The organism is Brevundimonas sp. (assembly GCF_018608325.1).
Lineage (GTDB): Bacteria > Pseudomonadota > Alphaproteobacteria > Caulobacterales > Caulobacteraceae > Brevundimonas.
In genome coordinates, this window is the sequence record NZ_JABAZW010000158.1 from 28,383 (window position 1) to 73,046 (window position 44,664).

44 protein-coding genes and 1 pseudogene are annotated in these 44,664 nt (G+C 63.0%); 2 read left to right on the forward strand and 43 right to left on the reverse strand.

Features of this window, described 5'->3' with window-relative positions; genetic code table 11:
* The 17 genes and pseudogenes from QZ281_RS15725 to QZ281_RS15805 all read right to left on the reverse strand — a co-directional run.
* Positions 1 to 711: pseudogene (locus QZ281_RS15725) on the reverse strand (lipid-A-disaccharide synthase); the annotation flags it as partial.
* Entirely contained in the window at positions 708 to 1,547 is an 840-nt protein-coding gene (lpxI, locus tag QZ281_RS15730; protein ID WP_292229975.1) for a UDP-2,3-diacylglucosamine diphosphatase LpxI, read from the reverse strand. The gene lpxI and the pseudogene QZ281_RS15725, both read right to left, overlap by 4 nt.
* Positions 1,544 to 2,332 (reverse strand): acyl-ACP--UDP-N-acetylglucosamine O-acyltransferase, encoded by a 789-nt coding sequence (gene lpxA / locus QZ281_RS15735; protein WP_292229977.1) that lies wholly within the window; start codon positions 2,330 to 2,332, stop codon positions 1,544 to 1,546. Before lpxA ends, lpxI begins: the two co-directional genes overlap by 4 nt.
* Positions 2,332 to 2,808 carry a 3-hydroxyacyl-ACP dehydratase FabZ gene (fabZ, locus tag QZ281_RS15740; protein ID WP_292229979.1) on the reverse strand — a complete coding sequence of 159 codons (477 nt, stop codon included), beginning with the start codon at positions 2,806 to 2,808 and terminating at the stop codon, positions 2,332 to 2,334. Before fabZ ends, lpxA begins: the two co-directional genes overlap by 1 nt.
* A 2-nt stretch (positions 2,809 to 2,810) precedes the next feature.
* Positions 2,811 to 3,824: a UDP-3-O-(3-hydroxymyristoyl)glucosamine N-acyltransferase gene (lpxD, locus tag QZ281_RS15745; RefSeq protein WP_292229981.1), complete on the reverse strand. Its 1,014-nt coding sequence runs from the start codon at positions 3,822 to 3,824 to the stop codon at positions 2,811 to 2,813.
* A gap of 25 nt (positions 3,825 to 3,849) precedes the next feature.
* The gene (locus QZ281_RS15750; protein ID WP_292229983.1) at positions 3,850 to 4,425 is read right to left on the reverse strand and encodes an OmpH family outer membrane protein; all 576 of its coding nucleotides are present in this window, start codon (positions 4,423 to 4,425) and stop codon (positions 3,850 to 3,852) included.
* A 32-nt stretch (positions 4,426 to 4,457) separates the two neighbouring features.
* Positions 4,458 to 6,899 (reverse strand): outer membrane protein assembly factor BamA, encoded by a 2,442-nt coding sequence (bamA, locus tag QZ281_RS15755; protein WP_292229985.1) that lies wholly within the window; start codon positions 6,897 to 6,899, stop codon positions 4,458 to 4,460.
* A 29-nt stretch (positions 6,900 to 6,928) separates the two neighbouring features.
* Positions 6,929 to 8,146: an RIP metalloprotease gene (locus QZ281_RS15760; protein ID WP_292229987.1), complete on the reverse strand. Its 1,218-nt coding sequence runs from the start codon at positions 8,144 to 8,146 to the stop codon at positions 6,929 to 6,931.
* Between the two features lie 24 nt (positions 8,147 to 8,170).
* Entirely contained in the window at positions 8,171 to 9,367 is a 1,197-nt protein-coding gene (dxr, locus tag QZ281_RS15765; protein ID WP_292229989.1) for a 1-deoxy-D-xylulose-5-phosphate reductoisomerase, read from the reverse strand.
* The gene (locus QZ281_RS15770; protein ID WP_292229991.1) at positions 9,364 to 10,182 is read right to left on the reverse strand and encodes a CDP-archaeol synthase; all 819 of its coding nucleotides are present in this window, start codon (positions 10,180 to 10,182) and stop codon (positions 9,364 to 9,366) included. The genes dxr and QZ281_RS15770 overlap by 4 nt, the downstream gene beginning before the upstream one ends.
* Complete coding sequence (uppS, locus tag QZ281_RS15775; protein WP_292229993.1) at positions 10,182 to 10,928, reverse strand: polyprenyl diphosphate synthase; 747 nt, start codon at positions 10,926 to 10,928, stop codon at positions 10,182 to 10,184. Before uppS ends, QZ281_RS15770 begins: the two co-directional genes overlap by 1 nt.
* An 85-nt stretch (positions 10,929 to 11,013) precedes the next feature.
* The gene (gene frr / locus QZ281_RS15780; protein WP_292229996.1) at positions 11,014 to 11,571 is read right to left on the reverse strand and encodes a ribosome recycling factor; all 558 of its coding nucleotides are present in this window, start codon (positions 11,569 to 11,571) and stop codon (positions 11,014 to 11,016) included.
* A gap of 41 nt (positions 11,572 to 11,612) precedes the next feature.
* Positions 11,613 to 12,347 carry a UMP kinase gene (gene pyrH / locus QZ281_RS15785; RefSeq protein WP_292229997.1) on the reverse strand — a complete coding sequence of 245 codons (735 nt, stop codon included), beginning with the start codon at positions 12,345 to 12,347 and terminating at the stop codon, positions 11,613 to 11,615.
* 126 nt (positions 12,348 to 12,473) lie between these two features.
* The gene (gene tsf, locus QZ281_RS15790; RefSeq protein WP_292229998.1) at positions 12,474 to 13,415 is read right to left on the reverse strand and encodes a translation elongation factor Ts; all 942 of its coding nucleotides are present in this window, start codon (positions 13,413 to 13,415) and stop codon (positions 12,474 to 12,476) included.
* A gap of 127 nt (positions 13,416 to 13,542) precedes the next feature.
* A complete protein-coding gene (gene rpsB, locus QZ281_RS15795; protein WP_292229999.1) occupies positions 13,543 to 14,403 on the reverse strand; it encodes a 30S ribosomal protein S2 in 861 nt (286 codons plus the stop codon).
* Positions 14,404 to 14,603: 200 nt separating this feature from the next.
* A complete protein-coding gene (gene dnaE, locus QZ281_RS15800; RefSeq protein ID WP_292230001.1) occupies positions 14,604 to 18,062 on the reverse strand; it encodes a DNA polymerase III subunit alpha in 3,459 nt (1,152 codons plus the stop codon).
* Positions 18,063 to 18,333: 271 nt separating this feature from the next.
* On the reverse strand, positions 18,334 to 18,921 hold the full coding sequence (locus QZ281_RS15805) for a response regulator (protein WP_292230002.1): 588 nt from the start codon (positions 18,919 to 18,921) through the stop codon (positions 18,334 to 18,336).
* Between the two features lie 202 nt (positions 18,922 to 19,123).
* Between QZ281_RS15805 and QZ281_RS15810 the strand changes: the two genes are divergently transcribed.
* Positions 19,124 to 19,639 carry a hypothetical protein gene (locus QZ281_RS15810; protein WP_292230004.1) on the forward strand — a complete coding sequence of 172 codons (516 nt, stop codon included), beginning with the start codon at positions 19,124 to 19,126 and terminating at the stop codon, positions 19,637 to 19,639.
* A gap of 16 nt (positions 19,640 to 19,655) precedes the next feature.
* Here QZ281_RS15810 and QZ281_RS15815 read toward each other — a convergent pair whose 3' ends face one another.
* From QZ281_RS15815 to QZ281_RS15940, 26 genes are all read right to left on the reverse strand, one after another.
* Positions 19,656 to 20,360, reverse strand: a complete 705-nt coding sequence (locus QZ281_RS15815) for an ABC transporter ATP-binding protein (RefSeq protein ID WP_292230006.1) — start codon at positions 20,358 to 20,360, stop codon at positions 19,656 to 19,658.
* On the reverse strand, positions 20,353 to 21,633 hold the full coding sequence (locus tag QZ281_RS15820; protein WP_292230051.1) for a lipoprotein-releasing ABC transporter permease subunit: 1,281 nt from the start codon (positions 21,631 to 21,633) through the stop codon (positions 20,353 to 20,355). Before QZ281_RS15820 ends, QZ281_RS15815 begins: the two co-directional genes overlap by 8 nt.
* A 2-nt stretch (positions 21,634 to 21,635) precedes the next feature.
* Positions 21,636 to 22,952, reverse strand: a complete 1,317-nt coding sequence (gene proS / locus QZ281_RS15825; RefSeq protein WP_292230008.1) for a proline--tRNA ligase — start codon at positions 22,950 to 22,952, stop codon at positions 21,636 to 21,638.
* A gap of 78 nt (positions 22,953 to 23,030) precedes the next feature.
* Positions 23,031 to 23,297 carry a DUF1467 family protein gene (locus QZ281_RS15830; RefSeq protein WP_292230010.1) on the reverse strand — a complete coding sequence of 89 codons (267 nt, stop codon included), beginning with the start codon at positions 23,295 to 23,297 and terminating at the stop codon, positions 23,031 to 23,033.
* A gap of 9 nt (positions 23,298 to 23,306) precedes the next feature.
* Entirely contained in the window at positions 23,307 to 23,645 is a 339-nt protein-coding gene (locus QZ281_RS15835) for a DUF3088 family protein (protein ID WP_292230011.1), read from the reverse strand.
* Positions 23,646 to 23,654: 9 nt separating this feature from the next.
* Positions 23,655 to 25,328: a ribonuclease J gene (locus QZ281_RS15840; protein WP_292230013.1), complete on the reverse strand. Its 1,674-nt coding sequence runs from the start codon at positions 25,326 to 25,328 to the stop codon at positions 23,655 to 23,657.
* Positions 25,329 to 26,105 (reverse strand): type III pantothenate kinase, encoded by a 777-nt coding sequence (locus QZ281_RS15845; RefSeq protein WP_292230015.1) that lies wholly within the window; start codon positions 26,103 to 26,105, stop codon positions 25,329 to 25,331.
* A 1-nt stretch (position 26,106) separates the two neighbouring features.
* Positions 26,107 to 26,868: a biotin--[acetyl-CoA-carboxylase] ligase gene (locus tag QZ281_RS15850; protein WP_292230017.1), complete on the reverse strand. Its 762-nt coding sequence runs from the start codon at positions 26,866 to 26,868 to the stop codon at positions 26,107 to 26,109.
* Between the two features lie 4 nt (positions 26,869 to 26,872).
* Complete coding sequence (gene nuoN / locus QZ281_RS15855) at positions 26,873 to 28,315, reverse strand: NADH-quinone oxidoreductase subunit NuoN (protein ID WP_292230019.1); 1,443 nt, start codon at positions 28,313 to 28,315, stop codon at positions 26,873 to 26,875.
* A complete protein-coding gene (locus QZ281_RS15860) occupies positions 28,308 to 29,807 on the reverse strand; it encodes an NADH-quinone oxidoreductase subunit M (RefSeq protein WP_292230020.1) in 1,500 nt (499 codons plus the stop codon). Before QZ281_RS15860 ends, nuoN begins: the two co-directional genes overlap by 8 nt.
* 4 nt (positions 29,808 to 29,811) lie before the next feature.
* Positions 29,812 to 31,878: an NADH-quinone oxidoreductase subunit L gene (gene nuoL, locus QZ281_RS15865; protein WP_292230052.1), complete on the reverse strand. Its 2,067-nt coding sequence runs from the start codon at positions 31,876 to 31,878 to the stop codon at positions 29,812 to 29,814.
* An 8-nt stretch (positions 31,879 to 31,886) separates the two neighbouring features.
* A complete protein-coding gene (nuoK, locus tag QZ281_RS15870) occupies positions 31,887 to 32,195 on the reverse strand; it encodes an NADH-quinone oxidoreductase subunit NuoK (RefSeq protein ID WP_201097624.1) in 309 nt (102 codons plus the stop codon).
* Positions 32,195 to 32,821, reverse strand: a complete 627-nt coding sequence (locus QZ281_RS15875; RefSeq protein WP_292230024.1) for an NADH-quinone oxidoreductase subunit J — start codon at positions 32,819 to 32,821, stop codon at positions 32,195 to 32,197. The genes nuoK and QZ281_RS15875 overlap by 1 nt, the downstream gene beginning before the upstream one ends.
* A 72-nt stretch (positions 32,822 to 32,893) precedes the next feature.
* Positions 32,894 to 33,385, reverse strand: coding sequence for an NADH-quinone oxidoreductase subunit NuoI (nuoI, locus tag QZ281_RS15880; protein ID WP_292230026.1), 492 nt, complete (start codon positions 33,383 to 33,385; stop codon positions 32,894 to 32,896).
* Complete coding sequence (locus QZ281_RS15885; RefSeq protein WP_292230027.1) at positions 33,385 to 33,561, reverse strand: hypothetical protein; 177 nt, start codon at positions 33,559 to 33,561, stop codon at positions 33,385 to 33,387. Before QZ281_RS15885 ends, nuoI begins: the two co-directional genes overlap by 1 nt.
* Positions 33,561 to 34,637: an NADH-quinone oxidoreductase subunit NuoH gene (nuoH, locus tag QZ281_RS15890; protein WP_292230029.1), complete on the reverse strand. Its 1,077-nt coding sequence runs from the start codon at positions 34,635 to 34,637 to the stop codon at positions 33,561 to 33,563. The genes QZ281_RS15885 and nuoH overlap by 1 nt, the downstream gene beginning before the upstream one ends.
* Positions 34,638 to 34,640: 3 nt before the next feature.
* Positions 34,641 to 36,686 carry an NADH-quinone oxidoreductase subunit NuoG gene (gene nuoG, locus QZ281_RS15895; protein WP_292230031.1) on the reverse strand — a complete coding sequence of 682 codons (2,046 nt, stop codon included), beginning with the start codon at positions 36,684 to 36,686 and terminating at the stop codon, positions 34,641 to 34,643.
* Entirely contained in the window at positions 36,686 to 37,171 is a 486-nt protein-coding gene (locus QZ281_RS15900; protein WP_292230033.1) for a hypothetical protein, read from the reverse strand. Before QZ281_RS15900 ends, nuoG begins: the two co-directional genes overlap by 1 nt.
* A gap of 2 nt (positions 37,172 to 37,173) precedes the next feature.
* Positions 37,174 to 38,487, reverse strand: coding sequence for an NADH-quinone oxidoreductase subunit NuoF (gene nuoF / locus QZ281_RS15905; protein WP_292230034.1), 1,314 nt, complete (start codon positions 38,485 to 38,487; stop codon positions 37,174 to 37,176).
* A 5-nt stretch (positions 38,488 to 38,492) separates the two neighbouring features.
* Positions 38,493 to 38,762 (reverse strand): hypothetical protein, encoded by a 270-nt coding sequence (locus QZ281_RS15910; protein WP_292230036.1) that lies wholly within the window; start codon positions 38,760 to 38,762, stop codon positions 38,493 to 38,495.
* Entirely contained in the window at positions 38,762 to 39,439 is a 678-nt protein-coding gene (nuoE, locus tag QZ281_RS15915; protein ID WP_292230038.1) for an NADH-quinone oxidoreductase subunit NuoE, read from the reverse strand. The genes QZ281_RS15910 and nuoE overlap by 1 nt, the downstream gene beginning before the upstream one ends.
* 3 nt (positions 39,440 to 39,442) lie before the next feature.
* Positions 39,443 to 39,778 (reverse strand): nuclear transport factor 2 family protein, encoded by a 336-nt coding sequence (locus QZ281_RS15920; RefSeq protein ID WP_292230040.1) that lies wholly within the window; start codon positions 39,776 to 39,778, stop codon positions 39,443 to 39,445.
* Complete coding sequence (locus tag QZ281_RS15925) at positions 39,775 to 40,953, reverse strand: NADH-quinone oxidoreductase subunit D (RefSeq protein ID WP_292230053.1); 1,179 nt, start codon at positions 40,951 to 40,953, stop codon at positions 39,775 to 39,777. The genes QZ281_RS15920 and QZ281_RS15925 overlap by 4 nt, the downstream gene beginning before the upstream one ends.
* An 89-nt stretch (positions 40,954 to 41,042) precedes the next feature.
* The gene (locus tag QZ281_RS15930; protein ID WP_292230042.1) at positions 41,043 to 41,672 is read right to left on the reverse strand and encodes an NADH-quinone oxidoreductase subunit C; all 630 of its coding nucleotides are present in this window, start codon (positions 41,670 to 41,672) and stop codon (positions 41,043 to 41,045) included.
* The gene (locus QZ281_RS15935) at positions 41,669 to 42,313 is read right to left on the reverse strand and encodes an NADH-quinone oxidoreductase subunit B (RefSeq protein ID WP_219353896.1); all 645 of its coding nucleotides are present in this window, start codon (positions 42,311 to 42,313) and stop codon (positions 41,669 to 41,671) included. The genes QZ281_RS15930 and QZ281_RS15935 overlap by 4 nt, the downstream gene beginning before the upstream one ends.
* Positions 42,283 to 42,660, reverse strand: a complete 378-nt coding sequence (locus tag QZ281_RS15940) for an NADH-quinone oxidoreductase subunit A (RefSeq protein ID WP_201097652.1) — start codon at positions 42,658 to 42,660, stop codon at positions 42,283 to 42,285. The genes QZ281_RS15935 and QZ281_RS15940 overlap by 31 nt, the downstream gene beginning before the upstream one ends.
* Before the next feature lie 217 nt (positions 42,661 to 42,877).
* Between QZ281_RS15940 and QZ281_RS15945 the strand changes: the two genes are divergently transcribed.
* A complete protein-coding gene (locus tag QZ281_RS15945; RefSeq protein ID WP_292230047.1) occupies positions 42,878 to 44,434 on the forward strand; it encodes an AbgT family transporter in 1,557 nt (518 codons plus the stop codon).
* Positions 44,435 to 44,664: the final 230 nt, after the last annotated feature.

A 44,664-nucleotide genomic window follows, 5' to 3' on the forward strand; every position in this document is an offset into this window, starting at 1 on the left:
CACGGTTCCCGCCGCGACCACAGCGACTTCCAGTGCAGGATCGGCAGCCTTCAGTCTTGCGATGGTGGCTTCGAACACCGGCGTCATGCGATTGATTTCACTAGGACGACTGCCGGGCAGGACCAGCAGCAGCGATGCTTCTGGCGCAATGCCGCGCCGCGCCCGAAACGCTGCGCCGTCGGCATGGCTCATGTCGACATGAAGGGCGGATGACCCGACAACTGTCGTCGACAGGCCCTCCCGCTCGAACCAGGGCGCATCAAACCCATAGAGGGCCAGCAGGTGATCCACGGCGCCCGCCAGCGTCTTCGCCCGCCCGGGCCGCGATGCCCAGACCTGAGGCCCGACGTATTTGATCAGAGGCACATTCGGTTGCGCCGCCCGGATCGCCTTGGCCACCCGTATGGTGAAACCCCAACTGTCGATCAGGATCACCGCGTCAGGCTTTTCCCGCGCGGCCAAAGCCGCCGTCTCCGCGACACGCGCCTTGACCTTGCCGTAGGCGCGCAAACCTTCGATCCAGCCGAGGATGGACAGTTCGGCGATATCGAATGGGCTGACGACGCCCTGTTCCGCCATCCTGGGACCGCCGACGCCGACGAATGCGACGTCTGGCCCCAGACGCGATCTCAAGGCTTTCGCCAGACCTGCGCCCAGCGCATCACCAGATGCTTCAGCAGCAACCAGCATCACCTTCAGAGGACGGCTCAACGGGCTTCCCCCCAGACAAACAGGCCAAGGCGGTCTGCCGCCTCGATGATGGCGTTGCGGTCGATCAGGATCAGACGCCCAGAGACGCCGCCGATGCCCGCCAGACCAGCCGCCGCCGCTAGCTCGACGGTGCGTGGCCCAATCACCGGCATGTCCACGCGCAGGTCCTGGATCGGCTTGGGCGCCTTGCCCAACGCGCCTTTCCGCTCATCTGCGGAACCGCGCAGGTCTGCAGGCAGGCCAGCCACGCGCGAGAGCATGGCGTCCGTGCCCTCTTGAGCTTCAACAGCCAACACCAGACCGTCGACGACAACAGCCCCCTGACCTATATCAAGTTCACCCGATTTTTCAGCGACATGAAGAGCCTTCTTCAGATCAGATAGCTGCTCGGGTGTCGGGCTGACACGCCCCAAGGCGCCGTTTGGCAGCGTCTCTCCGCCCAGAATGTCATCCGCGCCTTCGACGGCGAAACCCTCAGCCTCGAACACCGACAGAATTTTGCGCAACAAGGCGTCATCGCCTTTGGTCGCTGCAGCAATTATACCCGGCAAGAGAGACGCACCCTTAAGATCGGGCTTCAGTGTCTTGAAATCAGGGCGATTGACAATGCCTGCCAGACAGACAGCGGCGCAACCTTCCGACTTCAGAGCCTTCAGAATGGCCCCGATCTGCGCCATACCGAACTCAGCCCCGGGCCAACGCACAAGGTGGGGATCGGCGAAACCCGCCAACCGCACCACGAACACCTCGCGGCCCTCTGCATCGCACCGCGCCGCCACCGCAGCCGGTAAATCGCCGCCGCCAGCAATCAGGCCCAGCTTTCCGCTGACGCTCATTCCGCGTTCGGCAGGCACAGCGGACGCCGACCGCCGTCGCGGATGAAGGCGATGATCTCCATGATCTCGGGCAGATCGGCATAGGTTTCAGCCACGCCGTCAATACGTCCGGCGAACTCGCCCGTGCCCTCGAACAGGTCGCGATAGGCGGCCAGCAGTCGGCGCACCTGATCCTTGCCATAGCCTTTGCGCTTCAACCCGATCAGGTTCAGGCCACGCAACCGCGCATGATTGCCCCAGGCCGAGCCATAGGGAATGACGTCGCGCGTCACAGCGGCCAGACCGCCAATAATCGCGCCCTGCCCCACACGGCCATTCTGGTGCACGGCGCAAAGCCCCCCCAGGAAGACCTTATCGCCGATATGGGCATGGCCGCCCAGCGTGGCGTTATTGGCCATGACGACATTGTCGCCGACCACACAGTCATGGCCGACATGGGCGCCGGTCATGAACAGATTGTTCGAGCCGATCACCGTCACTCCCGTGCCCTGCGGCGTGCCTCGATTGAAGGTGCAGTGCTCGCGGATCTGGTTATTGGCGCCGATCTCCAGCCGCACCGGCTCGCCTTTGTAGCCGTTGTGCTGCGGGTCACCGCCAATGACGGCGAACGGATGGATAACGGTGCCTTCGCCGACACTGGTGTCCTGTTGGACCACAACATGGCTGACCAGACGCACACCTGCAGACAGGACAACATTCGGCCCGACCGTGCTCCACGGCCCGACAACGACCCCGTCGGCGAGACGAGCAGAGGGATCGATGATGGCGGTCGGGTGAATGGTCATCAGGCTGCGGGCTCCGGCACGGTCACGACCATGGCCATGAACTCGGCTTCTGCGGCCAGTTTGCCGTCGATGAAGGTTTCCCCCCGGAACTTGTAGGCGTCGCCACGCGCACGGATCACCTTGACCTCCATGCGCAACTGGTCACCCGGACGTGCAGGCTTGCGGAAGCGTACGCCGTCGATGGACATGAACATGATGACCTTGTCGGCCACCGCCACGTCCAGCGTCTTAGACATCAGAAGTGCGCCGGTCTGAGCCATGGCTTCGACGATCAGGACGCCCGGCATCACCGGATCGATCGGGAAGTGACCGGGGAAGAACGGTTCGTTATGCGTCACGTTCTTGATGCCGACGATTGAGGTCGCGGGCGTGAACTCTTCCGCCTTGTCCACCAGCAGGAAAGGATAGCGATGCGGCAGCCGCCGCATAACCTCGGCGTAGTCGATCTTGCCCCCGACCGTGCTGGTGTCACTCATCCCTATGATTCCTTTGGAGCCTTCTTTGCAGAGGCCTGTTTGGCGAGCCAGACGGTTTCGCGCAAGAACTGACGGATCGGCCGCGCGGGATAACCAGACCAGGTTTCCCCCGCCGGAATGTCGGCCAGCACGCCAGCGCCCGCCGCGACACGTGCGCCTTCGCCGATGGTGATGTGGTCGCCGATCCCGGCCTTGCCGCCGAATATGACGTTGTCGCCCACCGTCACAGAGCCCGAAATGCCGGTGTTGGCGACCAGCAGGCAGTTACGACCGATAATGCAGTTGTGGCCCACCATGACCAGATTATCGATCTTGGTGTTCTCGCCAATCACCGTGTCGTCGTAGGCGCCGCGATCAATGCAGCTGTTAGCGCCGACGGTGACACCGTCTTGCAGGATGACGCGGCCAAGCTGCGGAATATCCATGACGCCGGCGGCCGTGCCAGTGGCGCCAAAGCCCGCCTCGCCGATGCGGGCGCCCGCATACAGCTTCACCCGATCCCCGATCAGGGCGAAACCTACGGTGACGTTGGAGCCGATTACGCAGTCGCGTCCGATCTGCACGCCCGGACCGATCACAGTATTGGCGCAGATGCGCGTGCCGCGACCGATACGGACCCCCACGCCTAGAACCACGCCGGGCTCGATCACGACGCTTTCGTCTTCGGCAGCCTCTTCAAGCGTGATCGCGGCGTCGAGCGTAACGACACGATGCAGCAACAGCGAAGCCTTGGCCCACGAGGCCTGAGGCGTGCGCGACACGATCACAGACGCCTCAGTTGGCGCAGCATCAACCGCTTCTGGCGGCACGATCACACATCCGGCCTGGGTCTGCGACAGCGCAGCAGCGAACTTGCGATCACCCAGAAACGCAATCGCGCCTCTGTCAGCAGAGGACAGAGGCGCGACCGAGGCGATGGACCGATCCCCGCCCCTCTCGACCGCGCCTCCGATCTGCGCCGCCAGTTCGGCGACGGTCAGGGACGGCAGGGTCTGAAAGAAGCGAGTATCGGGCATGGTTTCCTTTTCAGCAGCCAGAGGCTTACTGAGCCGGCACCGGCATACGGTTGAACGTCAGGGTCGGCAGGGCCGCGTTCAGACGCTGGATGGCGACGTCGGTCAGGTCCATGGCCGGGTTCATCATGAAGACGCTTTCACGGTCCAGCAGCAGGCCGCAGCCCTTTTCCTGGTACAGAGCGGTCAGGATCGGCGAAACTGCCTCAGTGATCTTCTGACGTTGCGTGCCCAGGGTGTAGCGCAGTTCGTTCTCGCGCGTGCCTTCCAGTTGCTGGGCTTCCTGAGCGCGCTGCTGCAGTTGCTGGCGACGCTGGTTCATCTGATCCGCCGGGATGCTGGCGCCGCCGGTTTGCAGAGCCGTCGCTTCGGTCTGGATAGCCGTGGCATAGGGCTGCAGTTCACCTTGAACTTCCTGAGCCAGTTGCTGCATGCGGGCCTCAACGGCCTGACCAGCCGACGATTGGGCCAGCAGACGGGCGTTGTAATAGGTGCAGACGCCCGGAATGACCGGACCCGGGTTTTGCGGCGCAGCCTGCTGAGCAAGAGCAGCAGTGGAAACAAGCGATGCCGCAGCCGTAGCGGCGATGATCAGAGCTTTCATTTTACCCTCGTGCGGACGGATTTCGCCGCTGTTTAGAACTGAGTGGAGGTCGAGAAGCGGAAGGATTCGGTCTTGTCGTAGTCTTCCTTGGCCAGGACCTTGGAGATATCGAAGCGGATCGGACCCATCGGCGACTTCCAGTGGATGCTGACGCCCGCAGATGCCCGCAGCGCCATTTCGTCAACGATATTCGCGTTCACCGTGCCGGTCGAGGTCAGCTTGTAGCGATCGTCCAGACCGCCCAGCGTACCCACATCGGCAAAGAGCGAGGTCTTGATGCCGTACTGTTCAGGCAGATAGTTCGGCAAGGTCACTTCGACCGTGCCGATGGCGTAGAAGTTGCCGCCCAATGCGTCGCGCGTCGTCAGATCGCGCGGCCCCATGCCAGCGGTTTCAAAGCCGCGGAAGCTGTTGCCGCCCTTGAAGAAGCGGTCGTTGATGCGGATCGGATCGCCGTTCCAGCCCGTGACATAGCCCGCCTGGCCCATAACGCTCACGATCCACTTCGGCGTGATGCCGTAGTACCAGGACGCGTCCGCTTCGGTCTTGACGTAGTTTACGTCGCCGCCAATGCCCGCGAAGTCCTGACGAAGCGAGCCAGCCCAGCCGCGTGTCGGGCGGACCGGATCGTTCGTGTAGTTGACCTGCAGCGTGTAGCCTGCGGACGAGTTCAGATAGCTGCCGATCTGATCGCATAGCGCAGACGACCCAAGACCCGCCGTGCCGCAATAGTTGTACGGCACGATGATCTCATCGCTCTTCAGGAAGTAGCGCGTGCTGAGCAGCATGTTGCCGTTCAGCGGATAGGACAGACGCACGCCGCCACCCGTCGAACGGTAGTCATACGACGAATACTTGCTCAGGTCGTAACGCGAGTGGAACAGGTCGAAACCGGCGCGCAGGTCACGGCCCAGGAACTTGGGCTCGGTGAAGCGGAAGTCGATCTGCTGGCGCAGCGAACCCCATTCCAGGCGCGACACGACGTTTTGGCCACGTCCACGGAAGTTCCGCTCCGAGATACCCAGGTTGACCGTGAAGGAATCGACCGAGCTGAAGCCTGCACCCACAGACAGTTCGCCAGTCGGCTGTTCCTGCACGGCGACATTGATGACCGAGCGGTCTGGCGCACTGCCGCGCTCTTCCTGGATCGTCACGTCCTTGAAGAAGCCCAGCGCACGCAGGTTGTTGCGCGAGCGCTCCATCAGGGCGCGGTTAAAGGCGTCGCCTTCCGTCAGCATCAGTTCGCGACGGATGACCGGATCGATAGTGCGGGTGTTGCCGACCACATTGATGCGGTCGATGTAGACGCGCTGGCCTTCCGAGACGTTGAAGGTGACATCGACCTTGTCCGTTTCGGGATTGGCGCGATAGGTCGGATTGATGTCGACAAAGGCGTAACCGGCAGAGCCTGCCGCAAACGTCAGGGCGTCGACGGCGCTCTCGATCTTGTCGCTTTCGTACAGAGCGCCCGAGCGGATCGGGATCAGACGCTCAAGGAAGGCGGCGTTCAGGCGGTCATTCTCGGTGACGACCTTCACTTCGCCGAAGGTGTATTTGTGACCTTCGTCCAGCGTCAGGGTCAGTTGGAACGCCTGATTGTCCGGCTGCAGTTCGGCGACCGACGAGACGATGCGGAAATCGTAATAACCGCGGTTCGTATAGAATTTCCGCAGTTGCTCTTGATCGTACTCCAACCGGTTCGGATCGAAGTTGTCGTTGCTGGAGAAGAATTTCCACCACTGGGTGCGCTGGGTCACCATCACGCCGCGCACGTCGCGGTCGGAATAGGCATGGTTGCCCAGGATGTTGATCGCGCTGATGCCAGTCTTCGGACCTTCGTCGATTTCGAAGATCACATCGACGCGGTTCTGCTCCAGCTGGACCAGCTTGGGCGTCACGGTCGCCGAGATACGGCCTTGCAGACGATACAGTTCGACGATGGCGCCGACGTCTTCCTGAACCTTGGCGCGCGTGTAGATGCCGCGCGGGCTCAGCGTCACTTCCTTGGTCAGCTTATCGAGCGAAACCGCCTTGTTTCCCTCAAACACCACCTGGTTGATGATCGGGTTCTCAACGATCTGCACGACCAGATCACCGTGCTGAACGCCCAGTTGAACGTCGGCGAACAGGCCCGTGCGGGACAGGGTGCGGACGGCGACGTCCAGCACGCCCGCATCCACCGTGTCGCCGGGGCGGATCGGCAGATAGGACAGCACCGTCGTCTGGTCGATGCGCTGTGCGCCCTGAACCACGATCCGGTTGATCTGTACGCCCGTAGGCGCAGCCATCTGCACCGTCGGCGTCGCGCCGTCGGCAGGCGCGGCCTGGGCAGGAGCCGGGGCGGGGGTTGGGGCCGGCTGTGCTGGCGCAGACTGGGCGAATGCCGGTGCGCCGAGGCCGGCGGCCACGGTCAATGCCAGAAGGCTGGAGCGGGCGCCCATTCGGACGGCGGCGCGAGAGGTCATGTCGTTCATTCGAGAAACCATCGGGGGCTGGCGTCGGCTCACGAGACGAGCCCGCCGAGGAATTGAAAGATGTTGAGCTTCTGTAGGTCGTTCCACGTCGCGAACAACATAAATCCCGCCAGAAGCGCAAGGCCTGCGCGATAGCCAATCTCCTGATACCGCGCCGACACTGGTCTGCGCGCCACAGCTTCATAGCCGTAGAAAAGCAGATGGCCGCCGTCCAGCACAGGGATGGGCAATAGGTTTAGAAAGCCGATTCCGATCGAAAGTATGGCAGCGAGCCGAACCAGAGTCAGCGAAAGGTTGATTGCAGCCGCCTTTGGATCAGGGCTGGCCTTGACGACTTCGTTGGTCAGAGAGCCGCTGACCTTGGCGATTCCCAGCGGACCGCTGAACTGGTCGCCGGATTCGCGACCGGTCACCATTCGTCCAAGATAGGTCAGGGTCGAGTTCAGAACACTGCCGACCTGACGCACGCCCGCGCCGACAGCTTCGATGGGCCCATATCGGATATAACGGATGTCAGCGCGGCTCGCGCCGAGGCCCAGACCGATCCGGGCGACCTTTATACGGCCTGCGACGGCGTCATCTTCCGTACGGCGTTCCGGTGTCGCCACAAGCTCCAGCGTCTGAGCACCGCGTTCAACCGTGAAACGGACCGGGTCACCTGCGCTCAGCATCACAGTCTGGGTCACATCCGATCCGCTCTGGATCGTGCGTCCATTGACGCCGGTAATCAGGTCGCCAGGCTGGAAGCCCGCCAGAGCCGCTGGCGATCCTTCCTGAACCTGGGCCACGCGTGCAGGCATGATCACGTCGCCCAGCGCCATGAAGGTGGCCGCGAATATGACGATAGCCAGGATGAAATTCGCGACCGGCCCTGCAATAGTGATCAGCGCACGCTGCCAGACCGGTTTGAAATGGAAATAGTCGCGCTCGGCTCCCGGTCCCTTCTCGGCGATCAGACGCTGGCGCAGTTCTGCCAGACCGGCTTGATCCGGCACGCTGGCTGCATCCAGATCGCCCGAGAATTTCACGTAACCGCCAGCCGGGATCCAACCCAGCCGCCATTCTATGCCGTGACGATCCACGCGGCTGAAGATCGCCTTGCCAAAGCCGACAGCGAAACGGTCGACCTTCACGCCAAAGGCGCGGGCCACCAGGAAATGCCCCAGTTCATGGATGGTGACGATAAACGTCAGCACCAGCAGGAATGGTACGATGTAGATCAGAACCTGACCCAGGGCGCCTAGCATTCGAAAATCGTCTCCCCCGGCCGATCAGGCCGCATTCGCAAGTCCGGCGATGATGGACCTGGCCATCTGACGCGCCTCGGCATCGACCGACAGGGCCGCACCGCAGGCATCTCCAGAGCCAAAGACCATCCCCGCTTTTGTCGCACGTTCAAGGGTTTCGGCGACGACTGCGGCAATATTGAGAAACGCCAGCTTCCGGTCAAGGAAGGCGAAGGCGGCCACTTCGTTGGCAGCGTTGAAAACAGCGGGCGCGGCGCCTCCCGATTTCAGCACCTGACGCGCCAGATCCAGCGCCGGGAACCGCTCAACGTCCGGCGCCTCGAACGTCAAACGTCCCAGTGCGGGCAGGTCTAGCCTGGGCGCAGGCCAGGCGATCCGCTCAGGCCAGGCCAGGGCGCAGGCGATGGGCGTGCGCATGTCCGGCGCTCCCATCTGGGCCAACGTCGATCCATCCACATATTCCACAAGGCTGTGGATGATTGATTCCGGGTGGACCACCACATCGATCCGATCCTCGGGCATGCCGAACAAATAGGCCGCCTCGATCATCTCCAGGCCCTTGTTGGCCATGGTGGCGCTGTCGACCGAAATCTTGGCCCCCATGCTCCAGTTCGGGTGCGCGACCGCCTGTTCCGGCGTCGCCGACGCCATCCGCTCACGCGAAACCTGACGGAAAGGCCCGCCTGACGCCGTCAGGACCAGTTTCGACACGCGTTCCGGCGCTTCAGCGGGGAAGACCTGGAAAATAGCCGAGTGTTCGGAATCGACGGGGATCAGCTTGCCCCCTGCCCGTCCAACGCGCTCGATCAGCGCCGGGCCGCAGCAGACCAGGCTTTCCTTGTTCGCAAGCGCCAGGATCGCGCCCGTATCCGCCGCCGCCCATGCCGATTTCAGGCCTGCAGCGCCGACGATGGACGCCATGATCCAGTCGCTCGGACGGGTCGCCGCCTCGACAATAGCGCCCTCGCCTGCCGCCGTTTCGATCCCGGTTCCCGCCAGGGCGTCGCGCAGATCATGCAGTCTGACCGGATCAGCCGTGACCGCCAACTTGGGCTTCCAACGTTTCGCCTGTTCGGCCAGACGGGCGATGTTGGCGCCGCCCGTCAGCGCCTCAACCTCGAAAGCCCCCGTGCCGGAGGCCTCCGCCTTATCCATCAGGTCCAGCGTCGACGATCCGACAGAACCGGTCGAACCCAACACCGTGACGCGACGACGGATCATGCCGCACGCTCAAGCATCAACACGACCAGTCGCCCAGCCGCCACCACCACCACGGCGAACATCAGCCCGTCGACTCGATCCAGCAATCCGCCGTGACCTGGGATGGTGTTGCCCGCATCCTTGACGCCAAACCGCCGCTTCAGCGCCGATTCCCACAGATCGCCGCCCATGGTCGCCAATGCGGCGGCAAGCCCCAGCGCAGCGCCCCAGAAGATCGTCAGACGCCCCATATCGACCCAGGCCGTCATGACCGCGCCTGCAATCGTTCCGGCGACCAGCCCACCGATAAAGCCTGACCACGTCTTGTTGGGCGAGAAGCGCGGCCAGAGTTTCGGTCCGCCCAGGGTCGAACCCGCCAGATAGGCCAGAATATCGGCAGACCAGGCCACCGCGAACACCAGCACCGTCCAGTGCAGGCCAACCGGGCTGTCGACCGCCCGCAGCCAGATCAGCAGAACCGCAGGCCAGCCGAGATAGAGCACGCCGTATGACGCATCCAGCGCCTGCTGGCCCCGGCTGCGCGCATAGACGCCCGCCGCCGCCGCGCCGAACACCAGCATGATAAAGGCGACAGACATGGCGCCGAAGTGCGCGCTGATCACCGCCGCCACGACGCCGAATGAAACAGCCCCGCCCATCACGCGACGGGCATGCGGCGCGCTCATCGCCGCCCACTCAAAGGCCAGAACGATGCAGGCCGCGACCATCAGGCCCAGGAACCACACGCCCCCCGCCCAGGTCGCCGCTACAGCCGCAGGCGCAAGCACGACGGCAGACGCCGCTCGCAACGCGATGTCACGCCCCTTGACCGCCATCAGCCAGCCACCCGCGCTGGCACAGCTTCTCGTCCGCCATAGCGGCGATCACGCTCGCCAAAGACGGCGACAGCCTCGCCCAGAGCCTTGGGACCATAGTCAGGCCACAGCACGTCCTGGAACACCAGTTCGGCATAGGCGGCTTCCCACAACAGGAAGTTCGACAGTCGTTTTTCGCCAGATGTACGAACGATCAGGTCCAACGGCGGCGAGCCCGCAGTCGCCAGCCCCATTTCAAACGTCTGTTCGCTGATCGGCTCGATCGTTTCGCCAGCCAGAAGTTTTTCCGCGTGGCGACGCGCCGCGTCCACCAGATCGGCCCGTCCGCCGTAGTTGAAGGCGACCTGCAACAGGAACCGCGTATTGTGCGCCGTCTGGGCCTCGGCCTTGTCGATGATGGCGACGATGTCGGACGGCAGGCCTTCGCGACGCCCCAGAATGCGCAGACGCACCCCCGCCTTCTCCAACCGGATCAGATCGCTGGCCAGATAGGTGCGAACCAGGCCCATCAGGTCCGACACCTCGTCCTCTGGGCGGCTCCAGTTCTCGGTCGAGAAGCCGAACACCGTCAGGCATTCGATGCCATAGTCGGGTGCGGCCTGAATTGTGCGTTTCAGCGCCTGGACGCCTTCGCGATGGCCGATTGCACGCGGCAGGCCGCGCGCCTTCGCCCAGCGGCCGTTGCCGTCCATGATGATCGCGACATGGCGCGGACCATGCGGGCGTGGTCCATCGACACCGATCACTGCGGTCTCCGTACCTGTAGGCGCGGCCGTCATCTGCTGTGAGTTTCCTTCCGCGCCACGCCGGTTCGCCCCAGACCTGCTCGCCTTAGACCTGCATGATCTCTTGTTCCTTGGTCTTCAAGGCTTCGTCGATGCGTTTGATGGCCGCGTCCGTCTCTTTCTGGACATCGGTTTCCAGCTTCTTCTGCTCGTCCTGGCTGATTTCGCCAGCCTTCTCGGCCTTCTTGAAATCATCATTGGCGTCACGACGGACGTTGCGCACGGCGATCTTCTGCTGCTCGGCGTATTTGCCAGCCAACTTGACCAGGTCCTTGCGGCGCTCTTCGGTCAGGGGCGGCACCGGAATACGCAGCGTCTGGCCGTCAACGATGGGGTTCAGGCCCAGGTTGGCGTTACGAATCGCCTTTTCAACGGCGACGACCATCGACTTGTCCCAGACATTGACCGAGATCATGCGCGGTTCCGGCACACTGACGGCGGCGACGGCCGTCAGAGGCGACGCCGAACCGTAGGCTTCAACGCGCACGGGTTCCAGCAGGCCCGCATTGGCGCGGCCGGTGCGCAGGCCGCTGAATTCTTCCTTCAGGGCGGCGACCGACTTGTCCATGCGGTCGCGATAGGTCTTCAGTTCGGGCTTGGCCATCGTCTAGGTCTCTCTTGTCTCTGTCAGGTCTCTCGGGCTGCTCAGGCAGCGTCCTTGATCACCGTGAACGTGCCTTCGCCCGTCAGGGTCCGGCGAAGTGAATCGTCTTCCCGGATCGAGAAGACCACAATCGGAATGCCCGTGTCGCGCATCATGGCGATGGCGGAGGCGTCCATGACCCGCAGATCCTTCGCCAGCACTTCCTGGTAGGTCAGGGTCTCATAACGGGTCGCGTTCGGATCCTTCTTGGGATCGGCGGTGTAAACGCCATCGACGCTGGTGCCCTTCAGCAGGGCGTCGCAACCCATTTCAGCCGCGCGCAAGGCAGCGCCCGAATCAGTTGTGAAGAAAGGTGCGCCGACGCCAGCGGCGAAGATCACGACGCGGCCCTTTTCCAGGTGACGCAGAGCGCGACGGCGGATGTAGGGTTCAGCGATGGCGGCCATGGGGATGGCGCTCTGTACGCGGGTCGAAACCCCGATCTTCTCCAGCGCCGACTGCATCGCCAGGGCGTTCATGATGGTCGCCAGCATGCCCATATAGTCGGCCTGGGCGCGCTCCATGCCCGCTGCGGCCTTGGACAGGCCGCGGAAGATGTTGCCGCCGCCGATCACCAGGCAGATTTCAACGCCCTCTGCCGCCACCTGCGCCACCGCCTTGGCCACCGTATCCACGGTCGCCATGTCGACGCCGAAGGATTGGTCGCCCATCAGGACTTCACCGGAAACCTTCAACAGCACGCGTTTGTAGCGGAAGTTCGAGGGGGCGTCGGGCATGCGGGGGTTCCGTTTTACTGCGGCGCCATTGAATCAGGCGGCTTCTTATAGACGAAGGGCGCGCCGGCCATCAAAGCCGAACGCGCCCTTCTGATACAAATCCCTCACGAATGAGGGGATAGGAGCTTAGTTGCCGCCCATCATGGAGGCGACTTCCGACGCGAAGTCGGGGCCTTCAACCTTCTCGACGCCTTCGCCCAGCGCCAGGCGGACGAAGCCGGCCAGGTGCAGGTTGGAGGAGCCCAGTTCCTTGGCCGAGTTGGCGACCAGCTGCTCGATGGTCACGTCCGGGTCCATGACGAACGGTTGCTTGGACAGCACCACGTCCTTCTGGAACTTGTTGATCTGACCTTCCACGATCTTTTCGATCATGTTTTCCGGGCGGCCTTCTTCCTTGGCCTTTTCGATCAGAACAGCGCGTTCCTTCTCGATGGCGGCGGGGTCCAGGTCGTCCGTGTTCAGCGACAGAGGCGCGGTGGCGGCGACGTGCATGGCGATCTTGCGGCCCAGTTCGCGCAGAGCGACCTTGTCGCCTTCGCCGTGCAGGGCGACCAGCACGCCGATGCGGCCGACGCCCGGCGAAACAGCATTGTGGACGTAGGTCGAAACCACGCCTTCGTCGACCGACAGGCGGGCGGCGCGGCGCAGTTGCATGTTCTCGCCGATGGTGGCGATCATGTTCGTCACTTCGTCCTGGACCGTCTTGCCGGCTTCCAGCTCAGCGCCGTGCAGGGCTTCGACCGTGTGGTGCTCCAGACCCAGTTGGGCGAACGACTTGGCGGCGTTCTGGAACAGCTCGTTACGGGCGACGAAATCGGTTTCAGCGTTGAATTCGATGGCGGCGGCGACTTCGCCCTTGCCGTCTTCCTTCGACGCAACAGCAACCAGACCTTCAGCGGCGACGCGGTCAGCCTTCTTGGCGGCCTTGGACAGGCCCTTGGCGCGCAGCCAGTCGATTGCTGCTTCGATGTTGCCGTCGTTTTCGACCAGCGCCTTCTTGCAGTCCATCATGCCGACGCCCGAACGCTCGCGAAGTTCCTTCACGAGGGCGGCAGTGATCTCGGCCATGTTCTTCTCCTTGGGGGGATTTCGATGTGGGAACGGCCGGGCTGATTTAGCCCGGCCGTGTGTCAGTTCAACGCACGGCCTTCATTCTTGGCGCTAAACATTAGCACCTAAGAAGGCCGCAGGGCGATCAGCCCTCAGCCTTCTCAGCTTCAGCGGCCGGTTCAGCAGCCGCTTCCAGTTCAGCAGCAGCGCCTTCCGTGCCAGCCGGAGCGGCTTCAGCAGCGACCGGAGCCGAAGCTTCGCGCAGCATCGGCTCAACCGGAGCTTCCGAAGCGCCCAGGTCGATGCCCGAGGCCGAAGCGCCAGCCGCCAGACCGTCCAGGACGGCGTCGGCGATCAGGTCGCAGTAGGTCTGGATGGCGCGTGCGGCGTCATCGTTGCCGGGGACCGGATAGGTGATGCCGTCCGGGTCCGAGTTGGTGTCCAGGATAGCGATGATCGGGATGTTCAGCTTGCGAGCTTCCTGGATCGCAATCGCTTCCTTGTTGGTGTCGATCACGAACATGATGTCCGGGATCGAACCCATGTCCTTGATGCCGCCCAGCGACAGTTCCAGCTTGTCCTTCTCGCGTTGCAGAGTCAGCAGTTCCTTCTTGACGCGGCCTTCGCCGCCGTTCTCGAGGATGCCTTCCAGCTCACGCAGACGAGCGATCGAGCCCGAAACGGTGCGCCAGTTGGTCAGCGTGCCGCCGAGCCAACGGTTGTTCATGTAGTACTGGGCGCAGCGCTTGGCGGCTTCAGCAACCGGCTCCGAGGCCTGGCGCTTGGTGCCGACGAACAGAACGCGACCGCCCTTGGCGGCGACTTCACGCACGGCCACCAGAGCCTGGTGGAACAGCGGCATCGTCTGCGACAGGTCGATGATGTGGATGTTCGAGCGCGAGCCGAAGATGTAGCGGTCCATCTTCGGGTTCCAGCGGTGCGTCTGGTGACCGAAGTGAGCGCCTGCTTCCAGCAGGGTGCGCATCGAGAATTCTGGCAAAGCCATGATCGTTTAGTCCTTTTTCCGATCAAACGTGGCGCGGGGGATTAAAGGCCGAAAGGCCCTCGGAATGGTGCGACACGGGATTTCTCCCCGAATCGCGCCTCACCCGCGTTGCGAAATGCGAGCGCCGTGTAGTCGGGATGGCCCGGAAACGCAAGTGTGGCGATGGCGGCAACCGCAATCCGCAACCAACACCGCCCCGTTCAGGCCTCTTCCAGCATGACAACGCCGGGCGCCGACTTCAGCGCCCCTCGCAAGGCGCCATCCAACCGGTACCGCCCCGGCAACTTCAGCTCCACCTCCTGGCGACCATCCAGAGAGGCGACCAAAGACACCTCCCCGCCCTTGCCGATGGCGCCCGAACGCGCCTTCTCCAGACGCGAGCGCAAAGCCTCGGCGTCTGCGGTCCTGGCCGATACATGGATGCGCAGGCCGATGTTCGCGTCATCCAGCAGGTTGTCCATACGCGAGGCGTCATCGCCGAAGAACCGCACCTCCCCGTCCGACGACTTGGCGCGCACCCGCACCATGACGGAAGCGCCCGGCTCCAGCACTTCACGACATTTGCGCAACTGCTCCGGAGGGAACAGGCATTCAAACTCCCCCGTCGGGTCCGAGAAGGTGACGAAGGCGAATTTTTCGCCCGTCCGCGCGCTGGCACGCTCCTGCCTGCGCCGCACCATGCCCGCCATCTGGAAGGCTTCGTGCCCCGATTCCGCAAGCGGGATCGCCTCCGCGACGAAGGTCACGCGCTTGCGCTTCAACGCCGTCGTCATCTCGTCCAGCGGGTGGCCGGACAGATAGAAGCCAACGGCGGCCAGTTCGTGATCCAGTCGTTCCGGCCCGACCCAAGGATCGACATTCTTCAGGCGCGGCCGTGCGGCATGCGCCTGATCGCCGCCGAACAGCGACACCTGCGACGAAGCCCGTTCCGCCGCCACGCTCTGGCAATAGGCCATCAGGATGTCGGCCTGCTCCACCAACTGGCGACGGTTCGGGTGGATGCTGTCGAAGGCGCCTGCCTTGGCCAAGCCTTCCAACGCCCGCTTGTTGACGCTGCGCGGATCGACCCGCTCAAGGAAGTCGAAGATATCGGGGAACCGCCCGCCCGTCTCGCGCACCTCGATGACGTGTTTCATGGCCTCAAGGCCCACGTTTCGGATCGCCCCCAGCGCATAGAGCACCGAGCCCTTGTCCTCATCCCAGGCAACGTCAAAGTCGGCGGATGAACGGTTGATGTCCGGCGCCAACACTGGCACCTCGAACCGCCGCGCATCCTGATAGAAGACCGCCAGCTTATCGGTGTTCGACAAGTCCAGGCTCATCGAGGCGGCGAAGAACTCGACCGGATGATTGGCCTTCAGCCAGCCCGTCTGGAACGAAATCAGCGCATAGGCCGCAGCGTGCGATTTATTGAAGCCGTAGCCCGCAAACTTGGCCACCAGGTCGAAGATGGATCCCGACTGCGTCTCGGGAACGGCCTTCTCCAGCGCGCCCTTGACGAAGCGAAGGCGCTGGAAGTCCATCTCCTCCTTCTTCTTCTTGCCCATCGCGCGGCGCAGAAGGTCGGCTTCACCCAGGCTGTAGCCCGCCAGGATCTGGGCGATCTTCATCACCTGTTCCTGATAGATGATGACGCCGTAGGTTTCGGTCAGCACCTCGGTCAGCGAGGGGTGCAGATAGTCCACCTCGGCCCGACCGAACTTACGGTCGATATAGGTGTCGATCATCTCCATCGGCCCCGGCCGGTAGAGGGAGATCAGCGCGGTGATCTCCTCAATCGAACTGCATCGCATCTTGCGCAGGGTGTCGCGCATGCCCTGTGATTCCAGCTGGAACACGCCAACTGTCTGGCCGGAGGCCATCAGTTCATAGGTCTTGGCGTCATCCAGCGGCAGCTGGTTCCAGGTCGGCGCCAGCCCACGGCGCGACAGATAGCGGTGCGCACGGTCCAATGTCGTCAGGGTCTTCAGACCCAGGAAGTCAAACTTCACCAGACCCGCAGGCTCAACCCACTTCATGTTGAACTGGCTGGCCGGGATCGTGGACCGCGGGTCCTGGTACAGAGGCACCAGTTCCGTCAGCGGGCGGTCGCCGATGACGATGCCCGCCGCGTGGGTCGAGGCGTTGCGATACAGTCCCTCAAGCTCCAACGCCGTTTCCAGCAGCGTCTTCACCGCCGCTTCGGCATCGCGCGCCTCTTTCAGACGCGGCTCCAGCTCAATGGCCTGGGCCAGGGTGACCGGATTGGCCGGGTTGTTCGGCACCATCTTGCAGAGCCGGTCCACCTGCCCCAGCGGCATCTGCAACACACGCCCCACATCGCGCAGCACAGCGCGCGCCTGCAGGGTGCCGAAGGTGATGATCTGCGCCACCCGGTCCTTGCCGTAGTGAGCCTGCACATAGTCGATCACCTCTTCCCGCCGTTCCTGGCAGAAGTCGATGTCGAAGTCGGGCATGGAGACCCGTTCGGGGTTCAGGAACCGCTCGAACAGCAGGCCGAAACGCAGCGGATCAAGATCCGTAATGGTCAAGGACCATGCGACCAGAGAACCGGCGCCGGAGCCCCGCCCGGGCCCCACCGGGATGCCATGCTCCTTGGCCCATTTGATGAAGTCCGAAACGATCAGGAAGTAGCCCGGGAACCCCATCTGCTGGATGATCCCGACCTCCCATTCCAGGCGGGTCCAGTATTCTTCTTCAGGAACAGCGGCTGCGACCTCGGTGAGGCGGACCTTCAGGCCTTCGCGCGCCTGGTGCGCCAGTTCATCGGCCTCCGAGCGCCCTGCCCCCGTGTCAAAGCGCGGCAGGATCGGCGCATGGGTCTTGACCAGAAAGGCGCAGCGTCTGGCGATGTCGATCGTGTTGTCGCAGGCCTCGGGCAGATCGGCGAATAGCTCGCGCATCGCCTCGGCGGACTTGAACCAATGCTCGCCCGTGATCCGGCGACGATCTTCCTGGCCTGTGAAGGCGCCGTCGGCGATGCACAGCAGCGCGTCATGCGACTTCGCCTGCGACGCCTTGGCGTAATAGACATCGTTGGTGGCGACCAGCGGCGCGTCGTTGGCGTAGGCCCATTCGACCAATCCGGGCTCGGCGCGCCGTTCGTCGTCCAGTCCGTGGCGTTGCAGTTCGACATAGAAACGGTCGCCAAACGCCGCCCTCATGGCGTCTAGTGTCTCGACCGCCTCAGCCTTCTTGGCCTGCGCAAATAGCGGGTCGACGGGCCCGTCAGGCCCGCCCGAAAGCAGAAGCAGTCCTTCCGAACGTTCCACGACCTGACGCCAGTCCACACCCGGTTCGGCCATTTCGCCGGAGTCGAGATAGGCCGACGACGACAGGGCGCACAGGTTCAGCCAACCCGTCTCGTTCTGGGCCAACAGGACGATGGTGGGCACCTTGGCCCAGCGCGCGTTGACTTGGCCCCCAATGCCAAACACCGGCAGGGCACAGGCGACGATGGGCTGAACGCCAGAGTCCTTGGTGGCCTGACTGAACTCCAGCGCACCGAACAGGTTGGCCCGGTCTGCGACTGCGACCGCGGGCATGCCGGCGTCCGCCGCCATCTTGCCGATCTTGCCCGCCTTGATCGCACCTTCCAGCAACGAATAGGCGGAGCGCACGCGCAGATGGACGAAGCCCTGCCCCTCTGCTGCACTCACTGTTCGCTCCTTCGTCTGTGACCCGATTAGACGCCGAATCGGCGCCCACGCCAACGACCTGGCTGATATGGCGTCGCCGAAACGAGCGTCAAACGATCAGTCTTGTTGGAGCGTCAGACGGACGTGGCCATCAAGGCCGCCTGCCAGACCATCCAGACGAAGCCGCCGCACGACGCAAGCGACAGCATATCCCTCATCAAACGCGGCATGAGCTTATCCCCAGATCAACCTCTGTGTTCCGGCAATGTTCTATGTTCCGATTTTGTTCTCGTCAAGCGTCCGGAGCGGTAAATCCGATGCGCGTCAGCGCCGAGGCCAACGCCGCCGAATTTGGCGACTGCGTCTTGCGTAACAGGCTGGCGCGGAAGAACTCGACTGTCCGCGGGCTCAGCGCCAGAGCCTGCGCGATCTGTTTGGTGGTGCGCCCCGCGACCAGATATTCGGCCACCTGCCGCTCGCGCCGCGTAAATGTCAGGGTGTCTTGGCGCGGGATCGAAGCCAGAATATCCAACGCACGTCGGGCTGCGCCTAGCAGCTGTTCAGGTGAAGTCGGCTTGGTCAGCACATTGTCGACGCCCAGACGCATGGCGTCGACGGTCGTCAGCACATCCACATAGGCGCTGACCAGTATGACGGCGTGACGGCCGAAAGCGCAGAAGGCGCCGACCAGATCCAGCCCCTCAATGCCCGGAAGTTTCAGATCAACGACGATGCATGTCGGATCTGCATCCGACGCCCACATCAGGGCGTCCAGCGGGTCAGTGAACCCCACCGCCTGGAAGCCAGCCTCTCTGAAAGTGAGCAATGTCATGCCCAGGATCGCGGGATCGTCGTCGATCACCAGGATCTCCTGGGTCACGTCAGATCCCTGGGCGATGCGGTCTGACGACGGCTCACCAGCCAAGCCTGCCGACTTGCGAAGGCGGTCGTTCGATGCCGAAGGATCAAACGGCGAGAGTCCCAAACTTTCCATGCACACAAAATACAATGCCGGTTGATCTGCGAAACCTCGTAGTCCCACGCAATTGATCAAGTAGCGCGGTTAGTCCAGCCATGACGTGATGTTGAAGTCACTGAATGAGCGCCGTGTCGGCATGCTGGAAGCCGCAATCCTTGTAACGAGCGTGGAACAGGATTTCGAAACGGGTCGTCTTTGGCCCGCTCTCAGGGATCTACGCAAAGGTCATGCCAGAACCTTGGGCCTGTCGGGCGTCATTCTCTGCGACGCCAATCGTGTGATGTATGGTCTTGAGGGCAGCAGTCAGTATCTGGACCGCTTTACTCAAATGCTGGAGGAAAGCCCCTGTGAGGCGGCTGTTCAGTTGCTGCTGCGCCGCCCCATCGCTCAGCGCACCTATCGCGCCCCTGCCCTGCTGGCGCCCACACTGGCCAAGGAAGAACGAACCTGGCTGAGAGAGGAACTGGACCACAGCGCCTCGGACCTGACCACCCTGCCCACCTTCCTGACCTGGCTCGCGTTGCGGCAGGCAGAGACGATTGTCGGCGGATACGGCCACGGTCTGATGGGACCGGCAGACAGCTTTCCGCCCAGCCGTTCAGGCGTAACGCGGCACTAGGCCGCAGCGCCAGACCTCAGTAGGCGTGACTTTCAGCGGCCCGTTCTTCCAGATGGCCGTCCTTCAGAGCGAAAACCCGATCCATATGGCCCGCCAACTCCATGTTGTGCGTGGCGATCAGGGCCGCGACACCCGTCGTCTTCGCCAAGTTGCGCAGGGATTCAAAGACCGACTGGCTGGTCGTCGGGTCCAGATTTCCCGTCGGCTCATCGGCCAGCAACAGCCGGGGGCCATTCGACAGCGCCCGGCCAATCGCGACACGCTGCTGTTCGCCGCCCGAAAGTTGCGCCGGCTGGTGCGTCATCCGTTCGCCTAGGCCCAGAATCGCCAGCGTCTCTTCCGCACGCTTGCGCGCATCGGCTTGCGAAACGCCGGCGATCCGCATCGGCAGGGCGACATTGTCGCGAGCATCAAACTCCGGCAGCAGGTGGTGGAACTGATAGACGAAACCAATGCGGCTCAGACGCAGGCGAGTGCGCGCCCGTTCGTCCAGATCACCGACCGCCTCACCATCAATGGTCACCGTGCCCGCCGTCGGTCGCTCCAGCAGACCGGCTGCGTGAAGCAGCGACGACTTGCCCGAGCCGGACGGGCCGATCAGGCCGACGATCTCACCCGGAAATACATCCAGGTCGACGCCTTTAAGCACGGTCAAACCGCCGAGCGCCGTCTCATAGGTGCGCGTCAGACCGCGCACGGACAGGATGGGGGCCTTACTCATAGCGCAGCGCCTCAATCGGATCGATCCGGGTGGCGAGCCACGACGGGATCAGGCTGGCGAAGCAGGACATGAAGGTCGCCCAGACGGTGATCCAGATCACGTCCACCGGATCAACCTCCGCCGGAATGGCGTCCAGCATATAGACGTCCGAGTTGAACAGCTTGGTCTGGAACACCCACTCCAGCGCGTGCTGGATCGCGCCGATGTTCAGGCAGAACAACAGGCCAAGGATCAAGCCTGCGATGGTTCCGGCGATGCCGATCATCGACCCGGCCATGAAGAAGACACGCAGGATGGACGACGGGCTGGCGCCGATGGTGCGCAGGATGGCGATGTCCTTGGTCTTGTTCTTCACCAGCATGACAATGCCGGAAATGATGTTCAGCGCCGCGATGGCGACCACCATGCCCAGAATGATGCTCATGGCCACGCGTTCAACCTTCAGCGCGCCATAGAAGGCGGCCTGACGTTCGCGCCAGTCGGTGACAATCGCCCCCGGGCCTACCGCGTCACGCACCGCAGCCGTCATATCGCCCACCTTATCAGCGTTCGCGACCTTGATCTCGATGACGTCCCAGACGCCTTCTTTGCCAAAGAACAACTGCTGCTGCTCCAACGGCATGAACATGTAGGCCCGGTCGTAGTCTGCCGCACCAGAACGGAACAGGCCGCCCACGTAGTAGGTCTTTTCCAAACCGCCCAGATTGCCGAAGGCGCTGTCGGCGCCCGTCGGAGAATACAGTGTGATGGGATCGCCTACCCGCACGCCCATCGAATTCGCCAATGACGCGCCGATCAGAATACGGTTGCCGCCATAGGCGCCCTTGCCAAAGCTCTCGCGCTCAGCAGGCGTCAAACTGTCGAACACGAACTTGGTGTCGATCAGATCTTCCGGCCGCACACCCCGCACGACCGCGCCCGTTGTATAGCCGCCGACACGCACCAGACTCTGCGCCTCGTTCAACGGCGTTGCGCTGACGACGCCCGGCACGGCCGCAATCCGTTTCAACGCCTCGTCGCGATCCAGCGAGGTCAGGACACTGCCCTGGACATACATATGCCCGTTGAAGGACAGCATCCGCCCCAGCAACTCGTTCCTGAAGCCCGACATGATGCTCAGCACCACAATCAACGCCATCACCGCCAGCAGAATGCCGATGAAGCTGATGATGGCGATCAGGGCGACCCCGCCCTCCTTGCGCTTGGCGCGCAGGTAACGAAGGGCGAGACCGATCTCCCACGAGGAGAACGGGCCGGAGGGACGAGACGGCAGGTTCAAGCAGTCAACCTTTCGAGGGCTTCAGCCAGCGGCACAGACAGTTTCTCGCCGGTCGCGCGGCGCTTCAGTTCGACCACGCCGTCGGCCAATCCCTTGGGCCCGATGGTCAGCTGCCACGGCACGCCGATCAGGTCGGCGGTGGCGAACTTGCCACCCGGACGTTCGTCGGTGTCGTCGTACAGCACGTCCTTGCCCAGCTTCTCCAGCTGCGCGACTGCGTCCTCACAGGCCGCAGAGACGGCTTCGTCATTGGCGCGCAGATTGATGACGACCACGTCGAACGGCGCCACCGAATCTGGCCAGATGATGCCGCCCGCGTCGTGACTGGCCTCAATGATGGCCCCCATCAGGCGCGACACGCCGACGCCGTAGCTGCCCATGTGGACCTCGGTGTCTTGCCCATCCGGCCCAGCGACCTTGGCCTTCATCGGGGCCGAATATTTGGTTCCGAAGTAGAAGATGTGGCCGACTTCGATGCCACGCGCCGACAGGCGGTCACCCTCGGCGGTCTGGGTCTCGAACTGGGCCGTGTCGTGCATTTCCTCGGTCGCGGCGTAGAGGGCCGTGCGCTCGTTGAACACGTTTTCCAGTTGCTCAACGCTGAGGTTGTGGCCGGGCGCGTCCATCTCGACCAGCTTGCGGTCGCAGAAGACCTCGCTCTCGCCGGTTTCGGCCAGAACGATGAACTCGTGGCTCAGGTCGCCGCCAATCGGGCCGGTGTCAGCGCGCATCGGCACAGCCTTCAGACCCAGGCGCGAAAAGGTGTTCAGGTAGGCGGCGAACATCCGCTTGTAGGCGATGCGCGCAGACGCCTCGTCCAGATCGAACGAATAGGCGTCCTTCATCAGGAACTCGCGGCCGCGCATCACGCCAAAGCGCGGGCGTCGCTCATCACGGAACTTCCACTGGATGTGGAACAGGTTCAGCGGCAACGACTTGTAGGATTTCACATAGGCCCGGAAGATGTCGGTGATCATCTCCTCGTTGGTGGGCCCGTACAGCAGTTCGCGCTCATGCCGGTCGGTGATGCGCAGCATCTCAGGACCATAGGCGTCATAACGGCCCGACTCGCGCCACAGGTCCGCCAGTTGCAGCGTCGGCATCAGCAGTTCGACCGCCCCTGCCCGCTCCTGTTCCTCGCGCACGATCTGTTCGATCTTGCGCAGCACCCGCAGCCCCAGCGGCAGCCACGCATAAATGCCGGCGGCCTCCTGTTTGATCATGCCCGCGCGCAGCATCAGCTGGTGCGAAACAATCTGGGCGTCAGAAGGGGCTTCCTTCAGCGTGGGCAGGAAAAAGCGCGACAGGCGCATGATCAGGAATCCTAGGCGTCGAAACAGTCCTAAGGCTTTAGCCGTTGGACCGGGGCGAAAGCTAGGCCGCCGTATCGTTTAGACGGCTGGCGCCCGTGAGAAATCGGGCAGAGGCAGCCAGCCGGTGAAGATCAGCACCATGATGAAGACCCAGACCAGCACCGAAACCCAGGTCGTGGTGATGAACTTCTTCTTCAGGTTGGGGGTCTTGGGCGCCCCCCACTGGGCGCCGTCCTTCGGCGGTTCAGGCGATTCCTGCAACATGCCCAGCGGCAGAATGCCGAACAGCACCGTCCACCAGACGACGACATAGATACCGATCATGGTGAAGATGCCGATGGGCATGTCAGACCTCTAGGGGTGCGGCAGGCCGATCCCGTAACGGGCGGCCAGATAAGGAATAATCGCCTCGTCCTGCAGGAACAGGCGGCCCGTCGTCGCACTGACCTGAGCGTCAGGCCAGTCCAGTCCGCCGTCCAGCACCAGCAAAGGACAGCTCTGATCCGCCTCCCCCACCCACTCCAGCACAGCCGGACGTGGGCGCGGGAAGTCCACATAGACCACGTCCAGCAGTTCGCGCAGCTTCGGATAGAAGCTCAGCACGCCCTCGATGACTGCGCCCGGCGGGCAGTACCAGGGGCCACCATGCGTGTCGTGCCAGTCGGGTTTGATGAGGAAAAGCGGTTCAGCCATGAGGATGCTCTACAGACGAAGGACGATGGTTTCCACGATCGGACGGCGATCCCAAATGCGCTGGCTGGCCTTCTTCAACACGCGGCCGACCGCCTGTTCGATGACCATTTCATCTTCCAGCGCCTCGCCCTTCAGGCTGGTGACCACCTGTTCGACACGTTCGGCCAGATCGTCCAGAACATCGCCCAACGGCTTCTCCAGATCGCCCGGCAGACCCACGCTGCGAATGTCGATATCGCTGACGATCCGACCGCGCTTGTCCAGGCAGAAGCTGACGATCAGCACACCGTTGGTCGAGGCGTGGCGGCGCTCTTTCAGCGCCTCGCCCTGTTCGGTCACCAGCATGCCGCCGTCGACATAGAGGCGGCCGTTCGGCACTTCGTCGACGATGGCGGCGGGCCCAGGGGCCAGACGCACCATGTCGCCGTTGCGCGGCGTCACAGCTTCCTTGACGCCCATGTCCTTGGCCAGATTGGCGTGTTCCAGCAGGAAGCGGCGCACGCCGTGGGTCGGCACCGCGATCTGCGGCCGCGCCCATTCGTACATCTGCTTCAGTTCGTCCCGGCACGGGTGGCCGGAGACGTGGATGCCGGGGCTGTCCTTCTCGGTGTAGAGGCGCACGCCGCGATCCGCGAGACGATCCTGCAGGCGGCCAATGGCCAGTTCGTTGCCGGGAATCTGACGCGACGAGAAGATGCAGTGATCACCCAGACCCAGCTTGACCGTCGGATGGGTGCCGTCGGCCACGCGCGACAAGGCCGCACGGGCCTCACCCTGGCTGCCGGTGCACAGATACAGGATCTGATCGGCAGGCCAGACGCGGGCTTCTTCATCGGACAGGAAGGGCTTCACGTCCTGCAACATGCCGACGTGTTTGGCCGCTGCCGTGATGCGGTGCATCGACCGACCAGCCAGAGCGACGCGGCGTCCATTAGCCTCTGCGGCACGGATGACGCTGTCCATCCGCGCGACATTGGAGGCGAAGCAGCCGACCGCCACCCTGCCCTTCAGGGTCGAGATCAGCTTGGTGATCGCCACGGCCACGTCACCCTCGGACCCGGCGACGCCCGGCACGAAGACGTTGGTCGAGTCGCACACCATCGCCAGCACGCCCTTGTCGCCCAGGGCGCGAATGGCGGGGGCGTCCGTCTTGGAGCCGATGACCGGCTGGTCGTCGATCTTCCAGTCGCCGGTGTGGAACACCAGGCCCAGCGGCGTATCGATGGCCAAACCGTTCGGCTCGGCGATCGAGTGGGTCATCGTCACGAAGGTGACGCCGAACGGACCAAGCTGAACCGAACCGCCCAACGGAATCTCGATCAACTCGACCTCGTCCAGCAGGCCGCGCTCACGCAGCTTGTCGCGGATCAGATAGGCCGTGAAGGGCGTCGCATAGACCGGCGCCTTGATGCGCGGCCACAGCCAGCCTAGGGCGCCGATATGGTCTTCGTGGGCGTGCGTCAGCACGATGCCACGAATGTTCTCGCCTTCCAGATAGCTGGGATCGGGCACGATCACGTCCACGCCAGGCGTCGACAGATCGCCGAAGGTGACGCCGACATCGACGACCAGCCATTCACGATTATCAGCCGGGCCATAGCCGTAGGCGTTCAGGTTCATACCGACCTCGTCCGAGCCGCCTAGCGGCAGGAAAACGAGTTCGTCTTGGGTTTGCTTTTTCATTCAGTCAGTCAAATGGGCGTTGCGACGCCAGATTTCGAGAAGACCACGGATGGTCAGGTCAGGATCAAAATGATCAATGCTGTCGGTTGCGCCTTCGAACAGGCTGGCCACGCCGCCGGTTCCGATGACGGTCATGGGCTTGCCCCACTCGGCCTTGATGCGCGCGACCAGTCCCTCGATCAGGGAGGTATAGCCCCAGAAGACGCCGGACTGCATGGCCTCGACCGTGCCCTTGCCGATGACGTGTTCCGGGCGCTGGATGGCGATGCGCGGCAACTTGGCCGCCGCCTCGTGCAGGGCCTGTAGCGATAGGTTGATGCCGGGCGCGATCAAGCCGCCCTCAAATGCGCCGTCCGCGCCCACAATATCGAAGGTCGTCGCCGTACCGCTGTCGATGACAATCAGGTCGCCGGGATAAAGCAGCTTGGCCCCAATCGCGTTGACCAGACGGTCCGCCCCGGCCTCACTGGGTTTGGCGATGCGCACATCAATGCCGAGATTGACGTTCTCGCCAATCACCAGAGGTTCGATGTTGAGATAGCGCCGCGCCAGATTACGCAGGTTGAAGATCGACTGGGGCACCACGCTGGAGATGATGCACCCCGTCAGCGCAGAGACCTGAAGCCCCTTCATCAACATCAACTGGTTCAGCCACACGGCGTATTCATCCGCCGTTCGCGTCGCCTCAGTCGCAGCGCGCCATTGGGCGATCCATTCCGATCCATCATGGACCGCAAACAGCGTATTGGTGTTGCCCTGTTCAATCGCCAGCAGCATCTCAGGACGCCTTGCCTGAGGTCGCACCGAAGAACACGTCACCTGCCGAAATCAGACGCACCGATCCATCGGCCAGTCGCAAACGCAGTGCGCCATCCGGCTCAACGCCTTCGGCGATCCCCTCAAGAGTTTCATTATCCAATCGCGCCACACACGGCCCGTTCAGTCCAGTCAGGCGGCTGGTCCAGGCGTCCAGCACGGGCTCGAAGCCAAGCGTCTGCCAACGCCCCCACCAGACAGCGAAAGTCTCGGCCAGAATCTCGGCCGCCGCCTCAATCGGCGGCACATAGGTCAGGTCGGCGCGCAGACTGCCAGCAACCGCAGCAGCACCCCGCTCTGTCCCTTCCGGCGCATGGGCCAGGTTCACGCCGATGCCGACGGCCAGCCACAGGTCGCCGTTCGCATGGGCGCCGGACTCGACCAAAATCCCCGACGCCTTGACCCCGCCCAACAGCACGTCGTTCGGCCATTTGATCGTAACCAGCGCCGGCGAGACGAAGACGTCTAACAGGTCAGCGACCGCCAAGGCCGCCACGAAAGTGGCCTGAGCCGCCTCCGCTGCCGACTTGGGCGTCGTGATCAACAGCGTGGCGGCCAGGTTGCCCTGTTCGGTGTCCCACTTGCGGCCACGCCGCCCACGACCTGCGGTCTGACGGCGCGCCACGATCCAGCGCGGCCCGGTCTCTCCGGCCTCGGCGAGACGACGCGCCTCGGCGTTGGTCGAGTCGATCTCGTCGTGGATGACCAGGGGGGCGGGCGTCAACGCCCTACCCGTTCCCGAAACCGGCGCTCGCGGCCTTGGTCAGCGGCTCCAGCCAGGTCAGACCCAGAATAACCAGCGGGAAGGAGAAGGCCGCGCAGGCCCAACCGATCCACTTGGCTTCAACCGGCGCCTTGTCGGTCGGAATGTCATCCACCGGCGGATCGAACCACATCAGCTTGATGATGCGCAGATAGTAGAAGGCGGCGACAACCGATGCGACCAGACCAGCGGCGGCGACAGGCCACAGGCCTGCGTTCGCAGCGGCGCCGAACACATAGTACTTGCCCCAGAAGCCCGAGAACGGCGGCATCCCCAGAACCGACAGCGACAGGATGGTCAGCGCCACAGCCGTCAACGGACGATCCTTCTTCAGACCGGCCAGATCAGCGATACGGCGAATCGGACGGCCCGACTTGGACAGCGACAGCAGGATGGCGAAGAAACCCAGTTGGTCGATGACATACAGGGTCATGAACATCAGCATGGCCTGCAGGCCCTGGCTGGTGCCCGCCGCAATGCCCAGCAGGGCGTAACCGATGTTGGCGATCGACGAATATGCCAGCAGGCGTTGGATGTCCTTCTGCGCCAGACCGCCGAAGGCGCCGACGACGAAGCTGATCAGCGAGATGGCGATCAGAACCTGCGACCACTGAGCGTGGGATTCACCGAACCCGCCTTCCAGAGCGCGCGCGATCAGGACCATGGCCGCGACCTTGGGTGCAGTCGAGAACAGGGCGACTACCGGGGTCGGCGCACCTTCGTACACATCAGGCGTCCACATGTGGAACGGCGCAGCCGAAACCTTGAACGCCAGACCGCAAATCAGGAAGACCAGACCGAACAGCAGGCCCGTCGACGGATGGTCAACAGCGAAGGCGGCGATGTCTTCGAATCGCATCGAACCAGCGAAACCGTAGATCAGGCTGGCGCCGTACAGCAGCAGGCCCGACGACAGTGCGCCCAGCACGAAATACTTCAGGCCCGCTTCCGACGCCTTGACATCGTCGCGGTGATAGGCGGCCAGAACATACAGGGCCAGCGAGTGCAGCTCGATTCCGACGTACATCGAGATCAGGTCGCCCGACGACGCCATCATGCCCATGCCGACCGACGCCAGCACGATCAGGACCGGGTATTCGAACTTGGCGATGCGCGTACGCTTCATCCAACCGTCGCCGAGGATGATGGCCACGGCGGCCGACAGGTAGATGACGCTCTTGCCATAGATGGCCAGCGGATCAGCGATATAGGCGCCGTTGAAGGCCGAACCCCAGGGCCCGGTGACGGCGATGACGGCGGCGGCGATCAGCAGCAGGGTCGACAGGATCGACACCAACCGGGCGCTCTTGTCGCCGATGAAGGCGCCGACCATCAGCAGGACCAGGGCGCCGACCGCAAGGGTCAGCTCCGAGGCGGCGAGATGCAGGGCGGAGGACAGATCAGGCATTATGGTCTCCCCCGCCGATCGCGGCGCGATAGGCGCTGGTCAGGGCCTCAACGGCAGGCCCGGTGTAATCGAGGATGGCGGCCGGATAGACCCCCAACCAGATGGTGCCGATGATCAGCGGCACGAACAGAAGCAGTTCGCGCTTGTCGATATCGGTGATGGTCTGAAGCTTCGGATTGGTGATCTCGCCGAACATGACCGCGCGGTACAGCGTCAGGGCATAGACCGCCGAGAAGATTACACCCGAGGCCGCAACCAGAGCCGCCCAGGTCGAGGCGTGATAGGCGCCCGTCATCGTCAGGATTTCACCGATGAAGCCCGAGGTGCCGGGCAGGCCGACGTTGGCCATCGTGAACATCAGGAAGATGGCGGCGAACCACGACATCCGCGACGTCAGGCCGCCGTAGAAGGCGATCTCACGGGTGTGCATCCGGTCGTAGACAACACCAACGCACAGGAACAGCGCGCCCGAGATCAGACCGTGGCTGATCATCTGGAAGATGGCGCCCTGCATGCCCACGTCGTTGCCCGAGAAGATGCCCAGGGTCACGAAGCCCATGTGGGCGACCGACGAATAGGCGATCAGCTTCTTGATGTCCGTCTGACGCCAGGCAACCAGCGACGTATAGACGATGGCGATCACCGACAGGGTGAAGACCAGCGGACGGAACATTTCCGACGCCTGCGGGAACATCGGCACGTTGAACAGGATGAAGCCGTAACCGCCCAGCTTCAGCAGGATGCCGGCCAGAATGACCGAACCCGCCGTCGGCGCCTGAACGTGGGCGTCAGGCAACCAGGTGTGCACAGGCCACATCGGCATCTTCACCGCGAACGAGGCGAAGAAGGCCAACCACAGGATCGGCTGAACGGCGGGGCTGAAGGCGAACTTCTTCAGTTCCGGGATGCTGGTGGTTCCGGCGGTGTGCGCCATCCACAGCATGGCCAGCAGCATCAGCACCGACCCCAGCAGGGTGTAGAGGAAGAACTTGTAGGCTGCGTAGATCCGGTTCTGACCGCCCCAGATGCCGATGATCAGGAACATCGGCACCAGAGTGCCTTCGAAGAAGATGTAGAACAGGAACAGGTCCAGCGACGTGAAGACGCCGATGACCAGCGTCTCCAGGATCAGGAAGGCGGCCATATATTCGACGACGCGCGTCGAAACCGACTTCCAACTGGCCAGGATGCAGATCGGCATCAGGAAGGCCGTCAGCAGGACGAACAGGACCGAAACCCCGTCAACGCCCAGATGATAGCTGGCGCCTGCGAACCAATGCGCGAACTCGACGAACTGATAGTTGGTGTTCGACGGATCGAACCCGGCGACCAATGCGACGGACACGCCCAGCACGACCAGGGTCGTGAGCAGGGCGATCCAGCGGGCCGCGGGCGCAGCAGCGTCCTGGTTCTTCGACGCCAATCGGGCGCCGAGGATGACCAGTGCGCCGACCAGCGGCAGGAATGTGACTAGGCTCAGGATGTAGGGCACGGGCTCAGGCTCCCCACGCGAGGATGGCGAAGGTGAGCAAACCAGCCACCCCGAGCAGCATCACGAAGGCATAGTGATAGACATAGCCGGACTGGATCTTGCCCAGTCGTGCGGCGGATTTCAGCGACGCCCAGGCGGCGCCGTTCGGGCCGAGGCCGTCGATGATCTTCACATCGCAGATCTTCCAGAAGAAGTTCCCGATGGCGCGGAAGCCGCGCACGAAGACAGCATCATACAGCTCGTCGAAGTACCACTTGTTGTAGAGGAAGCGGTACACGACGCCGTTCCGTTCAGCCATGCGGCGCCCCATGCCCTCGCGAGCGACATAGATCCAGTAGGCGAAGGCGGTGCCGATCAGCGTCAGGATCAGCGGCGACCACTTCACCCAGGTCGGAACCTCGTGGCTTTCGTGAAGCACATGGTTGTGCTCGCCGACAAAGATCGCGCCGCGCCAGAACTCATGCTCGTGATGGCCGATGAAGTGCGGTGCGAACACGACACCCGCAGCCACAGCGCCGACCGACAGCAGGATCAGCGGAACCAGCATCACCCACGGGCTTTCGTGCGGCTTCAGCGGACCATGGTGGCCGTGATCGTCATGAGCGTGGTCATCGTGTGCATGATCGTCATGTGCATGGGCATCATGGGCGTGATCATCAGCGTGGGCGTGGCCCTCTTCTTCCTTCCAGACAGGCTTGTTGTGGAAGGTCATGAAGACCAGACGCCACGAGTAGTAGGCCGTCAGACCGGCGGCGATGATGCCGACGAAGAAGGCGAACATGCCGATGGCCGAGTGACCCGAGGCCGCCGAAGCATAGGCGCTCTCGATGATCGAGTCCTTGGAGTAGAAGCCTGCGAAGCCGCCGACGCCAGGGATGCCCAGGCCGGTGATGGCGATGGTGCCGATGGTCATGACCGCATAGGTGACCGGCAGCAGCTTCCACAGCCCGCCCATCTTACGCATGTCCTGCTCGTGGTGCATGCCGTGGATCACCGAACCGGCGCCCAGGAACAGCAGGGCCTTGAAGAAGGCGTGCGTGAACAGGTGGAACATGGCGGCCTGATAGGCGCCGACGCCCGCCGCAAAGAACATGTAGCCCAGCTGCGAACAGGTTGAATAGGCGATGACGCGCTTGATGTCGTTCTGCGTCAGACCAACGGTCGCGGCGAACAGGGCCGTGATCGCGCCGATGATGGCGATGATCTGCGACGCACCCGGCGCATACTCATAAATCGGCGACAGCAGGCAGACCATATAGACGCCCGCGGTGACCATGGTTGCGGCGTGGATCAGCGCCGACACGGGCGTCGGGCCTTCCATCGCGTCCGGCAGCCAGGTGTGCAGGAAGAACTGCGCCGACTTGCCCATCGCGCCGATGAACAGCAGGAAGCCAGCCAGATCCAGCGCGGACCAGTGAACGCCCAGGAACTCCCAGGTCGTGCCAGCCTTGGTTCCGATCAGCGGGAACAGCTCGGCGAAGTTGATCGTGCCGTACATCCAGTAGATCGTCATGATCCCCAGGACGAAGCCGAAGTCGCCGACGCGGTTGACGACGAAGGCCTTGATGGCGGCGGCGCTGGCCGTCGGCTTCTTGAACCAGAAGCCGATCAGCAGATAGGACGCCAGACCCACGCCTTCCCAGCCGAAGAAGATCTGCATGAAGTCGGCGGCCGTCACCAGCGCCAGCATCATGAATGTGAACAGCGACAGATAGGCGAAGAAGCGCGGTCGGCTGTCGTCCTCGGCCATGTAGCCCCAGGAGTACAGGTGGACCAGCGACGACACGCTGGTGACCACGATCAGCATGGTCGCCGACATGGCGTCGATGCGGATCGACCAGGCGGACTGGAAATCGCCCACATTGATGAAGGGCGCCAGACGGATGGTGAAGGGCTCAAGATGGCCCCATGTCCATTGTCCGAACACCGTCCAGGCGACAGCGCACGAGAAGAACAGCAGGCCGGTCGTTACGGCCTGCGACGGGATGTTGCCAATCCGGCGGCCGAAGAAGCCGGCGATGGCCGCACCCAGCAGCGGGGCGAAGACGCCCAGGATGACGAGGGTCTGAATAGTCACGCTTAGCCCTTCATCACGGAAGCGTCGTCAACCGCGATATCGCCGCGGTTACGGAAGAAGGTCACCAGGATCGCCAGACCGACGGCGGCTTCAGCCGCAGCAACGGTCAGGACGAACATCGCCATGATCTGTCCGCTGATGTCGTTCAGATAGGTCGAGAAGGCGACGAAGTTGATGTTCACGGCCAGCAGGATCAGCTCGATCGACATCAGGATGATGATGACGTTCTTGCGGTTCACGAAGATGCCGAACACCCCGATCGTGAACAGGATGGCGGCGACCGTCAGATAATGGGTCAATCCGATGACCATCAGAGAAGCTCCTCGGCGCTGACGCCCTGCCCCGTCTGGGCGGGCTTGACCTCAACCGACTTCTTACGATCGCGGTTGACCTGGTCGGTGATGTTCTGGCGCTTGATATGCGGCTTGTGGCGCAGGGTCAGGGTGATGGCGCCGATCATGGCGATCAGCAGCACAATTCCCGCAGCCTGGAAGAAGTAGATGTAGTCTGTATAGAGCACGCGACCGATGGCCTGAACGTTGGTCACGTCCAGCGAAGGCTCAACCGGGCCTGTGCGTCCGTTCGTTGCGCCGCCCTGAACCACGGCCACCGAGACCATGATCATTTCCGCCAGCAGCACGCCCGAGATGATCGCGCCGAACGGCAGATAGCGGGCGTATCCCTCGCGCAGTTTCACGAAATCCACGTCCAGCATCATGACGACGAACAGGAACAGGACCGCGACTGCGCCGACGTAGACGACGACCAGCAGCATCGCCAGGAACTCGGCGCCCAGCAGGACGAACAGTCCCGCCGACGAGAAGAAGGCCAGGATCAGCCAGAGCACGCTGTGCACCGGGTTGCGCGCGGTCACGACCAGAAGGCCGGAAACCGTGGCGACCGCCGCCAGCAGGAAGAAGGCTATGCTTTGCAGCATGTCGGGACGAAGCCCCTTTCGTATCGGCCGCGACCCCGTTTGGAATCGCCGACCCGTTTAGCGATGAGCGCCTTAGCGGTAAGGCGCGTCGAGTTCCAGATTCTTGGCGATCTGCCGTTCCCAGCGGTCACCATTATCAAGCAGGCGTTGCTTGTCGTAGAGCAGCTCCTCGCGCGTTTCGACGGCGAATTCGGAGTTGGGTCCTTCGACAATCGCGTCCACCGGGCAGGCCTCCTGGCACAGGCCGCAGTAGATGCATTTGACCATGTCGATGTCGTAGCGCGTGGTGCGGCGGCTGCCGTCTGCACGCGGTTCGGCCTCGATGGTGATGGCCTGGGCCGGGCAGATGGCTTCGCACAGCTTGCAGGCGATGCAGCGTTCTTCACCATTGGCGTAACGGCGCAGCGCGTGTTCACCACGGAAACGCGGTGACTGCGGGTTCCGTTCGAACGGATAGTTCACGGTCATCTTTGGCCGCGACATATATTTCAGCGAAAGGCCGATGGCGCCGATGGCGTCCAGCATCATCGCGCCCTTGGCTGCCTGGACGATACGAGTGAACATCAGGGCTTATCCTTAGGGGCAGGCGTCGTCGGGGTTGCAGGCTGACTGGCGCGGAAATCCTGTTCGATCCGCTCCTGACGGCGCTGCCACTGATAGCTGGACTCGGGCATACGCGTATCGGGTGCGCAGGCCGTCGTCAGGGCCAGAAGGCCGATGGAAAGAACGAGGGTCTTCATTACGACCCTACCACGAACACACGCCAGGCCGACACGATCACGACCGCGACCAGCGACGTCGGCAGGAAGACCTTCCAGCCCAGACGCATCAGTTGGTCATAGCGGTAGCGCGGCACGAAGGCCTTCACCAGCGAGATGCACAGGAACCAGAATACGGTCTTGGTGACGAAGGTCAGCAGATAGATCGTATAGGCGATCCAGGCCGGCAGGCCCTCAAGGAAGGACTGAGACAGGAAGCCCGGGTTCCACCCGCCGAAGAACAGCAGGGTGATCATCGCCGACATGAAGACGATGTTGACGTACTCGCCCATCATGAACAGCAGATACGGGGTCGAGCTGTATTCCACCTGATAACCGGCGACCAGTTCCGACTCCGCTTCCGGCAGATCGAACGGCGGGCGGTTCGTTTCGGCCAGGGCCGAGATGAAGAAGATGATCGACATCGGGAACAGGATGACCACCAGCGGCCAGGTTCCGGCGCCGCCGCCGAAGGCGAACCAGTTCCAGAAATAACCGCTCTGGGCTTCCACGATCTTGGACAGGTTCATCGTGCCAGCCAGCAGGATGACGTTGATGATGATCAGGCCCAGCGAGACTTCATAGGACACCATCTGCGCCGCTGAACGCAGCGAACCCAGGAACGGATACTTCGAGTTCGAAGCCCAGCCGCCCATGATGATGCCGTACACGCCCAGCGACGACACAGCGAAGATGTACAGGATGCCGACATTCAGGTCCGACACCACCCAACCGGGGGCGAACGGAATGACCGCCCAGGCCATGAAGGCCAGGATGACGGTGATGATCGGCGCGATGATGAAGACCGCCTTGTCGGCGCCGGCCGGGATCACGACCTCCTTCAGTACGAACTTGATCATGTCCGCGAAGGATTGCAGCAGGCCGAAGGGACCGACGACGTTCGGTCCTTTACGCATCTGAACCGAGGCCCAGACCTTGCGGTCGGCCAGCAGCAGGAAGGCGACGCCGATCAGCACGCCGACGGTGATCAGAAGGATCTGACCGACCGTGATCAGCGTCCAGCCAACGGGCGTGGCCCAGAAAGAAACGGGGTCCATGGTTTACTCCGCTGCCATCGCGACCGGGGCGATCCGCAGGGCGGACAACTCGGCCATCGTCGCGCTGGCGCGCGCAATCGGGTTGGAAAGATAGGGGTCGGTGACGACCGAGGTGAAGACGGTGTCGCCCAGGTCGCCCTTGGCGCCCAGCGAGGCCACGTCGAACGAAACAGGCGCAGGCAGGTAGTCGATGCGTCCGAAGGTCGGATGATCGCCCATCAGCTTGGTGCGCAGTTGCTCCAGCGTGTCGTAAGGCAGGGTCTGGTCGACGCGGGCCGACAGGGCGCGGATGATGGCCCAGTCTTCCTTGGCGTCGCCCTTCGGGAAGACGACGCGCTCAGCCATCTGCACCCGGCCTTCGGTGTTGACGTAGATGCCCGACTTCTCGGTGTAGGCTGCGCCCGGCAGAATGACGTCGGCGCCGTGCGCGCCGCGGTCGCCGTGGCTGCCCAGATAGACGCGGAAGGCGTTCGAGCCGGTCGGATCGACCTCGTCGGCGCCCAGCAGGAACAGAACGTCCAGCGCGTCCGGCTTCAGCATTTCTGCAACCGTCAGGCCGCCTTCAGCAGGCACGAAGCCCATGTCCAGACCGGCGACGCGTGCGGCGGCGTGGTGCAGGACGTTGAAGCCGTTCCAGCTGTCGGTGACGACGCCGACCTTCTTGGCCAGTGCCCCCAGAGCGTTCAGGACAGCAGCGCCGCCCTCCCCGGCCAGTGCGCCCGAACCGACGATGATCGCCGGACGCTCAGCCTTGCTCAGCAGGTCCGTCGCCGCCTTCGGCAGCTTGCCCAGTGTCTTCGAACCAGCGCCCAGATAGGCGTAGTCGAATGTCAGGTCGGCCTGTTCGCCGATTACGGCGATCTCGACCCCGCCCTTGATCCAGCTCTTGCGCAGGCGGGCGTTCAGCAGCGGCGCCTCAACGCGCGGGTTCACACCCACGATCAGGACAGCATCAGCCTTTTCAATGCCTTCCAGGCCAGAGTTGAACAGCCAGCCCTCACGCGGGCCATAGCCCAGTGCAGCGCCATCCTGGCGGCTGTCGGTGTTCTTGGAGCCCAGGGCGTGGAACAGGTCCAGCGTCGCCTTCATCGACTCGGCGTCCTGCAGGTCGCCCGCGATGACGCCGATGCGGTCCGCCGATGCGGCCTTCAGCTTGGCGGCGACAGCGTCCAGCGCCTCGTTCCAAGTCGCGGCGCGCAGCTTGCCGTTCTCGCGGATCCAGGGACGGTCCAGACGACGTGCGGTCAGGCCGTCAACGACATAGCGGCTCTTGTCCGACAGCCACTCCTCGTTGATGCCCTCGTTCACGCGCGGCAGAACGCGCATGACCTCAGAGCCGCGGAAGTCAGCGCGGATGTTCGAACCCAGGGCGTCCATGACGTCGATGGTTTCGGTCTTCTTCAGTTCCCACGGACGATAGTGGTACTGCCAGGGACGGTGCGTCAGGGCGCCAACCGGGCACAGGTCATTGACGTTGCCCGACAGTTCCGAGGCGACCGACTTCTCCAGATAGGTCGTGATTTCAGCATCTTCGCCGCGCGAGATCATGCCGATGTCCGGCACGCCGGCAACTTCGGTGATGAAGCGGACGCAACGCGTGCACTGGATGCAGCGCGTCATGAAGGTCTTGATCGTCGGCCCCATGTGCTTTTCTTCGACCGCGCGCTTGTTCTCGGCATAGCGAGAACCGTCGCGGCCATAGCCCATGGACTGGTCCTGCAGGTCGCACTCGCCGCCCTGGTCACAGATCGGGCAATCCAGCGGGTGGTTGATGAGCAGGAACTCCATCACCCCTTCACGCGCCTTCTTCACCATCGGCGTGTCGGTGAAGATTTCCTGGCCGTCGGCGGCCGGCAGCGCGCACGAAGCCTGCGGCTTCGGCGGTCCGGGCTTCACCTCGACCAGGCACATCCGGCAGTTGCCGGCGATGGACAGGCGTTCGTGGTAGCAGAAGCGCGGGATTTCCTGTCCCGCACGTTCGGCGACCTGGAGCACGGTCATGCCGGGCTCAAACTCGGTTTCGACGCCGTTGACCTTGGCGACTGGCATCAGCGGGCCTCTTCTTCAGCGGGAACGGCCAGATCGGCCTGTTCCGTCGTCCCATCAGGGAGCGTCTGTGTGATGGTGATTGCTGCGTCCTTGATGACGTAACGGATCACCGGATCGCCCGGCTGGTTCATCCAGCGGACGAGCGTTTCATCTGGAAGGCCGAGCGGTTTCCACTCGACCAGATCATTCTGCACGCGGCAGTCGGCGCGCATCCGACCGCCATCGACCGGCGCGCGCCACGAGGTGTGGACAACGCCGCCCTCAACGCCGTCGACATCGATCGCCAGCGGCTGCTGTCCGTGAACAGAGGCCAGACCGGCGCGGCAGACGCGACGCAGATCAGCGTCGCTCAGCGCAGCAGCCACAGCGGTCTCGGTCGTCTTCACCTCGGCCGGAGCCGTTTCCGTCGGCTTCGGCGCAGCAGCGCGCTCGCCGCAAGCGGCGAGAGCAAAGGCTCCGATGACGATGACGGGCGAGAGGCGCATCATTACTCCGCAGCGATAGCGTGACCGGCGAAGTTCGCACGGCGGCTGCGGTAGTTGGCGATCCGCTCTTCGATCTCGTGACGGAAGTGACGGATCAGACCCTGAACCGGCCATGCGGCGGCGTCGCCCAGAGCGCAGATCGTGTGGCCCTCGACTTGTCCGGCAACGTCCAGCAGCAGGTCGATTTCCGACGGATCGGCCTCGCCCACAGCCATGCGCTCCAGAACCCGCCACATCCAGCCGGTGCCTTCACGGCACGGCGTGCACTGGCCGCAGCTCTCGTGTTTGAAGAAGTAGCTGATGCGGGCGATCGCCTTAACGATGTCGGTGGACTGGTCCATGACCGTCACGCCAGCGGTGCCCAGCGACGAGCGCATCTCACGCATGGAGTCGAAGTCCATCAGGACCGTCTCGGCCTGTTCGCGCGTGATGACCGGGCAGGACGCGCCGCCGGGGATGATGGCCTTCAGGTTGCTCCAGCCGCCGCGCACGCCGCCGCCGTGATCTTCGATCAGTTGGCGCAGCGGGATCGACATGGCCTCTTCAACCACGCAGGGCGTGTTCACATGGCCAGACAGCGACATCAGCTTGGTGCCAGTGTTGTTCGGACGACCGAAGTCGGCGAACCAGTCCGCGCCGCGACGCAGGATGGTGCCGACGACAGCGATCGACTCGACGTTGTTCACCGTGGTCGGGCAGCCATAGAGGCCAGCGCCAGCAGGGAACGGCGGCTTCAGGCGCGGCTGACCCTTCTTGCCTTCCAGCGATTCCAGCAGAGCCGTCTCTTCACCACAGATGTAAGCCCCTGCCCCGTGATGGATATAGACGTGGAAATCCCAGCCGTGGACGTTGTTGTCACCGATCAGCTTGGCCTCATAGGCCTGCTTGACGGCGGCTTCCATCCGCTCGCGTTCCAGCACGTACTCGCCGCGCAGGTAGATGTAGCAGGCATGAGCCTGCATCGCGAAGCTGGCGATCAGCGCGCCTTCGATCAGCAGGTGCGGATCATGACGCATGATCTCGCGGTCCTTGCAGGTCGCGGGCTCGGATTCATCGGCGTTGATGACCAGGTAGTGAGGACGATCCTTCACTTCCTTGGGCATGAACGACCATTTCAGGCCGGTCGAGAAGCCTGCGCCGCCACGGCCGCGCAGACCCGAGGCCTTGACGTTATTGATGATCCAGTCTCGGCCAAGGTCCAGCATGTCCTTGGTGGCGTTCCACGCGCCACGCTGCTTCGCCCCCTCAACGCCCCAGTCATGGAAGCCGTACAGGTTGGTGAAGATGCGATCTTTGTCTTCGAGGATTCCGACCATAGTCCTCAGAGTCCTTCCACCAGACGACGTCTGTGATGACGGGTGCGCATGAACACGGCGGCGATAACCAAAGCCCAGCCAGCGGCCAGCATTCCGTATGAAACAGTGATGCCCCACTCGCCGATGCCGAACATCTCCTTACGAGACGCCAGGATCAGCAGAGCAGCAGCGATGACCAGACCCAGGCCGCCAAGACGCAGCGGACGTCCAACGCCACGCAGTTCCTTGCGATAGGCGGCGCGGCCTTCCTCGGTTGAGAGATCAGGACGCGTCATCAAGCAGGCGCCTTCTCGACCGGCGCCGGATCGCTGTTCGGCAGCTTCTTGATCTTCTTAGCGGCCGAGCCGTCGTACAGCTTCGGATCAAGCAGGGTCTTGGCCCCGCCCGTCGGCGCCGACGTATGACGTCCTGCGTACGAACCCGGCTTAGGCGACTTGCCGGCGGCGAAGTCGTCGATGATCTGGGCCATCGTCTCGGGCGTCAGGTCTTCATAATAATAGTCGTTGATCTGGGCCATCGGCGCATTCGAGCAGGCGCCGAGGCATTCGACTTCCTGCCAGGTGAAGCGACCGTCAGCGGACAGATGATCCTTGGGACCGATCTTTTCCTTGCAGACCTTCATCAGTTCATTGGCGCCGCGCAGCATGCACGGCGTGGTTCCGCACACCTGGATCAGCGCGGTCTTGCCGACCGGCTCCAGCATGAACATGGTGTAGAAGGTCGCGACCTCCAGCACACGGATGAAGGGCATCCCCAGCAGTTCGCTGATGGCGCGGATAGCGGGTTCAGAAACCCAGCCTTCCTGCTTCTGCACCAGCCACAGAACCGGGATCACCGCCGACTGACGGCGCGATTCCGGGTATTTCTTGATCCACCACTCGGCCTTTTCCATCGTCGCCTTCGAGAAGGCGAACGAAGCAGGCTGTTCCTTGGCGAGACGACGAACGGACATCCGCTAGGCCCTCACAAAATCAACGCGGGCGATCTTGTCGCCAGCGAACGAATAGATTGCGGCCACCTCGAAAGGCGTCGCATCGGGCGACCGGAACACACGCTCGTGGTCGATTACAGTGTTTCCGACAACGATCCGCGACAGCAGTTCCGCACGGTTCTGCGGGAACTGGGCGAACATGCCCTCGTGACGCTCACGATAGGCGTCCAGCCCCTTCAGGTTAGGCTCGCCGTTCAGGTCGGAAATGGTGATGCCGTCGTCGAAGAAGGTGACGAAGGTCGCCAGATCCTGAGCATTGTAGGCGTCAAGCTGGCCCTGCACCACGGCTTCACGGCTCATCGGTCAACCTCGCCGAACACGATGTCGAGCGAGCCCAGAATGGCCGAAACGTCAGCCAGTTGGTGGCCGCGGTTGATCGGGTCCATCTGCGCCAGATGGCGGAAGCCCGGCGCCGAGATCTTCACACGGTACGGTTTGTTGGTGCCGTCCGAGACCAGATAGATGCCGAACTCGCCCTTGGGCGCTTCGACCGAGGCGTAAACCTCGCCTTCCGGCGTCTTGAAGCCTTCGGTGTAGAGCTTGAAGTGGTGGATCAGGGATTCCATCGACCGCTTCATTTCACCGCGACGCGGCGGAACGATCTTGTTGTCCTCGATCATGACCGGCTCGCCGGGGCAGTTGCGCAGTTTATGGATGCACTGCTCCATGATGCGCACGGACTGCTTCATCTCTTCGACGCGGACCAGATAACGGTCCCAGCAGTCGCCGTTCTTGCCGACGGCGATGTCGAAATCGAGTTCGGCGTAGCACTCGTACGGCTGCGACTTGCGCAGGTCCCAGGCGATGTCCGAGCCACGCAGCATTACTCCGGTGAAGCCCCAGGCCAGGGCCTCTTCCTTGGACACAATGCCGATATCGACGTTGCGCTGCTTGAAGATGCGGTTCTCGGTAACCAGGCTTTCAATGTCAGCCAGGGCCTTGGGGAAGTCGTGGCACCAGCGACCGATGTCGTCGACCAGATCCATCGGCAGGTCCTGGTGGACGCCGCCCGGACGGAAATAGTTGGCGTGCAGCCGGGCGCCGCAGGCGCGCTCGTAGAACACCATCAGTTTTTCGCGCTCTTCATGGCCCCACAGCGGCGGGGTCAGGGCGCCGACATCCATGGCCTGCATGGTCGCGTTCAGCAGGTGGTTCCCGATCCGGCCGATTTCCGAATACAGAACCCGGATCAACTGGGCGCGGTACGGCACCTCAATGCCGAGCAGCTTTTCGATAGCCAGACAGAAGGCGTGCTCCTGGTTCATCGGCGCGACATAGTCGAGGCGATCCAGATACGGCACGTTCTGCAGATAGGTGCGCGCTTCCATCAGCTTCTCGGTGCCGCGGTGCAGCAGGCCGATGTGCGGATCGACGCGTTCGACGATTTCACCGTCCAGCTCCAGCACCAGACGCAGCACGCCGTGCGCAGCCGGGTGTTGCGGGCCGAAGTTGATGGTGAACTTGCGGTCTTCCATTTCGCGGGCGTGGGCCGTGCGCGTGTCGACCACGTCGTCGAACACGTCCGTGCCGCCCAGCGATGCGGGGGTGTGGGCTCCGTCAGCCATCAGACATTGCCTCCGGCCTTCTCATCGCCCGGCAGGACCGGAGCGGGATATTCAGCGCCTTCCCACGGCGACAGGAAGTCGAACGTGCGGAACTCCTGGGTCAGCTTGACGGGCTCATAGACCACGCGGCGCTGCTCCTCATCGTAACGGACCTCGACATAACCAGTCATCGGGAAGTCCTTGCGAAGGGGGTGCCCTTCGAAACCATAGTCGGTCAGCAGACGGCGCATGTCCGGGTGGCCTGAGAACAGCATGCCGTACATATCGAACGCTTCACGCTCGAACCAGTTAGCGGACGGATAGACCTCGATCACCGTCGGAACCGGCTGCACCTCATCCGTCGTCACCTTGACGCGAACACGTGCGTTCCGGGTCAGCGACAGCAGATGATAGACAACCTCAAACCGCTCTTCGCGATCCGGGTAGTCGACGCCGCACACGTCCAGCAACTGCTGGAAGCCGAACTGATCGCGCAAAGCGGTCATCACTTCGACAATACGCTCACGCGCCGCAACCAGTGTCAGTTCACCGAACGCAACCTGAGCCTCAACGCCCAGAGCACCGACCATTTCGGCGCCCAGAGGCGTCAGAGCGGCCTCATGCTGGGCCTGAACAACCAAAGAGCTCATCGGTCGATCGTCCCCGTGCGACGGATCTTCTTCTGCAACTGCAGCAGGCCGTACAGCAGGGCCTCAGCCGTGGGCGGGCAGCCCGGCACATAGACGTCCACGGGCACAACGCGGTCGCAGCCGCGCACAACGCTGTAGCTGTAATGATAATATCCGCCGCCATTGGCGCAGCTGCCCATCGACACGACGTAGCGCGGATCAGGCATCTGGTCGTAAACCTTGCGGATGGCGGGGGCCATCTTGTTGGTCAGGGTGCCGGCGACGATCATCAGGTCCGACTGACGCGGGCTGGCGCGCGGCGCCATGCCGAAACGCTCGACGTCGAAACGCGGCATCGACATCTGGATCATCTCAACTGCGCAGCAGGCCAGACCAAACGTCATCCACATCAGCGAGCCGGTGCGCGCCCAGTTGATCACGTCGTCGGCGGCGGCGACCAGATAGCCTCGCTCGCCCAGTTCCATGTTCACAGCTTCAAAGAACTTGTCGTGAACCTTGGGGTCATAGCCCTCGACAGTCGAGCGCGCAGCGGAGCCGGCGGCGACCAGAGGCGCGCCCGAGGCGGTGACCAGCGATGGCGTACCCGCCCCCGAAGCCACGGAAGTGGTGACTACTCCCATTCCAGGGCTCCCTTCTTCCATTCGTAGATGAAGCCGATGGTCAGGACGCCCAGGAAGGCCATCATCGACCAGAAGGCGAAGACCATTCCGGCGTGCGACAGGTCGAACATCGACACCGCCCACGGGAACAGGAAGGCGACTTCCAGGTCGAAGATGATGAACAGGATCGACACCAGATAGAATCGCACGTCGAACTTCATGCGGGCGTCATCGAATGCGTTGAAGCCGCACTCATAGGCCGACAGCTTTTCACTATCGGGGCTCTTCGGCGCCAGCAGCAGCGGCAGCGCTATGAAGAGGATGCCGATTACCGCTGCGATGGCGGCGAAGATCAGCACGGGCAGATATTCGAGCAAAAATGCGTTCATGCGAAAGAACCTCGTCCGCCGGGGAGAGGCGGATTCGGCGCTTCTTAGACCCATCGTCGCCGGGGTTCAAACCCCGTAACCACTTGCTTTTTTATTGAGAATGGCTCGCAAATCTTTAGCGCGGCCGTAGCGCCATTTGTCGCAGCCGCAATGGTTGCGCCTTCCCCCCTCACCAAGTCCTACTGAAGGCCCCGATCTGTAACAGAAAGTCATCTTAATGAGCGTCGCGAGCCGGGCCCTGAATGCGGTCGAACGCATCGGGAATAAGCTGCCCGACCCTGTCTTTCTGTTCCTGTGGCTGATCCTGGGCCTGATCGTGCTCAGCATGGTGGGAGCCGGGCTGGGCTGGTCAGCGATCAATCCCGTGACCGGCGAGCAACTGAAAGCGGAAAGCCTGCTTTCACCCGCTAATCTGGAACGGCTGATCATCGGGATGCCACGGACCCTGGCGGACTTCCCTCCTCTCGGGATCGTCATCACCATCATCTACGGCGCGTCGGTCGCTGAGCGGACAGGCATGTTCGCCACGGCCATTCGAGGCGCGCTTCTGAATGCGCCCAAAGCGATCCTGACACCGGTCATCGTCATAACAGGCATGGTGTCGCACCATGCGTCGGACGCCTCCTATGTCGTCGTCATCCCACTGGCGGCAGTAATCTTCGCCGCAGCGGGTCGGCATCCGCTGGCTGGTCTGGCCGCAGGCTTTGCCGCCGTGTCAGGCGGATACGCCGGAAACCTGTTTCCCGGCGCCAGCGACGCGCTGATTCTCGGCATCACCGAACCTGCGGCGCAACTGATCGATCCGTCCTATTCGGTGAACATTGCGGGCAACTGGTTCTTCATCGTCGGGGTGGTCATCGTCTTCACCCCCATCGTCTGGTTCCTGACCGACCGCGTCATTGAGCCGCGCCTGGGGCCATGGAAACCGTCGGCTGGAGTTTCGGCGCCCGCCGCTTCGGAAAAACAACTCCTCACTTCGGATGAGAAGCGCGGCCTGAGATTCGCTGGACTGGCCCTGCTCGGCATGATCGCCCTGTGGACGCTGATCACCTTCTTGCCGAACTCGCCCTTCGTTGATCCAACAGCCGAGCCGGAGCAGCGCTTCAACCCCCTGTACCGCTCGCTGGTCGCCTTCTTCGCCGCCACCTTCTTCATCACGGGCGGAGCCTACGGCGTCGGCTCACGATCCATCCAGTCGCACCACGATCTGGTGCGGATGATGCGTGAAGGCATCGAGCAACTGGCCCCCTACATCGTCCTGGCCTTCTTCGCCGCCCACTTCGTGGCGATGTTCAACTGGTCGGGCCTGGGACCGATTCTGGCGGTGAATGCGGCCGCCGGCTTCCAGACGCTGTCGCTGCCCGCTCCGCTGCTGCTGATCTGCGTTGTTCTGATCTCCTGCTTCTTCGACCTGTTCATCGGCTCGGCCTCGGCCAAGTGGTCAGCGCTCGCGCCCGTCGTGGTGCCGATGTTCATGCTGCTGGGCATTTCGCCGGAAATGACGACCGCCGCCTATCGGATGGGTGATTCCGTCACCAACATCGCCACGCCGCTGATGAGCTATTTCCCGCTGATTCTGACCTTCGCCCAGAGGTGGGACCCCAAATTCGGCCTGGGCTCACTGATGGCGACCATGCTGCCCTATGCAGGAGCCTTCCTCATTGCAGGGCTGATCATGGTCGCAGGATGGGTGGCTTTCGATCTGCCGCTTGGGCCGGGCGTAGGCGTTCATTACGAGCTGCCCGCCCATGTCACGGCCTCGCAGGCCCGTTGAACCGCCGCCAAACCGACGCGCAGACCGATGCCCGAGACTGTCACGAAGCCTCTGTTTCAACAGCCTTTCAGGCATCCCGCATCTTTCTCGAAAAAGGTCGCTTGACGCGATGGGTCAGCCCGCCTAAACGACGCCCCTCGCCGGGGCACACTGCTGCTTCGGCAGGGAAACGCGGGTGTAGCTCAGTTGGTTAGAGTGCCGGCCTGTCACGCCGGAGGTCGCGGGTTCGA

Excerpts from the sequence above, each read along its gene's own strand:
- tsf (WP_292229998.1), bottom strand. The coding sequence starts at position 13,415 with ATGGCCGAGATCACTGCCGCCCTCGTGAAGGAACTTCGCGAGCGTTCG.
- nuoH (WP_292230029.1), bottom strand. The coding sequence starts at position 34,637 with ATGGACCCCGTTTCTTTCTGGGCCACGCCCGTTGGCTGGACGCTGATC.
- QZ281_RS15810 (WP_292230004.1), top strand. The coding sequence starts at position 19,124 with ATGTTGAAGTCACTGAATGAGCGCCGTGTCGGCATGCTGGAAGCCGCA.
- nuoG (WP_292230031.1), bottom strand. The coding sequence starts at position 36,686 with ATGCCAGTCGCCAAGGTCAACGGCGTCGAAACCGAGTTTGAGCCCGGC.
- frr (WP_292229996.1), bottom strand. The coding sequence starts at position 11,571 with ATGGCCAAGCCCGAACTGAAGACCTATCGCGACCGCATGGACAAGTCG.
- QZ281_RS15925 (WP_292230053.1), bottom strand. The coding sequence starts at position 40,953 with ATGGAAGACCGCAAGTTCACCATCAACTTCGGCCCGCAACACCCGGCT.
- dxr (WP_292229989.1), bottom strand. The coding sequence starts at position 9,367 with ATGATCCGTCGTCGCGTCACGGTGTTGGGTTCGACCGGTTCTGTCGGA.
- nuoI (WP_292230026.1), bottom strand. The coding sequence starts at position 33,385 with ATGTTCACTCGTATCGTCCAGGCAGCCAAGGGCGCGATGATGCTGGAC.
- bamA (WP_292229985.1), bottom strand. The coding sequence starts at position 6,899 with ATGAACGACATGACCTCTCGCGCCGCCGTCCGAATGGGCGCCCGCTCC.
- lpxD (WP_292229981.1), bottom strand. The coding sequence starts at position 3,824 with ATGCCCGATACTCGCTTCTTTCAGACCCTGCCGTCCCTGACCGTCGCC.
- fabZ (WP_292229979.1), bottom strand. The coding sequence starts at position 2,808 with ATGAGTGACACCAGCACGGTCGGGGGCAAGATCGACTACGCCGAGGTT.
- QZ281_RS15750 (WP_292229983.1), bottom strand. The coding sequence starts at position 4,425 with ATGAAAGCTCTGATCATCGCCGCTACGGCTGCGGCATCGCTTGTTTCC.
- proS (WP_292230008.1), bottom strand. The coding sequence starts at position 22,952 with ATGCGCCTGTCGCGCTTTTTCCTGCCCACGCTGAAGGAAGCCCCTTCT.
- pyrH (WP_292229997.1), bottom strand. The coding sequence starts at position 12,347 with ATGCCCGACGCCCCCTCGAACTTCCGCTACAAACGCGTGCTGTTGAAG.
- lpxI (WP_292229975.1), bottom strand. The coding sequence starts at position 1,547 with ATGAGCGTCAGCGGAAAGCTGGGCCTGATTGCTGGCGGCGGCGATTTA.
- QZ281_RS15945 (WP_292230047.1), top strand. The coding sequence starts at position 42,878 with ATGAGCGTCGCGAGCCGGGCCCTGAATGCGGTCGAACGCATCGGGAAT.
- QZ281_RS15830 (WP_292230010.1), bottom strand. The coding sequence starts at position 23,297 with ATGCCCATCGGCATCTTCACCATGATCGGTATCTATGTCGTCGTCTGG.
- nuoE (WP_292230038.1), bottom strand. The coding sequence starts at position 39,439 with ATGTCCGTTCGTCGTCTCGCCAAGGAACAGCCTGCTTCGTTCGCCTTC.
- QZ281_RS15935 (WP_219353896.1), bottom strand. The coding sequence starts at position 42,313 with ATGGAAGAAGGGAGCCCTGGAATGGGAGTAGTCACCACTTCCGTGGCT.
- lpxA (WP_292229977.1), bottom strand. The coding sequence starts at position 2,332 with ATGACCATTCACCCGACCGCCATCATCGATCCCTCTGCTCGTCTCGCC.
- QZ281_RS15875 (WP_292230024.1), bottom strand. The coding sequence starts at position 32,821 with ATGCTGCAAAGCATAGCCTTCTTCCTGCTGGCGGCGGTCGCCACGGTT.
- QZ281_RS15760 (WP_292229987.1), bottom strand. The coding sequence starts at position 8,146 with ATGCTAGGCGCCCTGGGTCAGGTTCTGATCTACATCGTACCATTCCTG.
- QZ281_RS15770 (WP_292229991.1), bottom strand. The coding sequence starts at position 10,182 with ATGGCGGTCAAGGGGCGTGACATCGCGTTGCGAGCGGCGTCTGCCGTC.
- QZ281_RS15910 (WP_292230036.1), bottom strand. The coding sequence starts at position 38,762 with ATGACGCGTCCTGATCTCTCAACCGAGGAAGGCCGCGCCGCCTATCGC.
- QZ281_RS15845 (WP_292230015.1), bottom strand. The coding sequence starts at position 26,105 with ATGCTGCTGGCGATTGAACAGGGCAACACCAATACGCTGTTTGCGGTC.
- QZ281_RS15930 (WP_292230042.1), bottom strand. The coding sequence starts at position 41,672 with ATGAGCTCTTTGGTTGTTCAGGCCCAGCATGAGGCCGCTCTGACGCCT.
- QZ281_RS15835 (WP_292230011.1), bottom strand. The coding sequence starts at position 23,645 with ATGGCTGAACCGCTTTTCCTCATCAAACCCGACTGGCACGACACGCAT.
- QZ281_RS15815 (WP_292230006.1), bottom strand. The coding sequence starts at position 20,360 with ATGAGTAAGGCCCCCATCCTGTCCGTGCGCGGTCTGACGCGCACCTAT.
- QZ281_RS15900 (WP_292230033.1), bottom strand. The coding sequence starts at position 37,171 with ATGCGCCTCTCGCCCGTCATCGTCATCGGAGCCTTTGCTCTCGCCGCT.
- QZ281_RS15940 (WP_201097652.1), bottom strand. The coding sequence starts at position 42,660 with ATGAACGCATTTTTGCTCGAATATCTGCCCGTGCTGATCTTCGCCGCC.
- QZ281_RS15885 (WP_292230027.1), bottom strand. The coding sequence starts at position 33,561 with ATGAAGACCCTCGTTCTTTCCATCGGCCTTCTGGCCCTGACGACGGCC.
- QZ281_RS15920 (WP_292230040.1), bottom strand. The coding sequence starts at position 39,778 with ATGAGCCGTGAAGCCGTGGTGCAGGGCCAGCTTGACGCCTACAATGCT.
- QZ281_RS15840 (WP_292230013.1), bottom strand. The coding sequence starts at position 25,328 with ATGAAAAAGCAAACCCAAGACGAACTCGTTTTCCTGCCGCTAGGCGGC.
- rpsB (WP_292229999.1), bottom strand. The coding sequence starts at position 14,403 with ATGGCTTTGCCAGAATTCTCGATGCGCACCCTGCTGGAAGCAGGCGCT.
- nuoK (WP_201097624.1), bottom strand. The coding sequence starts at position 32,195 with ATGGTCATCGGATTGACCCATTATCTGACGGTCGCCGCCATCCTGTTC.
- nuoF (WP_292230034.1), bottom strand. The coding sequence starts at position 38,487 with ATGGTCGGAATCCTCGAAGACAAAGATCGCATCTTCACCAACCTGTAC.
- nuoN (WP_292230019.1), bottom strand. The coding sequence starts at position 28,315 with ATGCCTGATCTGTCCTCCGCCCTGCATCTCGCCGCCTCGGAGCTGACC.